Source organism: Streptococcus sp. 27098_8_73, from assembly GCF_041432495.1.
In the GTDB taxonomy this organism is placed as follows: Bacteria; Bacillota; Bacilli; order Lactobacillales; family Streptococcaceae; genus Streptococcus.
On record NZ_JAPVZT010000007.1, the window covers coordinates 1 to 57,671 of the forward strand.

Genomic DNA, 57,671 nt, shown 5'->3' on the forward strand with positions numbered 1-57,671 from the left:
TTTTTTTATCTTTTTTTCATCTTTTCTTCCAAACCCCTCTAAAACTACCTATAAATCAATAACTAAAAGGGAAAGGTAACATCTCCCTCTTACCTCTCCCCTATCCACTATATCACCGTGCTGCTAAAGTCTATTAAATATTCCTCTAACTCTCGCAACAGTCTTTTACGTCCCTTAAAGCGCTCATCGCCTAGTAAAAATTTGTATCTTAAGACTCTATCTTAAACATGATCAAAATTGTAAAGTTGAGGATAGTGATCGCACTCTGGATTTTTAGGATGGCAAATAGCCCGACCAAAGTAGATCATAGCCTGATGCGCAGCTAGCCAGCGTTCAGGCGGGAGAACGTCCATAACACGTTTTTCAACTTCTAAAGGACTTGCTGACTTTTTGACAATATTGTGATGTTTACAAATGCGTTCGACATGGGTATCAACTGCAAATGCTGGAATGCCAAAACCTACGCTCATAACCACATTAGCTGTTTTGCGCCCCACACCCGCCAGACTTTCTAGTTCCGTACGAGTCTGTGGCACTTGTCCCTCAAATTGCTCTAAGAGTTGCTGGGCACATTTTTTCAGAAACTTGGCCTTATTTCGATAAAGTCCTAAACGCGAAATGTGCTTGGCAATATCTGCCTCGGATGCTGCTGCCATAGCTTCTGGAGTAGGGTAAGCTAAAAATAGATTTGGGGTAGCTTTATTAACTGCAGCATCTGTCGTTTGAGCGGATAACATGACTGCCACGAGTAGCTCAAAGTGATTTCTAAAATCTAAACTCGGTTTGGCATCAGGAAATAGGGCAATAATCTCCTCAATGACATGGCGTGCTCGTTTTTTTGATAAAACCATCAGTATACAATCTCCTTTGCTTGTTCTATATTATAGCATAAATTGATAAAGAAAAAGCCGAGCGTGCTCGACCTTTCTTAGACTGTTTTTTCAACTTTTAGGATTTTGACATCATAACTGCCAACTGGTGTTTCTACTGTTGCAATATCACCGGTCTTCTTACCAATCAATGCTTGACCAATCGGACTTTCATTTGAAACTTTCCCCGCAAAAGCATCTGCACCAGCTGAACCAACGATAATGTATACTTCTTCTTCAGTCTCACCGACTTCTTGGATAGTAACTGTTTTACCGATGGCAACTTCATCTTTAGCAACTGAATCGCTATCAACAATCACAGCATAGCGAATTTTAGTCTCCAGACTTGAAATTTGTCCTTCAACGAAAGCCTGCTCGTCCTTTGCTGCTTCATATTCACTATTTTCTGATAAATCTCCGTAAGAACGAGCAATTTTAATGCGTTCTACTACTTCTGGACGTCGAACCAATTTCAATTCTTCTAATTCTTGTTCTAATTTTTCCTTTTCTACAAGGGTCATAGGATAAGTTTTTTCAGCCATTACTTTATTTTCTCTCTTCTTTCTATTTTTTGATAAAACAAAATTATGTGGAAAACCACATAATTTAGTTAGAACTTTCACCTGATTGGTTTAATTTGCTATTAACGTGTTCTTCCACATTCTTAGCGTGTTCTTCGTAAGTATTTGCAAAATATACAGCCCCTGTTTCCACATTTGCTACAAAATACAAGTACTCTGTCTTACTTGGATTAATGGTAGCTTCGATAGCAGACAGGCTTGGACTATCTACTGGACCAGGCATCAAACCTTGCTTCTTGTACACATTATAAGGCGAGTCAAGATTTGTATCAATTTCAGCATCTTCTTTAAGAGTTGTCTTTTGACCAAGTTTTCCTTGAGCATAAAGAAGCGCAATATTGCTCTGAAGTGGCATAGCTTGGTTCAAACGATTATAAAAGACGCTCGCAATATCTTTGCGATCCTGATCAGTTGATCCCTCTTTTTCAACTAAAGAGGCGAGGGTTAAAACATCATTGACTGTCAGATTCTTAGACTCAATTGTTGAGTAATACTGCGATAGATTTGTATTCATAGCAGCCAACATTTGGTCAATCAGTTCTTCAATCGTGGTTTCTTTTCCATAATCATAAGTAGCCGGGAAGAGATAACCTTCAAGACGATATTTAACACCACTATCCTTGCTCGGCAAAGTTGCTAGAAGCTGCGGATATTTAGCTGCCATTTTTGCAATAAAGTCTTCATCTTGAGCTTTATTTAGAAAATCTTCCTTGCTGAATGGTGTTTTAGTATTCTTGTTCGCAGTTTTTGCAGCATTGACAGTAGTTGCTTCGGCAATTTGCTCCAAGGTGTATCCTTCAGGAATTGTTATCTTGCCAAGAACTGGAGGCTGTGGTGTATCTGTTCCACCTTCTTGTAATTGCTTAGCAATCGTGTCTAAATCCATACTCTTTTGAAGATTATAGTAACCAGATTGGAAATTCCCATAACTTCTGATTTTTGAATAAAGATTAAAGACTTGAGCGTTCTTAATCAGGCCCTTCTTTTCTAAAATCTCTCCGATTTGTTTGGTACTAGAACCGGCAGGAATCTCTACTGTCACATATTCTGTCGATTTAGCATCTACTGGTTTCAGTGCGGAAGAGACATAATTGTATCCTACAAAACCAGTAATACCAAGGCCCAATAGGAAAAGTACCAAGACTGTCATCACGATTCGATTGGCTAGGCCGTTTTTACGTTTTTTCTTTTTACTACTATTGGTACGATCTGCACGTGAACGTTTTTTTCCATGAGCAACATCTCTACGGCTTAGCGTTGGTTCTGCAGTAGAAAAATCATTTTTAGCTTCTCTTTCATCTGTAGTGTTTGAATCAGGTAACACTGTTTCTTTTATCTCATCTGCAACAGGCGCTACCTTTTCTTGATAAGCTTCCGAATGAGCCACAGAAGTTTGAACCTCTCCATATTCTATACTTTCCTTCTTAGCAACATCAGCTTGTCCTGGACCACCAACATTTGATGGGACTTCCGAAATCGTAGAATTACGGACTATATTTTCTAGCACATCTGCCTGAGTATGAACCGTAGGATCGCTTTGTCCCATTGGCTCTTCTACTTTGACCTTACTAGGTTCTTCCTCTACTGAAGTATCCTTCTCTAGAACCTCATGAGATTTTTCAACAGCAGAAACGAGAGATTCCAAGCTCTCCGCCAATTCCATTTCTTTACCTAAAAGAGGCTGCGCTTCTTCCTGAACTGAGTGATTTTGGGTACCATTGGCTGTTGCCAACTCATTCAAAATTTTCTCTTTAAAACTCAGCGTCTTTTCGTTATCCTGTGAATTTTCAGTCAAAAACTTGATCTCCTTCTTCATAATCCCTAACATTATATCTTAAAAGTCAGATAAATGCAATCATCTCCGACTTTTAAAACTATATTATTTATGAAAGTTATATCTGGGGATTTTCCCAAACCATATCAAACCATACTTCATCTGCATAAGTTGAGGACGAAGGTCCTTCATTGACGAAGCCATGCTTCTCATAATAGGCTACCAAATAATCATGACAAGTGAGATTGATACCGTGACGTTCATCTGCAATCGCAATTTCCTTCATAGTGTTCAACAAGGCTTTTCCTACACCTAACGCCTGTGCTTCTTTAGAAATGGATAGACTGGTTACAGAGATAAATCCGCCTGCCAAATAGCTATAATCTTCAACGTCCTCCGTAAAGGAAATATCTTTTAAGTAGCGTTCTGGTCGGACAGGACCTTCTAAATAGCCCAAAATCTTGCCATTTTTTTCTGCAACCAAAAAAGTTGAAGGAATCGTTTCAATGTGCTTTGCCAATATTTTACGACTAATAGCCTCTTCTGGACTGAAATTTTCCAATTCGATAGCATAAATGGTATCTAAATCAGCCATTTGAGCTTGACGGATAATCATTCTTTCTCCTTAAAATTTGGATTTTTCCATACCATATTTGACCAGATAGCACTAGCGTGACTCGAGTCTGTGATTCCTTCATGAATAAAGCCATTCATTTCATAATAGGCTACTAGCTCATCAGGACAGAGTAGGGTAATTCCCTGCCGATGTTGCTGAACAGCTGTCTCCTTGAGAGCTGCAAGCAACAAGGTTCCGACACCCTGCCTCTGAAAATCAGGATGGACAGACAGACTTTGGACGGCAATGAATCCACCTTCTGGAGAATTAGCACCCACCCTGCTAAAGAGGTCATCTGTCAAATATCGCGCCTGAATAGCTGGTCCAACAATATAGCCCGCCAGCTGACCATGCAGCTCTGCTAGCAAAAAAGTATCAGCAATCTGCTCTTTTAGAACTTCTGCACTGGCTGCTTCTGCTGCTGGAAAATTCAGCTGCTCAATTGCAAGAATTTCCTCCCAGTCGCTCAAGTCGGCTTGTCTAATTCGAATTGGTGCTTTCATCCAGGCGCCTCCTACTGAACGTTGCTAGTCAGATTAGACAAGAGACGTTCAAAGGAATATTCATAGGTCTGGATGTCTCCAGCTCCCATAAAGACATAAACTGCATTATCGTGGTCAAGAAGTGGAGAGACATTGTCCACATCAATAACCTTGGCACGCTTCACAATCTTTTCAGCCAAATCTTCGACCTTAACATCACCTTTGTCTACCTCGCGCGCAGATCCGTAAATCTGGGCTAGATAGACTGAGTCAGCTTGATTGAGGGCTTCCGCAAATTCGTCCAAGAGAGCAATGGTCCGAGTGAAGGTGTGCGGCTGGAATATGGCCACAATTTCCTTGCTTGGATACTTCTGACGAGCTGCATCCAGAGTCGCAATAATTTCCGTTGGATGATGGGCAAAGTCATCAATAATGACTGTATCATTAACAATCTTTTCTGTAAAGCGGCGCTTAACCCCACTAAAGGTCTTGAGATGTTCCCTTACTAGATTCAAGTCAATACCTGCAATATAGAGGAGACCGATGACCGCTGTCGCATTCATAATGTTGTGACGGCCAAAGCTTGGAATCTGGAACTCACCCAGCTCTTGCCCACGGAAGGAAACTTTAAAGCCTGAACCACTAGTAGAACGCAAGAGGTCGTGAGCAACAAAGTCGTTGCCTTCTTCCTTGAAACCATAGTAGTAAATCGGCGCATTTGAAGTAATACGGCGTAGTTGCTCGTCTTCTCCATAAACGAAGAGTCCTTTTGTAATCTGCTTGGCGTAATCATTGAAAGCATTAAAGACATCTTCCAAGCTTGTGAAATAATCCGGATGATCGAAGTCAATATTGGTGATGATCGAATATTCCGGATGATAAGGCATAAAATGACGTTCGTACTCGTCTGATTCAAAGACAAAATACTTGGCATTAGCAGAACCGCGACCTGTACCATCCCCAATTAGATAGCTAGTATCTGTGATATTAGACAGAACATGAGAAAGAATACCCGTTGTCGAAGTTTTCCCGTGAGCACCTGCTACTCCTAAGCTGACAAAGTCACGCATAAAGCTACCCAAAAATTCATGGTAGCGCTTGTAGCTAATACCATTGGCATCTGCATAGGCAATTTCCACATTGTTATCTGGACGGAAGGCATTACCGGCAATAATTTCAAAATCTGACTGGAGATTTTTCTCATCGAAAGGCAAAATGGGAATCCCAGCCTGCTCCAGACCACGCTGAGTGAAATAATATTTATCAACATCGCTTCCCTGAACCTTATGGCCCATCTGATGCAACATCAAAGCCAAAGCGCTCATACCTGAGCCCTTAATTCCGATAAAATGATAGGTTTTCGTCATGATTACTCCTTAAATCTTAAACAACTGAAGCCTTATTGTCCTTGGGCATCTGAACTCAACTTGGTGATGTCCAATTCCTGAGCTTTTTTATGCTTATTGTGTTTTTCTCGCTTCTTGCCCTTGTTATAGACTTGGCTGGTTTTGAGAAAATCGTAGTTATTCTTTTTCTTTTTTTCTGGATTCGTTGGTACTTCTATGAGAGGTTGAGACTGAACATCTGCTAATATGTAGCTATCTTGCTTTAGCTTATCACTGAACTTCGTTAACTCACCTGGATTTTCCTTTTGGAAAGGGGCTGTTGGTTTAACTGGATTTCCCTCAAAAGGAGGTGCCACCTTCCGACTACGAACCTTATTTGGGAGCTTGCTCGTCAAATAAGCAGCTGAACGTTTTTTCCTCAGATCAGCCCGAGCTTCCTCTCGTGCTTGCTCAGCATAGCGAATAGCTGGATCTTTCTTATCAATCGGCTTTTTAAAGTCCGTAACTGGAGCTTGCTTCTTTCTAGCTTTACTTACAGTTTGACTAGGAGTAGCATGAGCAGGATTTTCTGGCTTAGCAATCGGCATCCATTCTAAATAATTACGGTCCTGATAGTCCCCTTTAATGTTGCTAATCAGATCCAACTCATCGTACAAATTCATGTGTGGCATTTCTGTCAACATGATTTCGTCATCAGCAATTATAGGAAATTTAGTATTTGTCATAGCATGTCCTTTCAACTCTTCATTATTATAAACTATTCAAACTATTTTTCAAGCGATTCAGATGAAATTCCAAGAATTTCTCGAATTTCTTCCATCGAAAGACTAGAGCGAGACTCTGCACCATCTAGAATCGTTGAAACTAGATTTCGTTTGGTGTCCTGTAATTCCTGAATTTTTTCTTCAATAGTCCCCCGTGTAATCATACGATAAACTTTTACATTCCGTTCCTGACCGATGCGATGAGCCCGACCAATAGCTTGGGCTTCTACTGCAGGATTCCACCAAAGATCCACTAAAATAACAGTATTTGCACCAGTTAGATTGAGACCGACACCACCAGCTTTAAGAGAAATCAGGAAGGCTGATCTTTCTCCTTGATTAAAGGCTTTGGTCATCTCCTGACGTTCTTTTGCTGGAGTTGAGCCTGTGATTTTGAAGGACTCCATTCCCATCTGGTTCAGTTCTTGCTCGATAATATCCAGCATGCCACGGAATTGTGAAAATATCAGAACACGATGTTCACCGTCTTGGATCTGCTCCAACAGCTCACGTAAACTTTCCAGCTTGCCGCTTTCCCCATCGTAATCATCCATAAAAAGCTTGGGAGTATCACAGATTTGACGGAGTCGCATAAGACCAGACAAAATTTCGATTTTACTACGATTGATTTCCTCCTCTGTTGCATGGAGAATTCGCTCCTGCATTTGCTTGAGCAGAGCTAGATAAATCGTTTTCTGGCTGTCTGCGAGTTCATTACGATAAGAAATCTCAATCAAATCAGGAAGCTCCTGCAAGACTTCTTCTTTCTTACGCCTCATGACAAAGGGTTTAATATAGCGCGCAACCGTTTCTGCCGGCATCTTCAAAAAAGCTTTCTTGCTCGGTAATAAGCCCGGAAGGACGATCTGAAAAATTGACCAAAGTTCGCCGAGATGATTTTCAATCGGCGTGCCAGACAAGGCATAAGTCCGCTCCACCTCAAATGCTCTCAGATATTGAGCAATCTTGCTCTGGTCATTCTTCATGACCTGCGCTTCGTCCAATACCAAATAGTCAAAATGAAGTCCTTTATACTCTTCAACATCTTGTCTGAAGGAAGCATAACTGGTAATGGTAATCTGATGGTCTTCCGCAATCACAGCATCTCGAACATTTTTCAGTCCATACACAACAGCGACATCTAGGTCTGGAGCAAATTTGGCAAACTCATCGCTCCAGTTGTAAATTAGACTCGACGGCGCCAAAATCAAAACTTTCTTAGACTTGGTCAAATGAGCAGTCAAGAAAGAAATGGTCTGAAGGGTCTTTCCCAAGCCCATGTCATCGGCTAGAATACCACCAAATCCATATTTATTCAGCATGGATAGCCATTTTACACCCGTTTCTTGATAATCTCGAAGCTCTGCCTGAACTTTCAGCTTAGGCAAAGGAAAGTCCTCAGGGTGGGTCAAATCATAAGCCAGCTGACGAAAATCCTGCGACAAGTCAACTCTTTCCTGATCTTTGAACAATTCAGAGAGTTGATAGGCAGCCAAGCTATGCGTTTGGATAACCCCATTTTTAGAATGTTTGCTTCGCAATTGTTGCAAGGTCTGGCTGATTCGCTTACTATTCTCATCAAAAATCACAACTTGACCCGTCTTGCTGATAAAGTAATCCTTTTGACTCATCAGCGAATCTAGAACATCATCTACCTCAGACTGGTCGATACCAGTAAAATCAAAGCCGATATCCAAGAGTCCTCCATTCATACTGATGGAAACCTTTGGAGGTGCTGTTTGTGATAGACTCTGCAGCTCATCTGACAAGTAGACATTGCCCAATGCTCTAAAGCGTGGAATCAAGACGGAGAAGAAACGGTAAATTTCTTCAGGTCGTAAAGGCGGACGCTGACTGATAAAATCATCTGCAAAACCTGCCTCCAGCATTGCTTTAAAAACTTGCTGTTCCCGCTCAAAATTGCTGGCAAAAGGTAGATTTCTCAGCTCTTCACGACTGGTGACAGTCTGACTACCATAATCAAAGACAAGATCCAGCAATACTTGCTTGTCAGCCTCCAAATTAAAATCGAAATCCACGGTAAAATCATGAATGAACAGTCGCTCAGGTGCTGTCACACGGCCAATTTTTTTAAACTCAAGCAGACTCACTGCCAGTTTGGACTGCTCAGACACATCAAACTGCAGGCGCTTGACCCGCTCTTGCTCAATCGGTAATTCCTGTAAAGCCTTGACTAATTTGGTCTGCTCAGTCGTCAGCTGATGGAAGGTCTGATTATGAAAGATAAATTGCCCCCCATAGAGCAGCTTATAATTCTTTTCTGATATCAGCAATTCAAAATAGTTTTCCCGTTCTTGCACCTCAAACTGATAAATTCCCGCTTCTTCATGCAAGTCTTGGAAAAATACCTCAGCATAATCATAAAAGCTATATTCCAAACGAAACGAAGTGAGATTCATCAAGCGAGTCACGCCTTCCTCAAAAAGACTAGCTGGAAAATAAAGGTGCCGTCCAGCATTGGGAAAGACCAACGAAGAGTCCTGCCCCTTATAATCCATCACCAAGCCTCGTAAAAATTCTAGCAAATCTTGACTGGCCTCATCAAAATTCTCCATGCGAATAGGCTCATAGTAGTTCTTACCGATTTGATAATGCCCACCCTTATTCAAGGTTCTCAAAAAGGACAAAATATCACGCACTACATAAGAGCGCTCATCCGGCAGACGGCTAATCCGCAGACTCCATAAAAATTGTCCTGTGTAAGTATCTTCCCGTCCAGTCGCTGATAGCTCATAGCGGACTTGCTGACTGGATTTATCTAGCAAAATCTTATCCAAAAAAAGGCTACCAAAAGAAACCAATTTCTGGGCTTCCTGACTAGAAGACTCTTTTTCTGTCATCTTCGCCAGCAGATCTTTACCTGCTGGATCATTTTTCAAAAAATATTCCAAGGCAGCCAGATGGGCGCAGTACTTCTTCTTTTGAAAAAAATCACAGGAGCAGAAAACTGCCTCATCATCTAGACTATAACGTAGATTGTACTGATCCACGCGCGTGTATAAAAAGGAATCCTTGACTTCAATAATTTCAACCTTTTTGCTGTCACAGAGGGCAATTCCTTCCGTTCGAATTTTACCTGGAATTAATTTAGCCATACCTACCACCTAACATTTATCCCTTTATTATACCATAGGACAGCTATAAAAATAAAATAGAATTTCTTTATTCGTAATCATTCTTTGAAGTAGAATGAGCGAGAGCTTTCTCTACAACAAAAAGCCGTCCATTGGACGGCTCTTTTACATTATTTTACTTCTAACAAACCGATATCTCCATCTTCACGACGATAGATAACATTCGTTGTACTATCTTCAACATCTGTGTAGATGAAGAAGTCATGTCCCAACAAATCCATTTGCAAAATAGCTTCATCTAGATCCATTGGTTTCAAATCAATATGCTTAGAACGTACTACTTTGGAAGATGCTGCATCAGCTTCTTCTACTAGAGCATCAGTGAACAACTGGCTAGTTGCAACCTTGTTCCGATTTTTCTTTTCAATCTTTGTCTTATTCTTACGAATCTGACGTTCAATCTTATCGATAACTAGGTCGATAGATCCGTACATATCTTGCGAAACATCTTCTGCCCGAAGGGTAATAGAGCCAAGAGGAATCGTTACTTCGACTTTCGCCGTCTTCTCCCGGTACACTTTCAAATTTACCCGTGCATCAAGTTCTTGCTCCGCTTGGAAATACTTCTCAATCTTCTCAAGTTTAGAAACTACGTAGTCACGGAGAGCATCAGTTACTTCTAGGTTTTCACCACGGATACTATATTTAAGCATATAAGTACCTTCTTTCTAAACATAAATGTTTTATTTACAATATCATTATAACGCTTTCATTCTTTTTTTGCAAATATTTTCTTATCTTGCGAGTGAAAATGTCAAAACTTCTTTCACACCTGCTTCCAGCAATAATTCTCGAGCTAATTGCAATGTTTTTCCAGTCGTATATACATCATCTATCAGAAGAATTTTTTCTGGCAGAAGGACATCTTTTACCAATGTAAAACATTGCTGACTGTTTAATCGTTCTTGACGATTTTTACTGGATTGGGCAATCGCATCCTGCTTTTCAAGCAACTGTTTGTAAGGCAAGCCAGCTGCTTGCAAGAAGCCTTCTACCTGATTAAAACCTCGATTTTGGTATTTTTCAGGACTGACCGGAATAGGAACTAAAGTATATTTTTTGAAGTTTCTGAGGCCTTTTTTGAGAACTTCTGCAAACACAAATCTCAGAAGATAATCCCCTTGAAATTTGTATTTGCTGAAGAAGTCCTTCATCAAATCATTATAAAGAAAGCAAGCCTGATGCTGCACCAAATAGCCTTGCGCTTCCCATATTTGACAGTCCGAGCAGACTTTCGCTTCCCCATCCTTCCAGCAACGTGGGCAATGGATAGAGGAAATCGCTTCAAATCCTGCTCGACAATTCTTACAAATTGTATTTTCTTCTTTTTGCAATAAAATCAAGGAAGAAAAAGTCCTATTTTCTTCGACTACTTGGCTGCATAACAGGCAATTTTTCATAGGCCAGCCTCCTTGTTCATCAGTTTGATTTCACGAATCGCTTTTTCGATTGAACGTGTGGTACCGTCGTGAAAGAAGAATAAATCTCCCGTCGGCCTCTCCATGCTACGTCCCACTCGACCAGAAATTTGTACCAAGGCGCTACGGCTAAAGAGACGATGGTTGGCCTCCAGAACAAAGACATCTACACAGGGAAAGGTCACACCACGCTCTAAGATGGTCGTTGTGACCAAAATGGTAATTTCTCGCTTGCGAAACTCTTCAACGATTTCTAGACGATTTTCAGTTGTCGAAGCCACAAATCCGACTCTTTCCGCTGGAAATATCTCCTCCAAAACTTGCGCAAATTCTTGACCTCTTTTGATTTCCGAGGCAAAGATCAGTAAGGGAAAGCCTGTTTTTCTCTGTCTCTCGATATATTTCTTCAATTTAGGCGGCAATTTCTTTTTCGCCAAATATTTTTGAAAATCTGCCAGCCAAACTTTTTGGGGCACAATCAAAGGATTGCCATGGAAGCGCCGAGGAAGACTAAGGCGTTTTAATTCTCCTTTTTGGACTTTTTTATCCAGCTCATCCGTCGAAGTGGCAGTTAAGAAAATTGTCGTTCCCTTCTCCTTGACCGACTGCTCCACGGCATGGTAGAGCACAGGATTGTCCACATAAGGAAAAGCATCTACTTCATCCACAATCAACAAATCAAAAGCTCGATAAAATTTGAGGAGCTGATGGGTAGTGGCAATGACCAAGGGACTGCGAAAATATGGCTCGGATTCACCATGCAAAAGTGAAATAGGACAGGCAAAATCCAGCTGGAGCCGGCGATAAAGCTCCAAACAGACATCAATCCGAGGGCTGGCTAGACAAACGGCACCTCCATGGTCAATCACTTCTGCAATCACCTGATAAATCATTTCCGTTTTGCCCGCCCCAGTCACTGCATGGACTAGGCTATTCTGCTTTTGAGCAACTGACTCTAACAGTCCCTGAGAAACTTTCTCTTGAAAGGTCGTTAATTGTCCCTGCCACTTGAGTACCTGATTTTTAGGAAAAGCTTCCTGTGGAAAATAGTAGAGTTCTTGATCACTCCGAACTCGCCCCAAAATCAGACATTCCCTACAATAGTAGGCATTGACAGGTAGCTGGTAGTTCTCCTTGTCCACTTGAGAACCACAGCAGCCGCAAAATAATTTCCTCCTTTCCTCTCGCATACTGAGCATCTGCTGGGCCTGCAAGCGCAGCTCAGGGCTGAGCTGATCCTTTGTAAATATCCTACCTAGGCAATCTTTTATTTCTAACATACTTTTTTATTCGTAAAACTTTTGGAAAAATCCATTTTTTTGTGTACAATAAAACTATGGAATATAGAACAATTAGACAAGACGGTCAAGCCCAGGAAGAAATTAAAAAATCTCGCTTCATTTGCCACGCCAAGCGCGTTTACTCAGAAGAGGAAGCCAGGGATTTTATTGCAGCCATCAAAAAAGAGCACTATAAAGCCACTCATAATTGCTCTGCTTTTATTGTCGGAGAGAAAAGTGAAATCAAACGAACCAGTGACGACGGGGAGCCCAGCGGTACAGCGGGCGTTCCCATGCTCGGTGTCATGGAAAATCACCAACTGACCAATGTCTGCTTTGTGGTCACGCGCTATTTTGGTGGGATTAAACTAGGAGCTGGCGGACTCATTCGGGCTTATGCAGGCAGCGTCGCCTTGGCAATCAAAGAAATCGGTTTGATCGAAATCAAGGAACAAGCCGGCTTACGCCTTAAAATGTCTTACAGCCAGTATCAAAACTTCGATAACTTTTTGAAAGCTGAAGATCTGATCGAATTCGATACAGAGTTCACAGATCTAGTTGCCACAACCATTTATATCGACAAGCAGGAAAAAGAAACACTAGAGCAGAAATTAGTCGAATTTTTCAATGGCAAAATCCAAATTGATGATCAAGGTTTGCGCAAGGTTGAAATTCCCTTAACAGTTGAATAATTTAAAAAGCTAGGCTGAGTGATAAAGAATTTTTATCGTGGCCATAGCTTTTTTATATTTTACAAAGTGCCGCTTTCGTCTTATACTAGTTTCATTAAAGTATTGAGGTAGGAAAAATGGCAAACATTTATCAAAATATCACAGAATTAGTTGGAAGAACGCCAATTGTTAAACTAAATAATATCGTTCCTGAAGGAGCTGCTGAGGTTTACGTCAAGTTAGAAGCCTTCAACCCTGGCTCTTCTGTCAAGGACCGGATTGCTCTCAGCATGATTGAGGCCGCTGAACGCGATGGCCTTATCAAGCCTGGCGACACTATTGTGGAAGCAACCAGCGGAAATACTGGTATTGGCCTTTCATGGGTTGGGGCAGCTAAAGGCTACAAGGTTGTCATTGTGATGCCAGAAACCATGAGTGTGGAGCGCCGCAAGATTATTCAAGCCTATGGGGCAGAGCTAGTGTTGACTCCGGGTAGCGAAGGAATGAAAGGCGCTATCGCCAAGGCAGAAGAAATTGCCCAAGAGCGAAATGGCTGGTTGCCACTGCAGTTTAATAATCCGGCTAATCCAGAAGTTCACGAACGAACAACAGGAGAAGAAGTTATCGCTGCTTTCGGTGAAACTGGACTGGATGCTTTTGTCGGTGGTGTCGGAACTGGTGGGACTATCTCTGGTGTCTCTCATGCTCTTAAAAAAGCGAATCCGAATATCCAAGTCTATGCGGTTGAAGCAGACGAATCTGCTATCCTTTCTGGTGAGAAACCAGGTCCTCACAAAATCCAAGGACTTTCAGCTGGCTTCATTCCAGAAACCTTGGATACAGCAGCCTATGATGGTATTGTCCGCGTGACTTCCGAGCAAGCGCTAGAATTGGGACGCTATATTGGTGGTCAGGAAGGTTTCCTAGTCGGAATTTCATCTGCTGCGGCTATTTTTGCAGCCATTGAAGTCGCTAAAAAACTAGGAGCTGGTAAAAAAGTCCTTGCCCTAGCACCTGATAATGGTGAGCGTTACCTATCTACCGCTCTCTACGAATTTGACGCTTAATAGTGAAAAGAGTTAACAAAATTCCTACCCGTTTGGGTAGGAATTTTTTACTCTTTTTGTTCTTTCAGAAAAGCTTTGGCTTCCCTTATCCAGATTGGCAATTGCTTACCTAAGGGCGCAAAACCAATTTTACAACGATCATTTGAAAAGCGATGCCGTCTTGGTAAACGATGTTTTTCCTCCTCCAAGGTTCGCATCGATAAGCTGGCCTTACCAGAAAACTCGTCATAATCCACCACCTGCACGAGAACCTGATCCCCGATTTTTAAAATATCGTGAATATTGTCAATATAACCCGTCCGAATCTCAGAAATATGAATGAGCCCGATCAGACCGCTTTCTAGTTCGACAAAGGCACCGTAGGGCTGAATTCCTGTAATCTTGCCCTTTAACTTATCTCCGATTTTCATTAGTCTATAACCTCAATCGTCTCAATAACAACATCCTCAAGCGGTTTATCCATTGAAGCTGTCTCAACTGCTGCGATCTTGTCCAGAACTTCATAAGAAGCCTCATCCACTAACTGGCCAAACACAGTATGTCGACGGTCCAAATGCGGTGTCCCGCCCTGGCTAGCATAAACTTCAGCGATTGGCTTTGGCCATCCTCCCCGAGTCAATTCCTTGGTTGAATAAGGAAGACTGCTATTTTGGACAATAAAGAACTGACTGCCATTGGTATTTGGTCCAGCATTCGCCATTGATAGAGCACCACGAATATTATAAAGTTCAGGTGAAAACTCGTCTTCAAAGCGTTCACCATAGATGGACTCTCCGCCCATGCCAGTACCCGTCGGATCGCCCCCCTGAATCATAAAATCTTTGATAACTCGATGGAAAATCACTCCGTCATAGTAGCCATCCTTAGATAAGGCAATAAAGTTGGCAACTGTTTTGGGCGCTTGCTCTGGGAAGAGTTGAATCTTCAACTCACCATGGTTTGTCTTGATCTTTGCCACTGGTCCTTCCAGCTCATCAAGATGAAGCTGTGGGAAGGTCAATTCTTTCTCCACCATGCCCAATTGCTCCAAAGCATCAAAAATACCGTCTTCTTCGATCGTTTTTGTGACGAAATCAGCTTTTTCCTGTAGCTCTTCGTCGGAAACTCCCATAGCAATACTGAGCCCTGCATAGTCAAATAATTCTAAATCATTGAGTCCGTCGCCAAAAACTAAAACATTTTCTGGTTTGAAACCGAGGTGCTCCACGACCTTGGCAACGCCAGCTGCCTTTGAACCTTCTTTCAGTACGACATCCGATGAATACTCATGCCAACGCACCATACGGAGAGAGTTGGCCAAATCCTCTGGCAACTGCAAACTGTCGCCTATATCCTCAAAAGTCCACATTTGATAGATTTCATGATCTTGGTAAAAATCAGGATTGACAGCCAGATCTGGATAAATGATATCAATTGCTGACGAAATCATAGGATTACGAACAGACAAAGCCGCTTCATGACTGCCTACCAAACCGTACTCAATGCCCACTTCCTTGGTCCAAGAAATATAGGATTCCACGCATTCTTGCGGAATGACCGTTTTCGCAATGACTTCGCCTTTTCTATTTTCAACATAAGCCCCATTCAAGGTAACAAAAAAATCAGGATCCAAGGCACGAATTTCTGGAACAACTCCAAAAATGCCACGACCAGAAGCAATTCCTGTCAGAATTCCCTTTTCTCTCAGCTGCTTAAATACAACTTTGATCGATTCTGGGATGAAGCCCGTTTCCTTGACCCGCAAGGTATCATCGATATCAAAGAAAACAATCTTAATCTTTTTCGCCTTATATTTTAATTTTGCCTTCATATCTTCCTCTTTCAATTTAATCTTCTCTATTATATCATTAAAAGTCGTCTTGCGGAACAAGGTGATGCTGAAAAGCATAGACGACTGCCTGGGTCCGATCGCTCACTTCTAGCTTAGACAAAATATTGGACACATGCGTCTTGACCGTTTTCAAGGAAATAAAGAGCTCATCAGCAATCCTCTGGTTTTCATAACCTTTGGCTAAAAGCCCCAAAATATCCCGCTCCCGCGCTGTCAAATCCTCGTGAAGCTCTATATGATTCCGATGGTATTCGACCTTCTTACTGACTTCTGTTTCAATGGCAAATTCACCCTTTGCAACCTTTCTGACGGCGTGGAGAATTTCATCCGCACTAGAAGTTTTCAGCATATAACCACGGGCACCCGCATCCAAGACAGGATAGATTTTTTCATTGTCCAGATAGGACGTCAAAATCAAAATCTTTGCCTCTGGCCATTCTTTCAAGATAGCCAAGGTAGCATCAATGCCACTCATCTCTGGCATAACAATATCCATCATAATCACATCAGGACGGCTTTCCAGAGCCTTTTCGACACCTTCTCTACCATTGGTAGCCTCTGTTACTTCTTCAATATCGTCCTGTAATTCAAAAAAGCTTTTCAAGCCCAATCTGACCATTTGATGGTCATCCACTAGTAATATTCTCATCCTTTTCCCCTTCTAACAATGGAACACTGATTTCGATAGAAACTCCTTTTTTGGGAGCCGTCAGAATCTTCAAGGTGCCAGCCATATCATGCACTCGATCTTCAATATTTTTCAAACCATAACTCATGTCAGCCAAGCTAGCTGGATCAAAACCGATTCCGTCATCAGAAACCTTGAGTTTGAGCCTATTTGGCGTCTGATAGAGATAGATGTCCAGACGACTGGCCTGAGCATGGCGCAAGGTATTATTGATGATTTCTTGGATAATCCTAAAAATATGCTCCTCTATCTGCTTGGGTAGACCGATGACCTCATGCTTAAACTGGACAGTCAAGTCCGACTTATCTGTCAATTCTTTGATTAAGACATTCATGCCTTCTACCAAGGTCCGATTTTCCAATTCTGTCGGCCGTAAATGTAAGAGCAAGATCCGCAAATCTTTTTGCGCTGTCTCTAGAATGTCTGCGATTCCCTTTAACTGCTTCTGGAGATTATCTTTATCAAGACGCTCCACATTTCCAGCGACACCTGAGAGAATCATATTAGCAGCAAATAGCTCCTGACTGACAGTATCATGCAAGTCGCGAGCAATCCGTCTGCGTTCTTTTTCAATAATCTTCTCTTCCGCCTGCAAGGCCTGATTCTCAGATTTCTGCAAATTTTCGGTTAGACTGTCCAACTTTTCTTTTAAGCGGATGAGAGAATCGTCCAGTTCTACCTGCCCGATTTCTTGTATGTCACCGCCTTCTAAAATATCTTTTAAATTCTTCTGAACTTGAGAAAGAGACAGGTGCTGAAGGAAGCGCGCAGCAGCGGCCAAGAAAATAGTCAGCGCTAAGCCCAGAACCAGAACAAAAAAGGCAAAGGACTGGAGCAAGTCCAGATTATTCAGCAGCTTTTGCCATTCTAAATTAAAAAGATTAAAAATGTAATGAAAGATAATCCCTAAAACGAAGAAGGTGTAGAGAAAAATGACCAAATAACTTGTTTTTTTCACTTTCTAACAACCTCCACATTTCCTAAAAAGCTGACCAAAACAATTTTTACGGTTTTGCTGGCTCGCTTATAGTCAGGCGTTGTCAGAGAAATCGTTTCATTGCGCAGCTTGCGTGGCGGATGATTTAAAAAATTCAAGTCTCCGTATAGGGTATTGATCTGAAGCTGAATTTCCACATCCAAAGGAATGACGATCTTGGTATCCCCAAAGCCCTTACGAATCACGATGACATTATCATGATTGACCACAATGACATCTTCTAAGTGAATGGTGTCCTTTCCCATCATTCTCAAAAGGTTGATATCATGAAACTGGCAGTCATCCTTTGAGAAATGCTGCAAATCCCCCAACCAACGATTTTTTTCAGCCCGAACTTCGGTCGCATCTTCAAAGAAAAGATGGGTCTCTTGATTTTCTTTGTAAAGATAGGGATAGGCCACAATCATGCCGTAAATCAAGGCGAAAAGGACAGCGGCAATAACAAAAGGATTGAGCATGACAATGAAAAAGAAGACAATCATGGTCGCAACCAATAGCGAATTGCCTCTCTGCTTGCCGAAATAATAATATAAAAACAAGAGAAAGAGTAGCATGATGAGAACAACACGCGAAAAATCGGCAGCCAGCATGGTAACCAGCGCCATTGATAATAGAATCGCTTCAACAAAGATGAATAATTGAACTTTCCACATAGCTATTCCCTTCCTTACATGTCTATTGTAACAAAATTAAGCAAAAAAACCTCCGTCTGAGGCATGAAATGGAAAGATTATCCTATCTGACCCAGCAGAACTTCTTGGTTCTAGACTTCTTTGCACTTTTCCTCTAAAAAGCAAAAAATCGCTTCAAATGCTGTTTAAGCAAAACAAACATTTAAAGCGATTTTTAGTTTATTTGTATTGTTCAGACAAGCTTAGAAATGGACTTGTGCTTCCAAGCCAAAATGGTCACTAACGACTGGACCACGTTGCCCATCAAAAACAACAGCAGATCTTTCAATATTGAAATCTTTACTTGTAAAAATATAATCAATTTTTAGAGCATCTTTGTTTCCTGCCCAACCAGCAATATCGCCTTCAACCGTCGCTGTACCAATCGTTTGGTCAGCCACCTTATGACTGTCTTGGAGAGCAAGTGGACTTTGGATAATGTGTTGATAGCCTTCATAATCAACTGGATTGTTAAAATCTCCCATGAGGACAAGAGGAGTCTCAACTTGCAAGAGCTCAGATTCAAATTTCGCCCACTCTCCTTGGAAGCCTTTATCCCACCAAGATAAGTGACAAGAAGCAACCGTGATAGGCTGACCATCGAGCTCTGTTTCTGCCAGCAAGACTTTACGTGTATGATAGTCACTTGGATCATTGACATCAGACACCAAGAGTTCTCTTGCCTTCAGGGGCTTTCTAGAAAGAATTGCAACCCCTTCATTATAAATATCAAATCCAATATGATTATAAGCCCAAGACCAGTAATAGTCCAGACCTGCCTCAGCTAGCTTTTCAACCAGACGCAGGGCATAGTGGTCCTGGTGAATCGGAATGGCGCCATCTACCGCATAATAGAAGGGAGCCTGAACAACCTGTTCAGACTCCACTAATTGATTGACTTCCTGCAGGCAAATGACATCATATTTTTCTTGGAGAATCCGCTCAGCTAGCTGATTTAGCTTGCTTTCTTGCTCTTCTTCCATCCAACTATGAGTATTTAAAGTCAGGAATTTTGCCATAATTTCTCTTTTCTATCTTACAATTCTACTTTAGCCACTACTGTCTTAGGAGCGACTTTACCGAATTTCTCAACTGCTACTGATTTGATTGCTGGAGCATTTGTGAAGACAACGATAGTGGTTGTTTCACGACCTGCTTCTTTAATAGCTGCCAAATCTGCTGTTACCAAAAGATCACCTGCAGCGACTGTTTGTCCTTCTGCTACATGTACTTCAAATGGTTTGCCTTCAAGGCTAACAGTATCAAGACCGATATGAACAAGCACTTCAAGACCAGCTTCAGTCAAGAGACCAAGAGCATGTTTTGTAGGGAAGACGCTTGTCACTTTACCAGCTACTGGAGAATAGATCTTGCCATTTGCTGGTTCAACTGCAAATCCGTCACCCATCATTTTTTGTGAGAAAACTGGATCTTTCACATCTTCCAACTTGACCACTTCACCATCAGCAACGGTTTCAATTGCTTCTGTCACACCTTTGTAGCTAACTGCTGCAGCTGCAGACTCAGCTTTTTGGCTTGGTAGAGTTTCAGGAATTACTTCTCCTGAATCCAATAAGTCTTGAATATCAGATTTAAGAACGTCAGCTTTTGGTCCGTAGATAGCTTGAACGCCTTGGCCTTTCATAACCAAGCCCATAGCGCCTTCAGCTTTCCACTGCTCTGCTGTTCCAACTTTTTCAGCATCTTTGACAGTTACACGCAGACGAGTCATACATGCATCTACATCAACGATATTAGCACGACCACCTAGAAGATTGATAACATTAACGGCTTGAGAAGCTGCAGCAACTTTACCATTACCAGATTCTGATGAAGAAGCTTCATCTGAACCTTCTGCTGTTTCATAGTTACCGTTGCGTCCTGGAGTTGCATAGTTGAATTTCTTGATCATGAAGTTAGAAATGAAGTACATGATCACTGCAAAGAGAACTGTAACCCAGATAAAGTTAATGACATCCATACCCAAACCAGCATTGATTGCCATTGGAGTACGAGTCAAGAATTCGATTGATCCGAATGAGTGTACACGAAGGTTGACGATATCAGCCATTGCAAATGCAGCACCTTGTACAAAAGCATAGATGATATACAGCGGTGTTGCAACAAACATGAACATGTACTCGATTGGTTCAGTAACCCCTGTCAAGAAGGTTGCCAAAGCAGTCGCAATCATCATACCTTTGTATTTGTGTTTCTTGTCAGCATCTACATTGCGGTAAATAGCTGCGGCAACACCCATAAGGATACCAAATGAACCGATCATTTGTCCAACTTTGAAGCGAGCTGGGTGGAATGTGTCAAGCAAATATTGGTACTTAGTAGGATCAGCTGTCTTAGTACCAACTAAGTCAGTTGCCCAAGCCAACCAAAGTGGATCTTGTCCAAATACTTGAGTTCCTTTAGCAGCACCAGTCAATACTTCATAAGTTCCCCCAAGTTGAGTATAGTTCATTGGGATAGTCAACATGTGGTGCAAACCAAATGGAAGCAAGAGACGTTCTAAAGTACCATAGATGAATGGTGCTAGGATTGGTGCAGTATCTTGTGAATTTGCAATCCAAACACCAAAGTTGTTAATACCTGATTGAACAACTGGCCATACGAATGACAAAACAATTGCTACGATTGCTGAACGCAAGATAACAACGAATGGTACAAAACGCTTACCATTAAAGAATGACAAAGCATCTGGCAATTTACGGAAGTTGTAGTACTTGTTATAAGCTGTTGCTCCGACAAAACCTGCGATGATTCCGACGAAAACCCCCATATTCAAAGCAGGAGACTCAAGAACACTGATAAAGTAGTCAGAAACCTTGATGCTTCCTCCTAAGAAAGTGCTAACCACTGCTTTAGAATCTTTCAGCATATCGCTTGATACACCAAACATAACCCCAGTGATACGGTTAATCAAAATGAAGGATAAACCTGCCGCAAAGGCGCCACCAGCACGTTCTTTCGCCCAGCTACCTCCAATAGCAAGAGCAAAGAGGATATGCAGGTTACCGATAACCCCCCAACCAATTTGTTCTAAAACGCCACCAGTAGTCACTAGAAAACCTAGCTCAGGATTGATCATCGGAATTGACTTACCAATACTGATCATCAAACCTGCTGCGGGCATAACCGCAACAACCACCATCAAAGCTTTACCGAATTTTTGCCAAAATTCAAAGCTAAAAATGTTTTTGAATGAATCTTTCATCATCCAGACCTCCTTATATTTTCACAAACCACCCCTTGATGAAATCGTTTGCATTGAATAATACTATTATACCACTATTTTTAATTTTGTAAAGGCTTTTATAAAAATTATTTTAGGACTTTTTCCTATGTTTAGTGGAATAATATATAGAGTAAGGTGAACTTCTAGTGTGCAAGCGATTGCGTATGTTTCCATAAATTTGCTGAAAGAACAATAAAAAAAGCCGAGAAACATTCAATTCCATGTTTCTACAGCTTCTTTTTTATTTATATTCTTTTTTATAACGGTCCACTTCTGCCTGATTAGCCCAGACATAGTGACCAGGACGGATCTCAACCATGCTAGGTTGATCCACTGAGTAATCATGCTGCTCTGGATCGTAAACCTTTAAGACCTTTTTACGTTCCAGAATCGGGTCTGGAATCGGCACAGCAGACAAAAGGGACTGCGTATAAGGGTGGATTGGGTTGTTAAACAACTCTTCTGTCTCTGCCACCTCAACGATAACCCCTTTATAAATAACAGCGATTCGATCTGAAATAAAGCGAACTACAGAAAGATCGTGGGCGATAAAGAGATAGGTCAAGCCAAGTTCTTTTTGGAATTTTTTCAAAAGATTCAAGACTTGCGCACGGACAGATACGTCCAAGGCAGAGATTGGCTCATCCGCAATGACGAAATCTGGCTCCATCACCAAGGCACGAGCAATCCCAATCCGCTGACGTTGACCACCAGAAAACTCGTGAGGATAGCGTGTCAAATGCTCAGCCAAGAGACCGACTTCACGAATGATATTCTTAACCTTTTCTTGACGATCTTCTTCATTTTCAAAAAGATGGTAGTTATAAAGACCTTCTGAAATGATATAGTCAACCGTAGCACGCTCATTCAAGCTGGCTGCTGGATCTTGGAAAATCATCTGAATCTTACGAATCAATTCAGCTTCATCAGCTTTAGATTGCTTCCCGTTAATTTTTTTGCCTTCGTATAAGATGTCACCTGCACTGGTATCATTCAAGCCGATGATAGCACGGCCGATGGTTGTTTTACCAGAACCAGATTCACCTACGAGGGAAAAAGTTTCTCCTTTATTGATAAAGAAATTCGCATTTTTTACAGCTACAAACTTCTTACTTCCTTCGCCGAAGGAAATTTCTAAATCTTTAATTTCAACTAATTTTTCAGTCATTTCCTTCCTCCTAAGCTTCTAAGTGATTGAAGCCCATTTTTGAACGAATTTTATCATGAAGGTTTTCGATAATGGCTGGTTTCTCAACCTTTGGCGCATCTTCGTGCAAGAGCCAAGTTTTAGCCCAGTGCGTATCGGAAACCTGAAAGGCAGGAGCTTTTTCTTCGAAATCAATGGCCATTGCATAGTCCGAACGAAGTGCAAAAGCATCCCCTTTAATGCTAGTATATAGCGACGGTGGTGTACCTGGAATCGAGTAGAGTTCACCATTTGCTTCAGCTAACTGCGGCAAGCTAGACAGCAAGCTCCATGTATATGGATGTTTTGGATCGTAGAAGATTTCTTCAACTGTTCCATATTCAACGATCTCGCCAGCATACATAACCGCCACTTTATCAGCAATACTTGCTACAACACCAAGGTCGTGGGTGATAAAGACAGTCGTAAAATGGTATTCTGCCTGCAATGACTTGAGCAAGTCAATAATTTGGGCTTGAATCGTCACATCGAGGGCAGTTGTTGGCTCATCGCAGATCAGAATATCTGGACGGCAAGCCAAGGCGATAGCGATAACAATCCGTTGACGCATCCCACCAGAATATTGGAAGGGATACTCTTCAAAACGTTTTTCGGCGTCTGGAATTCCAACTTTAGTCATGTAGTCGATTGCCATTTCTTTGGCTTCTTTACTTGTTTTTCCTTGGTGTTTGATGATAACTTCGGTAATTTGACTTCCGATTGTATTAATCGGATCTAGACTAGTCATCGGATCTTGAAAAATAGTCGCAATTTTAGCACCACGAATGGGTTCCCAGTCCTTGTTGCTCTTGAGGGCAGTCAAATCAGTTCCCCGGTAATCAATCGTTCCTTGAGCTACACGGCCATTTTCCTCCAACATTCCAGTAAATGTTTTTGTCAAAACAGATTTACCAGAGCCAGACTCTCCAACCAAAGCTAGAACTTCACCCTCAACTAAGTCAAGAGAAACACCGCGAATGGCGGTCAATACTCTGTCACGGACGTCAAATTCCACGACAATATCGCGAGCAGTCAATATTACATTTTTATTTTTTGTCATATTTACTCCTATCTATGTGTCCGTGGATCACTTGCATCAGCTAAGTTTTGACCAACTACGAAGAAGGACAGGGATACCAAGATCAGGGTTGTCAATGGAATCCAGAAAAGGTAAGCGTTGGTTGTTACGTTTTGTGAATAGTCGGAAATCAAGCGTCCCAAACTTGGTACTGTTACAGGAAGACCAAGTCCAAAGAAGGACAGGAAGGCCTCATAAGAGATAAAGTTTGGAAGCATTTGAGAAGTTGTGGTCACAATAACTGACACCAACTGGGGCATGATATTCTTACCGATAATTTTAAGAGTTGGTGTTCCCAAGGTACGTGATGCCAGATTATACTCCAAATCACGGTAGCGCATAATTTGAATACGGATCGTATACGCAATCCCTACCCAACCAGTGATGGTCATGGCAAAGATCAAGTTCCAGAAACCAGCACCGATAGAGTAAGTCAAGACAATGACAATCAAGAGTGCTGGAATATTTGAAATGACATTGTAGACTTCCATCATGAAGCGGTCAACCGCTTTGGAAATTCCCCAGATAGCACCAATAATAATTCCGATAATCAGGTTAATGAGTGTTGCGATAATCGAAATCAGAATAGAATTCCGAGCACCAAACCAAACACCGTCAAACAATGATTTACCATTACTGTCTGTACCAAACCAGTGTTCAGCATTTGGTTTGATATAGCGCATACTAAAGTCATTTACCTTGCTGACATCATTGAAATCGAAATCCGAGAACATTGGATAAATGAAACTCATCAAAACGATGGCAATCAGAATCCCTAACATGATCGTCGTTGATTTCTTTTTCAAGAATTGACGCATAACGGAGCGCCAGTATGAATAAGCTGGAGCATCAATCGTTTCAGAGGCAAAATCGTCACGTTTGACAAATTGGAATTTACTTTTATCAATTGTAGCCATTATTTACCTCCTTTAGATGTTAATTTAATACGTGGGTCAAGCATTGTCATCAAGATATCACCAACTAAGAGGGCAAAAATTGAAAGACAGGTGAAAATGAATACAAGACCAACCACCATTGAGTTATTTGATGCCTTAACAGAATCAATCAGCATTTTACCCATACCAGGAAAAGCGAAGACAGTTTCTGTCAGGGTCGCACCTGCAATAACACCAACGATAGAAGCTGGAATACTAGACACCAACGGTACCATCGCATTCTTGAAAATGTGCTTGTTCGAAATTTCTTTCTCAGAAAGACCTTTGGCACGAGCAAAGCGGACAAAGTCTTGGGATTGTAAGTCAATCATATAACGACGGATCCAGACAGCTGTCACAGGTGCGCTCAAAAGTCCCAAAATCAGAGATGGCAAAACATAGGAACGCCAGTCGCCTGCTCCCAAAATTGGGAAGGAATCTGGAAGTCCAACAGCTGAACCAGCCAAACGAACAATATAAACAAGAGCGATGGTTGGCAATGACATCATAAAGGTCAAGGCACCTGTTGAAATACTATCAAACCATGTATTTTTCAAACGAGCCATATAAGAACCAAGCGGAACAGCAATCAAATAAGAAAGCGCCACACCAATCAGACCAATAATAGATGAGCTGACAATCATCGATGGGTTTTGATAGTTATTCTTGGTTGCAGTGTAAGCATCTCCCTTGCCATATTTAGCAATATCCTGCGAGTCTGCCTTACTTGGAGTCTTGTAGGTACGAGAGTAAATATCTACAGCAGAAGTTTTCTTACCTGTTGGGAATTGAACTTCTGATGATTTTGTTTGACCTTGTCCTTGGGAAATAACTTGCAATACAGGCGTATTCGCATAAGTAGGATAAGAATTTCCTAGGTTCAAACTAACAAAGTTTTGGTGAACAAATGGGAATTGGCCATTAAAATATAGAAGATATTTATGACGAGTACCAGAACCTACGACTGACCAACCAATGGCCGGGTCATTTTCGATACGGATATAGCGCTTAAGATTTGGATTTTCCTCATCTTGAATCGCATTTGGATGATCAATCTGAATCAGATTAGCATAGAACTCAAGTACACGCTCGTAAACTGGAACTTCACGAACAGCATAGAATTCTTTGCTTTCTTTGAATTGATACAATTTCCAACCTTTGCCAAGTTTTTCAACATAGGCTTCGTAGATCTTTTTATTCTCATCGGTTGCCTCAGTAGTTACAGATTTATTTTCCTTCTTGGCTTTTTCCTGTAACTCTTTTGTATCATAATAGTCGATATAACCCATCCGCTCATAGACTGTATTTTCATAGTTTGTCTTTTTATCTTCGGTTGTGGCTATCTTATTGTAGTTCGGGTCTTGTTTGAAAATCAATCTTCTCGGAACCATTGTATAAATAATGGTATAGGTCAAGGTCGTTACCAAGAAAATCGACACAATTGAGCGTAAAATACGCATAAAAATGTATTTCTTCATTTATCGTTTCCTTTAAATTTCAAAAGAACTTTCTCTCGTTATTAGAGAAAGTTCTAGTGAACGATTTATTCTACATGACTTTCGAGATCTTTTTGTGCTTTCGCATTTGACTCTTCTTTTTCTTTCAGCCATTTCTTACGAGCTGCTTCGTAGTCTTTCTTCGTTACTACTTCGTCTTTCACTTTAATACGTTTGAAGTAAGTAGAACTTGTCTTATTACCAGTTTGAGCATAAGCGCCTGAGAATGGCTCGATACGTGAGATAAATGGTGCTGCACCAGGATTTGCCATCAATGGAACAACAAGAGAGTTGTCTGTCAACCAAGCCTGAGCTGCTGCATATTTTTCGTAGCGAGTAACAATATCTGAAGTTTCCTTACCAGCTTCATTTACCAAGCGGTCAAATTCATCTAAACCAACTTGCTTAGCGGCTACATTGTCTGCTCCCTCAAAACCAAGGTAAGTCTTTGTAGTTTTAGTTGATGTAGTTTTCAAAATATCCAAATAAGTTGATGGATCTTGATAGTCAGGGTTCCAACCAACAGCTGTTGAGATATCCCAGTCTTCGCCAGCAGCATTTGGTGCATAGTAAGTAATGTTGTAAAGATCATCTTCTGACATTTGTTGAATATCTACAACAACATTCTCAGTTCCCAAAGTCTTTTCAACAGATTGCTTAAGCGATTGTGCGCGGTTAACCATTGGCTTAGAAGTCTGAGCAACTGGGAGATCCAGATGGATTGGGAATTCCACTCCGTCAGCTTGTAGAGCTGCTTTTGCTTTGGCAAACTCTGCTTTTGCTTTCTCAGCATTAAAGAGGCCATCTTGACCGTCCTCAAGTTTAACACCTTTCCATTCGTCACCCAATGCAGCAACTTTCTCTTCTACAACGTCACCAAAAGATTTATCGCCAACTTGAACAAATGAAGGTGGTACATAAGTATTACGGACAGCGTAAGGAGCACCCTCTTTACCATTGATCTGTGCTGAGTATGATGTGCGGTCAATAGCAAAGTTCAAGGCTTGACGGAAGTCTTTGTTAAGAATCGCTTTCTTAGTAGCAGACTTCTGAGCATCTGTTGTTTTGCTTGTATGGTTGTAACTTTGACGATCAATATTGACACCCATAACAGCTACACCAGCACTTGGCGGTGTGAAAAAGATATTATCCTTGAAGTCTTTTTCTACTCCAGCATAGTTTGAGCTTGTAGGGTAGAGACGAGCTACTGTGTAGGCGCCATCTTTAAAGTTACGAGCAAGGGCATCTTGGTCTTGTCCATCAAAGTAAGACAACTTGATAGTATCGACATGAACATTTTCCTTATCCCAGTAGTTTTCATTCTTTTGATACTCAACAGCAGACTTAGCAGTGATAGACTTCATCAAGAATGGTCCATTGTAAAGGATAGAAGATGGGTCAGTAGATTGACCAAATTTGTCCCCTTGTTTCTTAAGGAATTCAGCATTAACTGGCCAAAGAACTTGTGAAGTTGTCTTTGAATTCCACTGTGGTTCAGGTTGGTTCAAAGTATATTGGAGAGTGTGGTCGTCAACTGCCTTAACTCCAACAGTAGAGAAGTCAGGTGTTTTACCATTTACGTAGTCATCCAAGCCTTTTACAGATTGTTGCACAAGATAAAGGGCTTCAGATTTCTTATCAGCAGCATGCTTGAGGCCAGTCACAAAGTCCTGAGCTGTCACATTCCCGTATTCTTCACCTTCTGAAGTGTACCATTTAGCGTCTTTACGGATTTTATAGGTATAAGTCAAACCATCTTTAGAAACAGTCCAAGACTCTGCAATAGACGGTACAAAATTACCATATTGGTCATTTTCCAACAAACCGTCCACACCGTTAGTCACGAGGTCAGATGTTGAAGCCTTACCAGACGTCACATAGTCCAATGTTTCTGGTTCAGCAGTATAGACATAATTATAAGCTTTTGCTGCGCTGTTTCCTTTTGATGAACCAGAACAAGCAGCTAAAACGCCTACTGAAAGAAGGCTAACCCCAGCTAAAGCTAATACTTTGCTTTTTTTCATACGAATTCTCCAATTTTGTTTTTTAGGTTTACTTAGGATTATAGCACAAGAAAGGAAAAAAGTAAACTAAATTTTCTGAATATTATGGTAGCCATGCAATGACTCTACTCTATTACTCGTGTTCATGTTCCACTGCTATCCTAAGAAAAACTTAGCAAGTCTAAAGACTTATTTAATAGAAGGGTAGTATAGTCCGGATCATCCTTGAGTTCCTTGATGGAACTTTGAACCAACTCCAAATCATCTGTAATCATCCCATCCACTCCTAAGCGAAAGGATTTGACGATGCTATCCTCATCATTAATGGTCCAGTCATAGAGACGTTTGTCGGATTGCCAGAGTTTATTGACAAAATGTTCATCCAAGGTTGAATACTCCATGGTGTAGCCAGAAGCCTTAGTTCGTGGAAAGATTGTATTATAAGGCAGGATAAAGAAACTGGGGATAGAGGAGTCATATTTGACAACCTGATCGATGACTTGGTAGTCCAAAGACTGAATCTGGTGTTGATAAACCTTGATTTTGGCACCATACTTGCTCAAGAATCGCTCCATCATGTCCTTGGAGTCTTTCTTGCTCGTCTTGATTTCTATCAAAAGGCGCTGGCCGAGTTGATTGGCTCGAGTAAAGTAATCGTCAAAACTAGAAATCTTAGCTCGATAGCCATTTTCTGAAATCTCTAGCGAAGTCAACTCAGCCAAGGTTAAGTCTTGAGTTTGGGCATCAAGGCCTGCCAACTGCTTCAGGTTTGCATCATGCATCATGACAAATTGCCCATCCTTAGTTTCCTGCACATCCATTTCTACCAGGTCAGGCTTGAGCAATGCTGTTTTTTCCAGCGCTTCTACGGTATTTTGGATTCCATTTTCCCTCGAAACCCCTCTATGGGAAATCGTAATCGGAACATTCTCCAAAGGGAAATTTAGATAGACATAACCTTCTAATGAAAAGCTTAAGCCAGCAATAGCCAGAACAAACCAACGCATTAGAGATAGGCCTCTTTTCGGTGGATAGTCATTTAAGGTACGATCTGTCAGGAAGGAGACAAATTTGAGAAGGAAATAGGACAACATAGCATAGTAGGCAAACTTAATCAGAACAAAAGCTGCAATACCGCTAAAGAGGACAACCTCATTTGGTTGAGTGTGCATGTACTGCTGTCCTAGTATAGCTGGAGCTGAGAGAAAAGTATAAAGCAGAAAGCTTTTGATAATAATCCAAAAAAGATGCCTAGTGTAAAAGAAAAGGCGGTTCTTAGTCTTGACCAGACTAAAGCGAATTGCCTGAGGAACTGTTGCGTGCTCAAAAAAGAGCTGTGGTAGGGCAAACATTAGTCGCACTGCCACCATAAGCATGCCGACCACAAGAAATCCCATGAAAACAGCGAACACAATATTATTTGCCAAATAGGTGACAATAAAATCCGGAACCAAAATTTTATTGAGATAGTAGATTTTCAAAATTTGGCGCAAAAAAGGAAAAAGAAAGCCCATATAAAGTACGATAAAGAGCATCTTCCCTGGGCCAGCCTTCTTGACAATAGCAAAACTATCCCTGAATGTTTTTCCAAGAAAAGCGAATACTGGTCGATTTTCTTTATCCAAAAGGTTGCGAATCCCCATGAAAATCATGCCGCTCTGGAAATAGGCTACAAAGAGATTGACCACAACGAGGACTAGAAAACCTAGACCGACCAGCCAATTAGAGCTGAGGACTGCCCAGGCATTGTTGTAAGACAAAAAGAGATAGCCTGTCTGTTTGAGCAGGTATTCTGCTGCGTAGGAATTAAAGGGAATCCAAGCATACTCCATCATCATAAAGACCATGAAAAAGAGAACTAGGATCTTGTCTAAATTATGATAAAAGCGCTTAAAGCTAAGTTTTTCTGGTTTCATCTTATTCTTCTTTCAAAAATTTAGGCGAAACAGGGTAGTCAAGTTACAGTGGCTACAGTGAGTCCGCTCCTGTTATTGCCATCCTGGCTCCATCCCTTCTTTGACAAATAAATCCCAGCTTTTCAACTGAGATTTTCTTTCTTATTTACCAAATAAACGGGCGAAAAATCCTTTGTTTTCCTGCTTTTGCACCTTCTCCTTGGCTTCATCCAGTTCCAAAAGAAGGGTTTCCCGCTCGCTCATAGCCTTGGCTGTCAACTGCTGCTGCTGGTCCAGCTGCTTATCTTTTTCAGCAATCTGCACGTCCTTGACACGGAGTTGTTCGTCTTTCTTAGCCAGCTGGTTATCTTTAGCCTTGAGTTGCTCATAAAGGCGCAAAATCTCAGCATTTTTTTCATCCACTAAGATTTCCATCAACTCGCGCTGTTTGACTTCTTCGCTGACTGGCTCATCTTCAAAAATGGTCTTTTTATAAATTTCTTCTAGCTTAATCAGGCCACTGCGGGTCACGACTGTGACCCCTTTTTCATTTTTTTCTGTATCTTCTGGCGGCAGAGCCTTGACACGATTATTGATTGCCTGACGGCTGACTCCTAAAATCTCGGCCAGCTCGCTGACTGTCTTTTCAATTGCCATAATTTCCTCTGAAACTTTTTCTAGATATAGTTACCTAAATCTTATCATATCAAGGCTTAACTGTCAAATAAAGCAAAAAAGTGAAGCAATACATTGCTCCACTTTCCTAGCTTTCTATAGTTCAACTTGAAAAATTTCCAAACTCTGCATTTCTTCTTCTGTCAAGCGTCGCCATTGCCCCAGTTCCAGACTTGGATCTAGCTGCAGAGGCCCCATAGACAAGCGCTGAAGGTCGGTGACTTCCTTCCCACAAGCTAGAACCATCCGCTTCACCTGATGAAACTTACCTTCTGAGAGCGTGATACGAACCAGACTGGTCTGTGCTCCTTCATTTCTTTCGATAATTTCGAGCTGGGCAGGCTGACAAGTGAAGTCTTTAAGCTCGATTCCTTGAGCAAAACGCTCAACATCTGCCTGATCCATCAGACCGGCAACCTGGGCCTGATAAACCTTAGCCACATGGCGCTTGGGGGACAGCATAGCATGCGATAGCTGACCATTATTAGTCAAAAGCAGAAGCCCATGCGTGTCTACATCTAACCGCCCCACAGGAAAGACTTCTTTTTGACGGGCAGTATCGTCCAATAAATCTAAAACCGTTTTATGGCGGTCATCTTCAGTGGCAGAAATGACACCCTTAGGTTTATTTAAGAGGTAATAGACAAATTTCTCATAAACAAGGGGCTGACCATCCACCACAATCTGATCCGACCGCTCATCAATCTGTGTCTTGGCCGACGTGACCGCTGTCCCATTGACCCAGACTTGACCTTTTTTCAATAGTTGCTTGACTTGACTGCGCGAGCCAAGTCCACTTTCCACTAAAAATTTATCCAGACGCATATTCTTCTCCTAAGCAGACTTTTTCTTGAGAATTCCGAAAGCCAGCACTGCCATTAAAACCATCAGACTGCCCAAAACGCCAAAAATAAAGGAAGCTTGGCTTGAAAATTGACTAATCAAGGACAAAAAGAAAGTTGTAGCGGTAGCTCCAGCACTACAACCTAAAATCACAATCGAGGTTGCTTGATTCAAGGATTTGCTAGGGATTCTCTCTGAAAGAATATGAAAAATCGCTGTCAGACTGACACTATAAACAAAGCCAGAAGCGATGGTAACCACACTCAAGAGCAAGAGATTGGGTACTAAACCAATCATGATGGAAGTAAGGCCAAAGGCCACTCCTGCAACCGTCAATAAATTTTCCTTGAAATAATGAAGAAGCGGTGCAAAGGACAAGCCTGCGGCAATACCAATCAACTGCATAGTTGAAAGAATCAAACCTGCTGTCTGAACACTTCCCATACCAGACTTTTCAACCAGTCCAGGCACGCGCACGTTGATAACCACATTCGTCAAGACAATCACCGCTGCTACTAGGGCTAGGCCAATTGTCAAAAACCACTGTGCAGCTGTCAAGCCTTTGCCTTCCTGATGAGCTTCATGATGCTTCTCCTCCTTGCCATAAGGCACAAAGAGCAGGTAGAGGGCTAGAACAATCAAACCCGAAGCATAGACCAAGAAAGAAATTTCCCAGCCAAAGCGAAGCAACTGGCTCACTCCAAGTGTCAAGAGAGCCGTCCCGACAACTTCAGCCGATCCACGTAGACCGAGGGTCTGAATCCGTTCCTTGCCCTCATAACGTTCGCTGATAATCGAAATGGCCTTGGCATTGAGCAAACCAACTCCCATACCAAAGATCAGACGCGAGGCAAAAATCACCCAATACGCCTTATTCACGAGAGGAACAAAGCCGCAAAGAGAGAAAATCAAGAGCCCCGTCACAATCATCTTTCGTTCCGATAAATATTTCTCCACCAGACCATTTAAGATTAGCATGAGCATAATCCCAGCCGATGGGAGAGAAACCAACAATTCAATCCAGCTTTCTGGCAGGTCTTTATAAAAAGCAAACATAGCCGATTGGGCACTGGAAATCGAAAAGGAGGTCGTCAACACTAAAGAAAGTGAGAGAATACTCACTTTTTCCATAAACTTTTTCATTCTATTTTCCTTTAAAAATCACACTCATTCTATCATACAGTTTTTTAGAAAAAGACGCAATCATCTTTGCTTAAAAAAATCAGCCGTTAAAGAGTACATTCTTTCGAAAAATTTCTCGCCTAATAAAAGAACAAGCCCTTTCTTTATTTCTGGCGGGATTTGTGTTATGATGAAGGGAGGAAAAAGGAGAGAATCATGTCTGTTATTGAAAAAAAATCGGTTATGGATAAATTAACCAAGGCAGCTCATTTGATTGATATGAGCGATATTATTCGCGAGGGAAATCCTACCTTGCGTGCGGTTGCTGAGGAAGTCAGCTTTCCCTTATCTGATCAGGAAATCATTTTGGGTGAGAAAATGATGCAGTTTTTGAAACATTCTCAAGATCCTGTCATGGCTGAAAAAATGGGGCTCCGTGGCGGAGTCGGTCTAGCAGCTCCCCAGCTGGATATTTCTAAGCGAATCATCGCTGTGCTGGTGCCAAATCTGGAGGACGAAGAAGGAAATCCACCTAAAGAAGCCTACTCACTGGCTCAGGTCATGTACAATCCTAAAGTTGTGGCCCACTCTGTGCAAGATGCAGCTCTAGCTGATGGAGAAGGCTGTCTGTCGGTTGACCGAGAAGTGCCAGGCTACGTGGTTCGGCATGCACGAGTGACCGTGGATTACTTTGACAAGGACGGTCAAAAACACCGCATCAAACTCAAAGGCTACAATTCTATCGTGGTTCAACACGAAATTGACCACATCAACGGCATTATGTTTTACGATCGTATCAATGAAAAAGATCCATTTGCAGTGAAAGACGGCATGTTGGTACTGGAATAAACAGATCGTATATTGTAATCAAAAATACCTAGACGTTTTCGCGTCTAGGTATTTCTTTTACACTATTCTAAGTACCTCGATCCCAGAAAAGAGCCAAGAGGATCACAGCGCCCAAGACTGAGGGAAGAATGGCTGTGTCCGCTAACATCGGTCCCCAGTGACCAAAAAGCAATTGCCCAAGCCATGAACCAAACCAGCCCAAGAGGATTTTTCCGATACAACCCATACGTTCCCCGCGGCTGGTAATAGCCCCAGCCATGAGACCAATAATAAAACCGACAAACATACTACCAATCATATAGGATCCTTCTTTCTATGTTTATAGTAAAGTTTCTCAAGAAGCAGGCGGGAGCTGCCAGATTAAAAGTGCCCGTCAAAACAACTTAAAATCTTAAATTGCCCAATCTCCATTGCGGAAGATTGCTACACGGCTACTGTCTTCGCGGATACCATCGATATCCATTTGATTAGAGCCAATCATAAAGTCCACGTGAACATCTGAGCGGTTAAGTCCCGCAGCTTCAAGCTCTTCTTCGCTCATATCTGCTCCGCCAACCACGCTGGTCGCATAGGCTGCACCGATAGCCAAGTGGTTTGAAGCATTCTCATCAAAAAGGGTGTTGAAGAAGGTAATGCCTGACTGTGAAATTGGACTTGGATCTGGTACCAAGGCACATTCACCCAAGGCACGCGCACCCACATTTTCAAAGACAAGATCCTTCATAACCTGGTCTCCCTTCTCAGCAGTAATGTCCACAATCTGGCCATCCTTGAAGGTCACCTTGATGCCTTCGATGATATTTCCATTATAGCTAAGTGGTTTTGTAGAAGTGACATAACCATCTGCCCTACGGAAGTCAGGCGCTGTGAAGACTTCTTCTGTCGGCATATTTGGCAAGAATCCTTCTCCCTGCGCATTGACAGCACCGGCTGATTCCCAAACGTGGTTCTTTGGCAAGCCAAGTGTCAAATCAGTTCCTGGCGCTGTGTAATGAAGAGCTGAAAATTGCTCCTTATTAAGCATTTCTGCCTTGCTCTTAAGGATAGCAGCGTGTTCTTCCCAAGCCTTCACGGGGTCTTCTTCGTAAACACGGCAGGTTTTGAAAATTTGGTCCCAAAGGAGATCAACTGCTTCTTCGTCGCTCGCAGCATTTGGAAAGACTTTTTTGGCCCACTCAAGTCCAGCAGCAGCTGCGACGGTCCAGCTAACCTTGTTGGATTGGGTTGCGATCCGCATTGGCTTCATAGCCAATCCCATAGCTTTGGCAGAAGCTGAAAGCTTGTCCGCGTCCACACCGTTCAAGGCACCTGGGTCAGAAGAACGAACCCCAAGACGGCTGGCCTTGTTCTCCAAGAGATAGTTCATCTCAGCAATCTTATATTCTGGCACATTGTCCAGACGCTCCATCGGCGCGTGGAGGAATTTCTCACGGTTTATCACATCATCTGTCCACTGGACGATAACCTCATGCGCACCCAAGGCATAGGCTTCTTTTACGATCAAATGCGCCAACTCACGCTGCTCCACATCAATATTGAGCGCTACCGTGTGACCCGGCTGCACATTGATACCATTGGCAACCAAGAGTTTAGCGTATTTTTCTAAGTTTTCTTTAAAATTTGGCAGAACCATTCTGCTTCTCCTTTTCTTTTTTTATTTCTCTTTAAACAGAGACAGCAGGCTAACCGCTGCCACCGTACCACAAATCAAAGCGGTCATTTTCAAAATCGTATCTGGATCAAACTCCAGCTGGTAATCAAACACTTTTTGCGCTGGCTTATCCTGAGCGGAAATGGTCAATTTCATAAAAACCTCTTTCTATATTTTAGAAAAACTCATCAAACAAACTCAACTGGTTGTCCTCGGGCATATTGCCCAGGATTCCCATGTCGTCCATTTTTTCGACTAGGGTGCTAGAGAGGCCGCCACGCTTGCGGAGCTCCGTCTTAGAAAGGAATTCACCTTCTTCCCGCGCTCTAACTAATTGGCGGGCAACGTTGTCACCCAGACCGTCCATAGCAGAGAATGGTGGAATAAGAGTATCTCCTTCGATGAGGAACTCAGTAGCGTGGCTCTTATAGAGATCTAGCTTTCCGAATTTGAAGCCCCGCTCTAGCATTTCATTGACGATTTCCAGAGTCGTATAAAGGTCAATTTCTACATTAGAGGCTTCGTTGTTCTTGCGCTTTTCAGCGATTTCATTCATCCGGCGTTTGACGGCATCAAGTCCGCCACTCATGGTCTTGATATCAAATGCTTTAGCCCGGATAGAGAAATAAGCACAGTAGTAATAAATCGGATGATGCACCTTGAAGTAGGCCACTCGCAAGGCCATCATAACATAGGCTGCCGCATGGGCCTTGGGGAACATGTACTTGATTTTTCCACAGGACTCGATGTACCATTCTGGCACATTGTTTTCCTTCATGGCTGCGATGTAGCCATTGCGCTCTTCTTCAGAAATTTTCAGCCAAAGGCCCTTCCGCACGCGCTCCATAATGGTAAAGGCCATCTTAGGATCCAAGCCCTTGTGCATGAGGTAAACCATGATGTCATCCCGACAACCGATAACAGTGGACAGGTCCGCAATCCCTTGCTTGATCAAGTCCTGAGCATTGCCCAGCCAAACGTCCGTACCATGAGAGAGACCAGATAGCTGTAAGAGCTCGGCAAAAGTTGTCGGATGGGTCTCATCAACCATGCCCCGTACAAAGTTGGTCCCAAACTCCGGAATTCCCAGCATACCCGTCGGCGTGCCGATTTGCTCCTGAGTCACACCCAGAATGTCTGTTCCAGAAAAGAGGGCCATGACGCCAGCATCATCCATAGGAATGTCATTAGGATCAATGCCAGACAAGTCCTGAAGCTTCCGAATCATGGTCGGATCATCGTGTCCCAGAACGTCTAGCTTGAGGACATTTTCATCAATATCGTGGAAGTTGAAGTGGGTGGTCTGCCACTCGGCCGTCACATCATCAGCTGGATATTGGACCGGTGTAAAGTCATAAACATCCATGTAGTTAGGGATAACAACGATTCCGCCCGGGTGTTGTCCAGTCGTCCGCTTGACTCCAGCAGCTCCCTGTGCCAGACGCTCAACTTCTGCGTCCCGGTAGAACTTCCCGTAGTCGCGCTCATAGCCCTTGACAAATCCATAGGCCGTCTTAGCCGCAACGGTACCAACAGTTCCAGCCCGAAAGGCATACTCCGTACCAAAGATATCCCGCACGTCCAAATGGGCGCTGGGCTGATCTTCTCCAGAGAAGTTTAAGTCAATATCGGGTACCTTGTCCCCGTCAAATCCAAGGAAGGTCTCAAATGGAATGTCCTGACCGTTCTTGCTCAGCTTATGGCCGCAATCTGGACAGTCCTTATCCGGCATATCAAAGCCAGAACCATAGGATCCATCCGTGATGAACTCGCTGTATTGGCATTTGCCACAGACATAGTGGGGCGACAGGGGATTAACCTCGGTAATTCCAATCATGGTCGCGACAAAGCTGGATCCAACAGACCCCCGTGAACCTACCAGATAGCCCCGCTCATTGGAGCGTTGTACCAGCATCTGCGAAGCCAGATAAATCACGGCAAAGCCATTCCCCAAGATGGAGGTCAGCTCTTTTTCAATCCGCAAGTCTACGATATCCGGCAGCGGATTGCCATAAATCTCAAAGGCTTTTTGATAGGTCAGCTCGGCAACTGTCTCCTCAGCTTTGTCGATGAAAGGCGTATAGAGGTCGCCCTTGACTACCTCAACCGGCTCAAAGGTCTCCGCCAACTGATTCGGATTGGTGATGACCAACTTCTTAGCTAAGTCCTCGCCCAGGAAGGCAAATTCGTCCAGCATCTCATTGGTGGTTCGGAAGTGAGCCTTAGGAAGTGGAGCCGGCTGGGCATTTTCACCGTGACCAATGGTACGGTTAATCATGGCTCCCTGACCCAGACTGCGGACGATAATCTCGCGGTAGATTTCTTCTTCCGGCTCAATATAGTGAACGTTCCCCGTCGCAAGGATAGGCTTGCCCAAGCGATCTCCGACCTCAATCAGATTGCGAATAATGGTCTGCAGTTCTTCCTGGTCCTTGATTTGTTCCTTGGCAATCAGGGGCTCATAGATAGCCGGAGGCATGACCTCGATAAAGTCATAATACTTGGCTACTTCGACAGCCGCATCCACCCCCTGAGAGACAACAGCATCATAAACTTCGCCTTCTGAACAGGCCGATCCCAGAATCAGGCCTTCACGATGGGCATCCAGCACGGTCCGTGGAATCCGAGGGACACCTTCAAAATACTTGGTATTGGACAGACTGACTAACTTGAAAATGTTCTTGAGCCCCGTCTGATTTTTCACATAAATAGTCGCATGTTTGACCCGAGCCTTCTTGTAGGAATTCTCATCGACCAGATCCGTATTCAGATCCTTGAGATTGGTCACACCATGCTTTTCAGCTACATCCTTGATAAAGATAAAGAGGAGACGGCCCGTCGCTTCCGCGTCATAGTTGGCCATGTGATGATGCTCCAGAGCAATCTGGAAACGCTTGGTCAAAGGCCCCAGACCATGGCGCTTGTACTCTGGATAGAGATTGCGGGCAAATTCCAGCGTGTCAATAACTGGCTGGGTAATTTTCGGCAAATTATGACGCTCATAATTGACATTCATAAAGCCCACGTCAAAGGTAGCATTATGGGCAACGAGGACACTATCCTGGCAAAATTCCTGAAATTCTTTCAGAACTTGCTCAAGCGGTTTGGCATTGCGGACATGCTCATCAGTAATCCCGGTCAGATCCGTCGTAAAGGCCGACAGAGGATGCCCAGGATTGATAAACTCATCAAACTCAGCGATGATATTGCCCTTGTGCATCTTGCTAGCTGCGACCTGAATCAAGTCATTGTAGACCGCTGAAAGCCCTGTCGTTTCGACGTCAAAGACTACATAGGTCGCATCGCTCAGCTCCATGTCCACTTCATTGTAGACGATAGGCACCCGGTCTTCTACAATATTGGCCTCCATACCGTAAATCAGCTGAATACCAGCTTTCTTGGCAGCCTTGTAGCCATGGGGAAAGCTCTGCACATTGCCATGGTCGGTAATGGCGACAGCCTTGTGACCCCACTTGGCTGCCGTTGCCACGATTTCCTCAACTTCAGGCAGAGCGTCCATAGTAGACATATTGGTATGAGCGTGAAATTCAACCCGCTTCTGCCCCTCAGGCATCAGATCCTTGCGCTCATAGTGAGTAACGGCCTGCACATCCTGCACATTCATGGTCAGATCGCGGGTGAAATTGTTCATCTCCACATTTCCACGTACGCGGAGCCAGGCGCCTTTCTTAATCATGTCAAACTTCTTGGCTTCTTCTTCGTTTTTCATCCATTTCTGCAAGGAGAAGCTGGAAGTATAGTCTGTCATCTTAAAATTGAGCAAGACCCGGCCGGTCCGAGTGACCTTCTGCTCCAAGTCAAAGACCATTCCCTCGAAGACCAGACGATTTTCCTCAGTCTGAACTTCGTTCATCGGGGTAATCTCTGCCTTGTCCAGATTTGGTTTAGCCGCAGCCTTGCGAGCTTGGAAATCATAAGTCGGTTTTTCTTCTGGCGGTGGCGCCATCTGTTGCAGGGATTCCATGGCTTTGAGCGCCTCTTCATTGGCCGCCTGGACAATCTTGTCATTCTCCGCTTGGAAATTCTCTGCTTGTTGCTGGGTCAGCTCATCGCTGTGCTGAACTTGACAGGTCAGATGAGGAAAGCCATACTTAACCAGCTGGCGACTGAGGTTGGGCAGGTGATTCTTGCGAAAATGCTCCGTATCAATGGTCGAAGCCCCCTCAATCAGCAGCTTGTCCCCATCCAAATGAACCCGCAAATCCTGATACAGGCTCTTGAAGCCATGGCTGGCACAAGGCCCCTCCTCAAAGGCCAGCTGGTAATAAGCCTGTAAAAGCTCGTCTGATACCTGAGGAGCCTGACAATGAATTTCAAAGATGGCCTGATTGCCCGTCTTAGAAAACTCTTGAGCTAGGCGCTTCTGCAATTCCCGAAAAATCTCAATGGGCAGAATATTCGCAAAAGAAAAATGAAACTCCCAGACCCGACTGACCTTGTGGACCAGAACCTTCTCAATTTCTGCATTCAAAAAGGCCTCTGAATTTCTCATTTCCAGTGGCATATCCAGTTGATGCATTAAAATTTCAAACTTGTTTGACATGATATTTCCTCATACAGTAGTGACCCTATTTTACCATAAATCAGCACTTTTTTCGATAGAAAAAGAGCCAGACAAGCTTGTCCGCTCTTTGTTCATATTACAAGAAAGCCTAGAGTTTTACCTTAACACTGCTTCTGCCAGCGCTTTTTGGATGGCAATGACACTTTTATCACTTCGGAAAGTTAGGTTTTCGGCTGGTTCCTCAGCACTGGAAACCCAGATTTTCAGTTCAGCGTCCAGGTCAAAGTGACCAGCCGTTTCCACTGAAAAGCGAGAAATGGAGCGATAAGGATAAGACTTATAAGCCGTTTTCTTGCCTGTCACTCCCTGCTTATTCACCAAGATCAACCGCTTATCTGTAAAGACAATCAAGTCACGAATAAGACTGAAAGCCAACTCCACATTTTCTGCTGGCGTCAGAATATTCTCCAATTCTCTTTCTGTTTTTTCAATATCTTTCTGAGAAGCATTGCCCAATAAACCACTGAATAATCCCATATTTCGATCCTCCAATCCATTTTCCCTACTATAGCATTTTCAAGGCCAATAAGCAAAAGAAAGAGAGTGGGACAGAAATCGGTAATTGGTTAGACTTCGATTTCGTCGTCCCACCTCCGCACAGTTGAGTAGGGCTGTAAAAGCTGATGAAATCAGCCTAGTAGAGCCCACTCAACCACTGCGTCTTGCTCGACAATCCAAAGACAATTGAGAGGCTAGGACTTTTGTCCTAGACTCTTGTTTTATTTTGTCAAAATAGACAGAGTTTCCAGCAGATTATCAGCGTGGACTTCAATGGTATCGCCCGTAGCCTTAATCTTGACTTCGACGATTCCCTCCGCGGCTTTCTTACCAACTGTCACGCGGATTGGGAGACCAATCAAATCGCTGTCGCTAAACTTAACACCAGCGCGCTCATTGCGATCATCCACCAGAACTTCATAACCAGCGTTTAGCAAGTTAGCCTCGATTTGATCCGTCAGAGTCAGAGCTTCCTCGTCCTTGACATTGACTGGAATCAGGTGCACATCAAATGGTGCTAGCTCTTTCGGGAAGTTGATGCCCCAAGCATAGCGGAATTCACCCTTAGGAGTTTTATTGACAAAGAGACGAGCGTGTTGCTCCATAACAGCAGAGAGGAGACGGCTAACACCGATACCGTAGCAACCCATAATCATCGGTACTGCTCGGCCATTTTCGTCCAATACATTAGCATTCATGCTGTCAGAGTAGCGAGTTCCCAGCTTAAAGATATGTCCAATCTCAATACCACGAGCAAACTTAAGGATGCCTTGGCCATCCGGCGAAATTTCACCTTCACGAACTTCTCGGATATCCACATACTCTGGGCTAAAGTCACGGCCTGGATTAACACCAGTCAAGTGGTAGCCATCTTCATTGGCTCCAGCTACGGCGTTAGAAAGGTCTTGGACTCTACGGTCTGCGATAATGGTCACATCTTCTGGCAGATTGACTGGTCCTAGTGAACCAAAGCCTGCGCCCAAGAGATGACGAACATCCTCTTCACTAGCGACTTCAAAGAAATCTGCACCCAAATGGTTTTTCAGCTTAACTTCGTTGAGTTGGTCATTGCCGACAAGGAGGGCTACGACAGGCTTTTCATCAGCCATGTAAACCAAGGTCTTGATTGTTTCTTCTGTATCAACTTGTAGGAAAGCTGCCACCTCGTCAATAGTCTTGCAGTCAGGTGTTTCCACACGCACCAACTCTGCTTCAGTCACTACTTTTTTGTTTGGTTTGTAAGCATTGGTTGCCATTTCTAGGTTGGCTGCATAGCTAGACTCACTTGAGTAGGCAATGGTATCTTCCCCAGAAACCATCCACTTGAGCAATTCTGCCTTGATTTCTTCTTGCACTTCTGCAGGAATTTCATCAAATGAGGCAACCGACTTGTCCAAAACCACCCAACGGTCAAGATCTGTACGAGCAGGTGTGATAGCCATAAATTCCTGACTATCCTTACCCCCCATAGCGCCACCGTCACCGATAATGGCTTTGAAATCTAGTTCGCTGCGAGTGAAGATTTTCTCATAAGCAGATTTGTACTCATCATAAGTTACATCCAAACTATCATAGTTAGCATGGAAACTATAGCCGTCTTTCATGATAAATTCACGGGTACGAAGAAGTCCATTACGTGGACGTTTTTCATCACGGTACTTAGGCTGGATTTGATAAAGGTTGAGCGGTAATTGCTTGTAAGATTTAACAGAGTCACGGACAATGGAAGTGAAGGTCTCTTCGTGTGTAGGACCCAAGATAAAGTCTGACTTCTCACGATTTTTTAGTTTATAAAGGTCTTCGCCGTAAGTTTCATAACGGCCAGATTCGCGCCAAAGGTCCGCACTGAGAAGAGCTGGAGCCAACATCTCAACCGCACCAATCTTGTCAAATTCTTGGCGCATGATCTTCTTAGCTTTTTCGATAACACGGTTAGCAAGTGGCAAGTAAGAATAGACACCTGCTGATACTTGACGAACATAACCCGCACGGAGCATCAAAGCGTGGCTGATGACCTGCGCATCACTTGGCATTTCGCGAAGTGTTGGAATAAGCATTTTACTTTGTTTCATTCAGATTCATTCCTTTTCTATTTCAAAAATAATTTCATAATATCGTTCCAAGTAACGGCAATCATCAAGATAACCATGACCGCCACTCCAGCAAGGGTCAAGTAGGTCTCTACCTCCTGCTTGAGTGGTTTCCGACGAACCAGCTCGATCAAATTGATCAAGATTTTTCCACCATCCAAGGCCGGAATGGGGATCAAGTTAAAGATTCCGATATTGATGGACAACATGGCCATCAAGGACAGGATAGCTGGAAGTCCAAGCTCCGCCGCTTGCGAACTCGCTTTGTAAATTGCAACCGGACCACCCAACTTGTTCAAACTAAAGTGGAAGATAATATCCTTCAAGGCCGTTAAGATACGAGTTGCTGTGTACCAAGTATCTGTTACACCTGACAGAAGCTTATCGAGGAAGCCCGTCTTCACAGCATTGGTCACACCGATATAATAGCGTCCACCATCTTCTTCTGGTTGGACCGTCACTTTTTGAGTCTTCCCGTCTCGTTCATAGGTAATCGTTACTTCTGGATTTTTTCCTTGATCACGGGTGGCCTTCTGGACAGAATCTGTCAACTCATCCCAGTTGGAAACCTTGTATTCATTGATCTGAACGATCTGGTCATTGTCTTTCAAACCAGCCTTAGCCACCACTCCTTGAGGAACGACCTGAACATGGTTGCTATAGTAGTCCACTGCTCCTCCTCGCATAAAGGCTAGGAGAGAGTAGACGACAATACTCAAGATAAAGTTATTCATGGGACCCGCAAAGTTGGTAATGAGTCGTCCCCAAATACTAGCGTTTTGATACTGCACATCCAGAGGGGCAATCCGTACTTCTGTCCCATCTTCCTCAACGATGGTTGCATCATGGTGGACAGGATAGGTTTTGGTCTCTTCGATGACGATTCCTGTAATCTGAAGTTTATCCTCAAAATCAAAATCTGTGACATTCATGGGGAGAGCTGTCTGGTCGATATTTTTTCCCGAAAGGTTGATCCGAACAACAGTTCCCTCAGGGTTCAAAGTCAGACTGACAGGCGTTCCTGTCTTAATCTCTGTCGTATCTTCGCCCCATCCTGCCATTCGAACATAGCCTCCCAGCGGCAGAATCCGAATCGTGTAGGCTGTTCCGTCCTTGCCAATATGAGCAAAGATTTTCGGGCCCATCCCAATGGCAAACTCACGAACTAGAATGCCTGATTTTTTGGCAAAGTAGAAATGTCCAAACTCATGAACCACCACGATGATCCCAAAAATAATAATAAATGTAATAATCTGCATAAGTGTAATCTTTCTCTTAAGATTGTTCATTAAGCCAAGAAGGCTTTAGGTTGCTTGGCCACCAAACTCCTTAGAACAGGCCAAAGAGGTGCATCAGTGGAAAGACAAAAAGCAAGCTATCAAAGCGATCCAAAACACCGCCGTGACCCGGAATAAACTTCCCTGAGTCTTTGACACCGAAGTGACGCTTGATGGCGCTCTCTACCAAGTCGCCAAATTGGCCAGCAATACTAAAGATAACGGTCAAGAGCAACATGGTCACAAAGCTATACGGAGTGGCAACTTGCGGACGAACAGACATAAAAATCGCCGAAACCAACACCGCTGAGATAATGCCTCCTAAACTGCCTTCAATAGTTTTATTTGGCGATACCTTTGGCAATAATTTTCTACGCCCGTAGCGAGTACCGACCAGATAGGCTCCACTGTCTGTGGCCCAGACGATAAAGAGGGCCAGCAAAACCTTGTCTACATTCACCAAACGGGCATCGATCAAAGCATTAAAACCTAGACCAACATAAAAACTAGAAGCAATCGGATAAGCCGCATCTTCAAAACTATAAGAGGAACCTAAAACAGTCGCTCCTAGCAAGACGAAAACGACCAAGCCATAAGCCATCACATTGCCGTCCACGGGCAAAAACTTCAAGTAATTCTCAAGTGGCAGGGTCAAGACAAAAGCTGCCAGCATAGCCAATCCGCCCTCTAAGGTCGCTGTCGGAAGCCCCTTCATCTTAAGCAATTCATTCACTGCTAGCATAGCTAGAAGGCCTACACTGATCTGGAAGGGAATTCCTCCCATCTTCACTAGAGGAATAAAAATAACTAGAGCAATTCCTCCAAAAAGAAGACGTCTTTGTAAATCTAAACTCATCTTTTTCTCCCTCCTTTATACACCGCCAAAGCGTCGATTACGACGATTATACTCTACAACCGCATCCTTCAAAGCCTTCTCATCGAAATCCGGCCAAAGAATATCTGTAAAGTACAACTCGCTATAAGCTGTCTGCCAAGGGAGGAAATTGCTAAGGCGCAGCTCGCCACTCGTACGAATAACCAAGTCAGGATCTCGCAAGCTTGCAGGCAGACTGCTGGTGTAGAGATAAGCTCCAAGCATTTCCTCTGTAATATCCGCTGGTTGGACTTTCGCTTCTAAAACATCTTGGGCAAGCTTCTGAACCGCTTGATTGATTTCAGCTCGGCCGCCATAGTTCAGGGCGAAATTCAAAATCAACCCCGTATTCAAGCGAGTCAGCTCCTCAGCCTTCTCCAAGGCCTCAAAGGTTGCTTTAGGAAGTCGCTTCGTGTCGCCAATCATTTGAATTTTTACATTGTTTCTGTGTAATTCTGGCACATAGCGGTCATAAAACTCAACCGGCAGATTCATAATGAAGGACACTTCTTTTTCTGGTCGCGTCCAGTTTTCCGTTGAAAAGGCATAGACTGTCAAGACCTGCACGCCCATCTCCTTGGCTGCAATCGTTACCTCTTGCAAGGCTTCCATACCTGCCTTATGACCGAAGACACGTGGCTGCATGCGTTTTTTTGCCCAACGACCATTGCCATCCATGATAATCCCTATATGCTTGGGAACAAGCAAGGCCTCATCGAGCTTTTCTTTTTTCTTAAAACTAAACATATTTTTTATCCTATTTAAAGTTTTATCATTTCATTATATCATAAATCCTTTAAATGTGGGCAGGAGAGCTGATGATAAATAGTTAGTAGTATATGCAGGCAGGTTTCGCTAGTGTTGTGCAACTATAATATTGTAAAAGATGAGCTTACAAAATGTCCTTAAAATAAAAAAGACAGCCTCTCGACTGCCCTATATCCTATTCTTCAATTGCAGTATCTTCATCAGACACAGCGATATCGCCTTCCACTCCCGTAGCAGCTGGGATGCCTTCTGTCAATGGCAAAACCGTCTTAATGGCTGCCAATTCAAATGTCAAGAAAACACCGTCTACGTCCAAGACAACAGTCTTACGCTCTGAATCAACTTCGTCAACAGTTCCGTAAAGGCCACCAATGGTAATGACTTCATAGCCTTTTTGCAGTTTATTAAGGCTTTCCATCCGTTTTTCAGCTTGCTTTTTCTGTGTCCGTACTTGGAAATACATCATTCCTACTAGTACAACAAAAAAAATAATCATCATTGTTGGATTCATTTCTCTTCTCCTTTGGAATTCATCTACTAATTACTATAGCAGATTTTGGCAATTTTGACAAGGCAGGAAAATGATTTCCAAAAGAGAGTGGGACAGAAATCGGTCATTCGTTAGAATTCGATTTCGTCGTCCCACCTCCGCACAGTTGAGTAGGGCTGTAAAAGCTGATGAAATCAGCGTAGTAGAGCCCACTCAACCACTGCGTCTTGCTCGACAATCCAAAGACAATTGAGAGGCTAGGACTTTTGTCCCAGCCTCTATGTCATTTATTTAAGATTTTTAACAACTTCTGCTACGTGCTCAATTGTAAAGCCGTATTCTTCCAGAATCTTGCTTGCTGGAGCAGATGCACCGAACTGGTCAATTCCGATAACTGCACCGTCAAGACCAACATACTTGTACCAAGGCTGGCTAGCTGCCATCTCGATGGCTACACGGCGACGAACTGCATTTGGCAGAATTTCTTCTTTGTAGGCTGCATCTTGAGCGTCAAAAAGCTCTGTTGATGGCACGCTGACCACGCGGATTTTAGCGCCTTCTGCTGCCAATGCTTTAGCAGCTGCAACAGCCAAATTAACCTCAGAACCAGAAGCCAGCAAAATGGTATCGAAATCTGCTCCTGTTTCATAGACCACATAAGCACCTTTAGCTACCTTGTCAAAGTCTGTGCCTTCTTCAACTGTCAGATTTTGACGGGTCAAGACCAGAGCAGTCGGAGTCGATTGGCTCTTAAGGGCCAGGTACCAAGCTGCCTGAGTTTCACGCGCATCTGCTGGGCGGAAAACAGTCAGGTTTGGAATGGCACGCAGACCAGCCAAATGCTCAATCGGCTCGTGCGTTGGGCCATCTTCACCAACTGCAATTGAGTCATGCGTGAAGACATAAGTCACTGGCAAGCCTTGCAGGGCAGACAAACGAACAGCTGCCTTAACATAGTCTGAGAATACGAAGAAGGTACCACCGTAGACGCGAAGACCACCATGAAGCGCCATACCGTTAAGAATCGTACCCATAGCAAACTCGCGCACACCAAATTGGATATTGCGGTTGAGACGGTGGGCATCATCCTGCAAGCCGTCTTCCTTGATGTAGGTCATATTAGAGTGAGCCAAGTCAGCAGAACCGCCAAGGAAAGTTGGAAGCACCTTAGCTGCTGCATTGAGGGCATCCTGACTAGAATTACGGGTCGCTTGAGAGAAGCCATTTTCAAGCACTGGGAAATCTTCTGGCTTGATCTCTACTGGATCCTGACCAGCGATGATAGCCGCTACTTCTGACGCCAATTCTGGATGAGCTTGCTTGTATTCCTCTACTAGCTGTTTCCAAGCATCGTATGCTGCGGCACCACGCTCTGCTACATTTGTACGGTAGTCAGCATAGACTTCCTCAGGAATCTCAAATGGCGCATAGTCCCAGCCCAAGGCTTTACGAGTAGCTTCTGCTTCTTCTGCTCCTAGAGGCGCACCGTGCACTGCATTCGTTCCTTGCTTGTTTGGAGAACCGTAACCGATAACCGTCTTAACTTCAATCAAAGATGGCTTACCGGAAGCTTTCGCTTCATTGATAGCTGCATCAATCGCAGCAAGATCCGTTCCATCTTCTACCAAGGCAGTGTGCCAGCCGTAAGCTTCATAGCGGGCACGAACATTTTCTGTAAAGGAATCCTTGGTTTCCCCGTCCAAGTTGATATCATTTGAATCGTAGAGAACAACCAGCTTGTCTAGCTTTTGCAGGCCAGCGTAAGAAGCCGCCTCAGCTGAAACCCCCTCCATCAAATCGCCATCACCACAGATGACATAAGTGTAATGGTCGAAAATCGGATAGCCTTCACGGTTATACTTGGCAGCCAAGAAACGCTCTGCCTGAGCAAAACCAGTCGCTGTAGAAATCCCTTGTCCCAATGGTCCAGTCGTCGCATCAACTCCAGCTGTATGACCAAACTCTGGGTGACCTGGTGTCTTAGAACCCCATTGGCGGAAGTTTTTGATTTCCTCCATGCTGACATCTTTAAAGCCAGACAGATGGAGCAAGGCATAAAGCAACATAGAGCCGTGTCCTGCAGACAGAACGAAGCGATCGCGGTTAATCCAATTTGGCTCTTCTGGATTGATACGCAGTTGTTTGGTAAATAGGTCGTAAGCCATCGGCGCAGCGCCCATCACGACACCAGGGTGGCCTGACTTAGACTTTTCAATCGCGTCAATTCCTAAAAAGCGAATGGCATTAACAGATAATTGTGACATTGAATTCTCCTTATAAAAAATTTAGCGGGCTGCTACAACCAGCAGACATTCCTACGCTCATTTTTCTTATTTCCATTATATGAAATTTTTGCCTTTCCTGCAATAATGGAAAGGCCATTCTTTCCTTCAGTAAAAGAATCCCACAAGCAAGCACTCATAGAATTCTAGTTATATATATTTCCCTGTAAAATCGGCTACTTATTGAATAGTAATGCCGTATTTTTCATGATTTTCTTCGTACCAATTAATCAGAGCAATAGCCGTTTGATAAGTAATATTTTTAATTTTGCTGCTACCTTTGACAAGTGTCAAGATGCTCATTTTGCTGATGTTGGCATCTGTCGCCACACGATAGCTGGTCAAAACTCCATCGATTAGTAATTGAATAACAGCTTCTACCTTTTTATAATCAGACATTGTAGTAATATCCAATTTCTCCATTTTACATTCCTTCCATAACATTTATCTTTTCCTAACCATTATACACTTTTCTATGGTATTTACATATATAAATGCTTGGAGCGTTAAAAAAGAGGAAATTGGCTGATTATTTCTGTCTAGTTTAGCTAGATTTTGAAAAGGTTGACAAGCGACCAAAGTGAGTATTAGTCCATATAGGATAGCAGGTAGCCGTAGCCTTCCTCTTCCATTTGCTCTTTAGGAATAAAGCGCAGAGCTGCTGAGTTGATGCAGTAGCGCAGGCCGCCTAATTCCTGCGGACCGTCGGTAAAAACATGACCCAGATGGGCATTTCCTGAGCGACTCCGCACTTCGATTCGCTCCATGCCATGACTCAAATCTTGATAATACTTGATAACCTCGCGAGCGATAGGACGAGCAAAGCTCGGCCAGCCGCAGCCAGACTCAAACTTGTCAGCCGCAAAAAAGAGTGGTTCGCCAGTTGTCACATCAACATAAATCCCTGCCTCAAAAGTGCTATTGTAAGCATTATGGAAGGGGCGCTCCGTTGCGCTCTGCTGGGTCACCTGATACTGCTCCTCACTTAGCACTGCTTTGAGTTGCTGCTGGCTAGGCTTAGGATAATGGCCCGCATCGACCAAAGGCTGCTCAGCATCCTTGACATTGATATGGCAATAACCCGTCGGATTTTTCTTGAGATAATCCTGATGATAATCCTCGGCCAAGATATAATGGCGCAAGGGCTCTAGCTCTACAGCCAAGTTTTGCCCTAATTGCTCCTCCTGCTCAGCAAAAACCTGCTCGATAGTGGCGCGATCTTCCTCACGGACATAGTAAACACCTGTCCGATACTGACGGCCAATATCATTCCCCTGTTTGTTGATGGATAAGGGGTCAATGACTCGGAAATAGTAGAGCAAAATTTCCCGCAGGCTGATTTTTTCTTCGTCATAAATCAAGTGCACCGTCTCCGCATGGTCGGTCTGGTGAATGAGCTGGTAGTTGGTGGACTCTACTTGTCCATTGGCATAGCCTACTGTCGTCTCCTCAACGCCTTCAATCCGAGAAAAATATTCCTCCAAACCCCAGAAACAGCCGCCTGCTAGATAAATTTCTGCCATAAACATCCCTCCAATCTTTTCCTCTATTTTCTCATAAAAAGAAGAACTTTTATAGGATTTTGATTGGGACTTTCTTAGAAATCATATCAAATACTGCGCCTCTATGGATTAACTAAATTTAATAGTTTCAAGAAAATATAAAAAGACAGGAAATTTCCCATCTTTGATTAAAGGTTTAATTCCTTATATTCGGTCCGATAGCCAACTTGCACAATCCGATCATCTTGGACTAGCAGTGGTCGCTTAATCAGCATGCCGTCTGTCGCCAAAAGTGCGGCTGCCTCCTCAGCAGAAAACTGAGGCACCTTATCCTTGAGCCCCAATTCTCGGTACTTGATACCACTAGTATTAAAGAAAGACTTAATCTCCAAATCTGAATGAGTCATCCATTGCAAAAGTTGCTCTTGGCTAGGCGTTTCCTTGACAATATCCACCGCTTCAAAGTCTACTCCTAATTGATTAAGCTCAGCCTTGGCCTTACGGCAGGTAGAGCATTTTGGGTATTCAATAAATTGTAACATTGTTTTTCCTCCGTCCCTATGATAGCCCAGCTAGCTCCTTCTTGTCAAGCCGAGACTCATTAGAAAAAGCCGACAAGCGAAATGCTCATCGGCAGGCACAGACGCATTCCATAAAGAAACACCTCTATTTTTCGATTATTTTTTAATCAGACGCACGCGCACAATATTGTCGCTCTTCTCAAATTTATCAACCAGCTCCTGAATCTTGCTTTCATCCGACTCATCCAGATCCAGCAAAGTATAAGCATAATCACCCTTGGAACGATTGATGATATTGTCAATATTGATATTCAAATCACTGACCGCTGTTGAAATCCGAGCTACAATATTCGGTACATTTTTGTTAATCAGGGTAATCCGATAAGGCGCTGAGAGAGCTTGACGGACATTAGGGAAATTCACTGAGTTGATAATCTCGCCTGTTTCCATGAAGCGTCGAATGGTTTTCCCAGCCATAATGGCACAGTTGAGCTCAGCTTCCTCTGTCGAGCCACCCAGATGTGGAAAGACAGTAATCTGTGGATGACGGAGCAACTCTTCTACACCAAAGTCTGTGATATAGCGCTTGATAACACCTGTTTCCAAAGCTTCAAAAAGGGCAGCATTGTCCACCAGCTCGCCACGGGCAAAGTTGACAAGGGTTGTTCCCTTTTGCATAAGACCAAAAGCAGCCCGATCAAAAGTAGCACGTGTATCCTCAGTCAGGGGCACGTGGATAGTGATATAATCACTCTTCTCAAAGATTTCCTTAATGTCTGCTACCCGTTTGACATGACTAGAAATATTCCAAGCTGTTTCAATGGATACATAAGGGTCATAACCAAGGACATTCATTCCTAGACGATAGGCATCGTTGGCAATGCGGCCACCGATTGCTCCAAGCCCAATGACTCCCAAAGTCTTCTCTGCAATCTCTGTCCCAGCAAACTGCTTCTTACCAGCTTCCACTTGCTTGGGAACATCATCACCAGAAAGGCCATTAGCCCAGCTGTTAGCTGCGATATAGTCACGCGCTGACAGGAGGACGGAAGCCAAGACAGCTTCTTTCACCGCGTTGGCATTAGCTCCTGGCGTATTGAAGACTACAATCCCCTGAGCTGTTGCCTGTTCGACCGGAATATTATTGGTTCCCGCGCCTGCTCGCGCAATAGCTTTTAGATTACTTGGAAAATCCTGTCCATGCAGATTTTGACTGCGCAGGATATAAGCATCTGGATTGTCCGACTTATCTCCGTCAATCTGAAAAGCATTGCCCAGCTCCTTAAGTCCGATTTGATTGATGTTGTTAAAGGTTTTGACACTAAAGACCATAGATTCCCTCCCTTAAGAATTCTCTTCTTCAAATTTCTGCATAAAGACAATCAAGTCCTTGACACCTTGGAGCGGAAAGGCATTGTAGAGACTAGCTCTCATGCCGCCTACGCTGCGGTGCCCCTTGATATTCTTAAATCCTGCTGCTGCAGCCTCTTTGTTAAATTTGGCATCCAGCTCTGGGCTAGGAGACACAAAGGGAATATTGGCTACTGAGCGTTGCTCCTTATAACGGACTGGACTGCGGTAAAAGTCAGACTGCTCAATGAAGTCGTACAAAAGGCCAGATTTTTCACGATTACGCTTTTCCATTTCTGCTACGCCGCCTAGCTCCTTGACCCAGTCAAAGACCAGCTTGGCCATATAGATAGCGAAAGTAGGCGGTGTATTGTAGAGAGAGTCATTGTCCGCCTGAATGCGGTAGTCCAACATGCTAGATAGAACTGGCTCATCATTGAGCAAATCCTCACGAATGATGACCACTGTCACACCGGCAGGTCCGATATTCTTCTGAGCCCCAGCATAAATCAAACCGAAATCCTCTACTCGGTATTGAGCAGCAAGGATATTAGAAGACATGTCCGCCACAATCGGCACGCCATTGGTCGCTGGCAGGTCGTAGATAGCCGTTCCTTCGATAGTATTATTGGTAGTCAGATGCACATAAGCCGCCTGCGGATCAATCTCCTTTTCATCGAAAGAAGGAATTTCCGTGTAATTTAAGTCCTCTGACGAGGCCAAGAGAATAGGCTCAAAAGGCACTGTCTTAGCCAGCTTGACAGCTTCAGTGTAAGCTTTCTTTCCCCAAGATCCGGCTACTATGTAGTAGGCCTTGCCGCCTTGAACTAGATTAAGGGGAATCATGCTAAACTGGGTAGAAGCTCCCCCCTGCAGGAAGAGTACGCGGTAATTATCCGGAATAGCCATGAGCTCACGCAGCAAGCTCTCAGCTTCTTTGATAATATCGTCAAATTCTTTGGATCGGTGGGACAGCTCCATCACGCTCATGCCACTTTGGGCATAGTCTAAAAACTCAGCCTGAGCTTTTTTCAAGACTTCCTTGGGCAATACTGCCGGTCCAGCAGAAAAATTGTAAATCGTCATATCCTACCTCCAAAAATGTATTTTGTCTATCATATCACAATGTTCAGAAAATTTCTATAATTCTTTCAAAGATATTTTTCTTTTGGGGAAATTCCCGAACAAAAGGAGGATTTTGAACAAAAAAACTAGTCGAATAGGACTAGTTTCTGTCTTCTTCATGATAAAGGGCATAGAGCTGACTCTTATTGCGCCCGTATTTTTTAGCTACTTCCTTGATGGCCTGATTTTTCTTGCTACCGGATTGGACCAAGCTGTCAATTTCAGCCAAGAGATCCGCATCCGCTTTTTCTTCCTTCTCTAGACTTGCACCAGCCACAATCAGGAGGCACTCGCCCTTAAGAGAGTTTTCCGCTAGATAGTCTATCAACTCAGAAATCCTTCCTCTTTGGTATTCTTCGTAGATTTTGGTGAGCTCGCGAACCAAGACCACCGAGCGGTCGCCATAGACTTCCAGCATATTTTCCAGCGTAGCCTTGACCCTGTGAGGAGATTCGTAAAAGATCTGTGTCTCTGGATAAGATTTTTTACTCTCGAAAAATTCCTTCTGTTGCCTAGACTTACGAGGCAAGAAACCATAAAAAACATGAGGCTGAGGCGCTAAACCACTGGCAATAAGAGCGGAAATCCCAGCACTGGGCCCCGGAACCGTCACCACAGCAATGTCCTCAGCAATAGCCGCCTTGACCAAATCATGACCCGGATCCGAAATGCTAGGCAAGCCAGCATCGGATACCTGGGCTAGATTTTGACCTGATTTGAGCAAGTCCAGCAAGATCGGTATCTTTTCTTGAGCATTGTGCTCATGAAAGCTGATCTGTCGAGTCTCAATCCCAAAGTGTTTGAGTAGAAGACCTGTATTTCTGGTATCTTCAGCCGCAATAACATCCACTTCCTTGAGGGTATTGACCATGCGAATGCTCATGTCATCCATATTTCCAATAGGAGTCGCCACCAAATACAGCTTGCCGTAGGGCGACTGTCCCTTAAAACTCTTTTGAATCTGCATCTCTACTCCCTGAATAACAACTCGTCGCAGAACATGCACTCCGCATCGTTTTCTCGGCGTTGACCATAGAAATCTGTGCACACATGAAAGCCATCGTAGTACAGTTTGCGGAGATTGTCCCGATTTTTATTGATTTTAACCGGTGCTGCTTGCTCTACCTCACCTAGTCGCTCTCTCAGCTTATCATTTTCTAGCTGGAGGACGATATTTTCCTCGACGACACTCTTGAGATTTTTCTTGATGGCCTCTACCTCGGCAAGGGTCACTAAAAGCGTCTGAGAAAAATCATCCAAGGCATCAAATAGTTCTTTTTTATTCATTTTCTGCTCCTATCTTGCTTGGGCACTGGCTTTTAAAATCATGTATTCCAGAGCATTTTGAAAAGACACATTGGCTCGCCACATCTTCTTTGCTTCTAAGAGATCTTCCAGTTTCTTGCGACCTGCCTCGCTTCCAAGTTCCTTGGCCAGCAAGACCTCCAAAATTTTAAAGGCCTGCTCCTGTTTATCCTTGTCCTCAGCCAGTTTAGCCAGCTTGGCCACTTGGAGATAAGCCTGATTCTCATTGGTCAGGGCAGCCTTAACAAAGCGCTGACTCTCACTGACCAGCTCAAAGAAAGACTTGTTGGAAGCCAACTGATCGGCCTCTTCCTGGGTCTGGCTATATGTAGCCAGCAACTCAGCCTGACTTTTGATTAAGCCAGCCTCTTCCAGCTGGTGCTGGAGAGCGACCTGATTCTTCCGAAAGTGAAAAATCTGCGTTCGGCTCTTGATGGTGGACAACATCAGATGCTCATCGGCTGTTAAAAGAAAGATGTAAATCTCACTCTGGGGCTCTTCGATGACCTTGAGGAGGGAATTAGCGGCATTGACATGCATCTTATCTGCATCACAGATGATAAAGACCTGTTTGTTGCCCTCCATACCGCTCTGGGAAAAACTTCTCACCAGCTCACGAATGCGCTCCGTTTTAATAATGCCATTCACCGGCCGCACAATCGTCACATCCGAAAAGTCCTCACTCTCAATCAAGCGACAAGACCGGCAAATACCGCAGGGCCAAACTCCCTGACGATTTTCACAAAAGAGACTCTGGGACAAGGTCAAAGCCATGGTAAAACTAGAAAAATTCCCCGAAAATAAATAAGCATGATTGAGCCGCCTTGCTTCTAAGATTTGCTGAAAAGTTTCTGTAAGCTGAGGCTGGGCCTGACGTAATTCTTCTACTGTCATTTTTCTTTGATAAAACGTTCTTTAATAACTGCCAAACTGTCGGCCACGACTTGCTCCAGTGGCTGACTAGCATCTATCTTGACGACACGTTCTGGTTCCTTTTCTAAAATAGCCAGATAGCCTTGACGCACGCGCTCATGCAGGTCGAGACCTTCCAGATCCAAACGATTGACTTCGCGCTCCTTATTTCGAGCAATGCGAGCCAGACCTTCCTTGACATCAATATCGAAATAGAGAGTCAAATCCGGCTTGAGACCATCTGTCGCAAACTGATTGAGCCATTCAACATCGTCAACCGCCAAGCCCCGGCCGTAACCTTGGTAGGCTACCGAGCTATCAATAAACCGATCTTGCAAGACCCATGTCCCTTGCTCCAAGGCGGGCAGAACCTTCTCCGCCAAATGTTGACGTCGGCTGGCAATATAAAGCAGCAGTTCGGTCTTAGCATCCATGGCTGTGTGCCCCTTATCCAAAATCACCTCACGGATTTTTTCAGAAATAGCGACACCGCCAGGCTCTCTAGTCTTCAGCAACTCATAGCCCATCTCTTTCAGCTGAGGAAGCAAAGCCTCTAAAACACTGGTTTTCCCAGCACCTTCTGGGCCTTCTAGCGATATAAAAACACCTTTTTTCATTGTTTTCCTTTTACATTCATTCTGCCAATGGCTGCAGAAATTCCTATTTTAGTCTATGCTTTATTGTACCAAAAATTATCCCAAAAGCCCATAGAAGAATTTCTCGAAAACTATTTCATATTATTTTCAAAAATGAAAACTTTTGATAAAATAGAGTCAGAAAATTCTTAGGAGTGTCTGATGTTTAAATTTAAAAATGTACTGGCCATCATTCTGGGGGCTGGAATTTTTTCTTTTGGGATTCATTATTTGGTGATTCCTTTTCACTTATATGAGGGGGGAGCAACGGGGATCACCTTGATTGTCTACTACCTCTTCAAGATTCCTGTATCAACCACCAATTTGGTCATCAATATTCCACTCTTTATTCTCGCTTGGAAATTACTGGGAAATCGCACCCTTTACCTTAGTATTTTAGGGACTTTCTCTGTATCAGCTTGGCTTAAACTATTCGAATTGCTACCTGCTTCCAAACATTTACAAGACTATTTCTTCTCTTCCTTGGATGGCGATGTCTTACTAGCCTGCCTTGGAACGGGAATTATTCTTGGAGTTGGTCTAGGCATCATTTTCAATGCTGGGGGAACGACTGGTGGTACCGATATCGTAGCTCGTATATTCAATAAATATACCAGCATCTCCATGGGCCGCCTCATGCTGACAGTGGACTTTATCGTTATTTCTCTGGTTCTTTTAGTCTTTAAAGATCTGCGCATGGTTTCTTATACACTCATGTTTGTCTTTATCACCTCTCGTGTTATTGACTTGATTGCTGAGGGTGGCTTCGCGGGCAAAGGCTTCCTAATTGTCACCAGCAAACCAATAGAACTAGCTGAAGCCATCAATGAAAAACTTGGAAGAGGCGTTACCTATCTGCAAGGACAGGGCTTCTATAGCAAGCAAGATTTGCAAATCGTTTATTGCGTTGTCTCTCGTAACGAAATGCAGCAAATGAAGAAACTCATCAATGATATCGATCCATTTGCCTTTACAACCATTACAGAGGCCCATGAAATCTTAGGAGAAGGTTTTACCTTAGACTCTAACAAACAGCCTATCGTCAAATAAATTTATCCTAAACGAAAAGACTTCAGAATGAACAATCATTCTGAAGTCTTTTTTATTCTAAGTTATTCAATAATTGAATGAGAGTTTCAGCTGAGCGCTTCCCTGCTTCTATGATAAATTCATCAAAAGTGATATTGGCATCATGGCTGGCTGTATCGCTCATCGCACGAATGACCATAAAAGGCAATCCAAGAGAATGAGCGGCTTGGGCAATGGCTGCTCCCTCCATTTCGACTGCCAAAACATCAGGAAAATGTTGTTTAATTTGGTCAATCTTGTCCTGCCCAGCGATAAAGCTATCTCCCGTCGCAATCAAGCCGACTTGGCTCACCTGCTGGTTCTTTTCCAGCACTGCTTTCATCTCCTCAACCAAGTAGCGACTGGCTTCATAGTAGAGAGGTTGCCGTGCCATTTGACCGTAGTCATAGCCAAAAGCTGTCACGTCCACATCATGGTAGACCAAACGATCTGCCACTACTACATCTCCGATTTCCAAGCCTGAAGCTACTGCTCCAGCGGAACCCGTATTGATGACCGCCGTCACCTCAAAATCATTGGCTAAAACAGCCACACTCATGGCTGACATGACTTTGCCGATTCCACTTTCCACCAAGACAACCTCATGATGGCCAATCCGGCCAGTATAATAAACATGCCCTAGGCGCTGGTGTTTCTCAGCCATCTCCAGATACTCTACCAGCAGCTTCAACTCCTCAGGCATAGCCGCGATAATTCCGATTTTCATGATTCATTCTTTCCTTTTTACATTAAAAAGAGGGAGAGGAAGCAGAGTTTCATTTTCTCGTTTCCGTCACTCCCCTTCTTTATCATAGCCAAATAATGGCCGCAATTAAACCAATCAAAAGAAGCACAATCCAGAACAGGATTTTGTTTAACTTAGCCTGAAAAATACTTCGTTTTTGATTTTCGATTCGACGACTTTTGATAACTGTCGGTTCAACTTCAATCTGCAGAGTATCCTGATTGACAGCTTGACGTGGAGCAGCATAACCGAAAGTTCCTTTTCTAGCAATAGAAATGACCTTAGTTTCTTCATCGTCCATCAGCAAGGGACCATCAATATGTTCTCCACGATTGGCCCGCTCAATGATTTCATCTGTTAATAAAGCTTTTCCCATTGATCTACGTTCCTATTTATTCAGATTTTTTTGTTGCCAGTACTGAAGAGCCATGATGGTCTTGGCATCGCAGATGTC

54 protein-coding genes (1 of these 54 running past the window's edge) are annotated in these 57,671 nt (G+C 43.3%); 4 read left to right on the forward strand and 50 right to left on the reverse strand.

The window, feature by feature from the left end:
- Positions 1-221: 221 nt before the first annotated feature.
- The 11 genes from nth to O3651_RS06065 form a co-directional block, all read right to left on the reverse strand.
- Positions 222-851 carry an endonuclease III gene (gene nth, locus O3651_RS06015; protein ID WP_125383390.1) on the reverse strand — a complete coding sequence of 210 codons (630 nt, stop codon included), beginning with the start codon at positions 849-851 and terminating at the stop codon, positions 222-224.
- A gap of 77 nt (positions 852-928) precedes the next feature.
- Positions 929-1,411, reverse strand: coding sequence for a transcription elongation factor GreA (greA, locus tag O3651_RS06020; protein WP_005592281.1), 483 nt, complete (start codon positions 1,409-1,411; stop codon positions 929-931).
- 64 nt (positions 1,412-1,475) lie between these two features.
- The gene (gene mltG / locus O3651_RS06025; RefSeq protein WP_185774116.1) at positions 1,476-3,278 is read right to left on the reverse strand and encodes an endolytic transglycosylase MltG; all 1,803 of its coding nucleotides are present in this window, start codon (positions 3,276-3,278) and stop codon (positions 1,476-1,478) included.
- Positions 3,279-3,342: 64 nt separating this feature from the next.
- Entirely contained in the window at positions 3,343-3,840 is a 498-nt protein-coding gene (locus tag O3651_RS06030; RefSeq protein ID WP_223368214.1) for a GNAT family N-acetyltransferase, read from the reverse strand.
- Entirely contained in the window at positions 3,837-4,343 is a 507-nt protein-coding gene (locus O3651_RS06035; protein ID WP_223368215.1) for a GNAT family N-acetyltransferase, read from the reverse strand. The genes O3651_RS06030 and O3651_RS06035 overlap by 4 nt, the downstream gene beginning before the upstream one ends.
- 11 nt (positions 4,344-4,354) lie before the next feature.
- Positions 4,355-5,689 (reverse strand): UDP-N-acetylmuramate--L-alanine ligase, encoded by a 1,335-nt coding sequence (gene murC / locus O3651_RS06040; protein ID WP_005591898.1) that lies wholly within the window; start codon positions 5,687-5,689, stop codon positions 4,355-4,357.
- A gap of 32 nt (positions 5,690-5,721) precedes the next feature.
- A complete protein-coding gene (locus O3651_RS06045) occupies positions 5,722-6,393 on the reverse strand; it encodes a hypothetical protein (protein ID WP_005591897.1) in 672 nt (223 codons plus the stop codon).
- Positions 6,394-6,434: 41 nt separating this feature from the next.
- Positions 6,435-9,548 (reverse strand): DEAD/DEAH box helicase, encoded by a 3,114-nt coding sequence (locus tag O3651_RS06050; protein WP_371609888.1) that lies wholly within the window; start codon positions 9,546-9,548, stop codon positions 6,435-6,437.
- Between the two features lie 149 nt (positions 9,549-9,697).
- On the reverse strand, positions 9,698-10,240 hold the full coding sequence (gene hpf / locus O3651_RS06055; protein WP_045500914.1) for a ribosome hibernation-promoting factor, HPF/YfiA family: 543 nt from the start codon (positions 10,238-10,240) through the stop codon (positions 9,698-9,700).
- An 81-nt stretch (positions 10,241-10,321) separates the two neighbouring features.
- The gene (locus tag O3651_RS06060) at positions 10,322-10,987 is read right to left on the reverse strand and encodes a ComF family protein (protein WP_371609889.1); all 666 of its coding nucleotides are present in this window, start codon (positions 10,985-10,987) and stop codon (positions 10,322-10,324) included.
- Positions 10,984-12,285 (reverse strand): DEAD/DEAH box helicase, encoded by a 1,302-nt coding sequence (locus tag O3651_RS06065; RefSeq protein ID WP_371609890.1) that lies wholly within the window; start codon positions 12,283-12,285, stop codon positions 10,984-10,986. Before O3651_RS06065 ends, O3651_RS06060 begins: the two co-directional genes overlap by 4 nt.
- A 56-nt stretch (positions 12,286-12,341) precedes the next feature.
- Here O3651_RS06065 and O3651_RS06070 point away from each other — a divergent pair, with 56 nt between their 5' ends.
- Complete coding sequence (locus tag O3651_RS06070; RefSeq protein WP_371609891.1) at positions 12,342-12,977, forward strand: YigZ family protein; 636 nt, start codon at positions 12,342-12,344, stop codon at positions 12,975-12,977.
- Positions 12,978-13,093: 116 nt separating this feature from the next.
- Positions 13,094-14,023 carry a cysteine synthase A gene (gene cysK / locus O3651_RS06075; RefSeq protein WP_371609892.1) on the forward strand — a complete coding sequence of 310 codons (930 nt, stop codon included), beginning with the start codon at positions 13,094-13,096 and terminating at the stop codon, positions 14,021-14,023.
- A gap of 47 nt (positions 14,024-14,070) precedes the next feature.
- Here cysK and O3651_RS06080 read toward each other — a convergent pair whose 3' ends face one another.
- The 16 genes from O3651_RS06080 to O3651_RS06155 all read right to left on the reverse strand — a co-directional run bounded on the left by O3651_RS06080 (position 14,071) and on the right by O3651_RS06155 (position 32,711).
- Complete coding sequence (locus O3651_RS06080) at positions 14,071-14,433, reverse strand: S1 RNA-binding domain-containing protein (RefSeq protein WP_005591890.1); 363 nt, start codon at positions 14,431-14,433, stop codon at positions 14,071-14,073.
- Positions 14,433-15,833, reverse strand: a complete 1,401-nt coding sequence (locus O3651_RS06085) for a bifunctional Cof-type HAD-IIB family hydrolase/peptidylprolyl isomerase (protein ID WP_371609893.1) — start codon at positions 15,831-15,833, stop codon at positions 14,433-14,435. The genes O3651_RS06080 and O3651_RS06085 overlap by 1 nt, the downstream gene beginning before the upstream one ends.
- Positions 15,834-15,870: 37 nt before the next feature.
- The gene (locus tag O3651_RS06090; protein ID WP_045500904.1) at positions 15,871-16,503 is read right to left on the reverse strand and encodes a response regulator transcription factor; all 633 of its coding nucleotides are present in this window, start codon (positions 16,501-16,503) and stop codon (positions 15,871-15,873) included.
- On the reverse strand, positions 16,481-17,500 hold the full coding sequence (locus O3651_RS06095; protein WP_371609894.1) for a sensor histidine kinase: 1,020 nt from the start codon (positions 17,498-17,500) through the stop codon (positions 16,481-16,483). Before O3651_RS06095 ends, O3651_RS06090 begins: the two co-directional genes overlap by 23 nt.
- On the reverse strand, positions 17,497-18,192 hold the full coding sequence (gene liaF, locus O3651_RS06100) for a cell wall-active antibiotics response protein LiaF (protein ID WP_005591886.1): 696 nt from the start codon (positions 18,190-18,192) through the stop codon (positions 17,497-17,499). The genes O3651_RS06095 and liaF overlap by 4 nt, the downstream gene beginning before the upstream one ends.
- A 221-nt stretch (positions 18,193-18,413) precedes the next feature.
- A complete protein-coding gene (locus O3651_RS06105; RefSeq protein WP_371609895.1) occupies positions 18,414-19,229 on the reverse strand; it encodes an endonuclease/exonuclease/phosphatase family protein in 816 nt (271 codons plus the stop codon).
- Positions 19,230-19,246: 17 nt separating this feature from the next.
- Complete coding sequence (locus tag O3651_RS06110) at positions 19,247-21,439, reverse strand: PTS transporter subunit IIBC (RefSeq protein ID WP_045500896.1); 2,193 nt, start codon at positions 21,437-21,439, stop codon at positions 19,247-19,249.
- Between the two features lie 259 nt (positions 21,440-21,698).
- Positions 21,699-22,625, reverse strand: a complete 927-nt coding sequence (locus O3651_RS06115) for an ATP-binding cassette domain-containing protein (RefSeq protein WP_371609896.1) — start codon at positions 22,623-22,625, stop codon at positions 21,699-21,701.
- 10 nt (positions 22,626-22,635) lie between these two features.
- Positions 22,636-23,703, reverse strand: coding sequence for an ABC transporter ATP-binding protein (locus tag O3651_RS06120; protein ID WP_371609897.1), 1,068 nt, complete (start codon positions 23,701-23,703; stop codon positions 22,636-22,638).
- Positions 23,704-23,711: 8 nt separating this feature from the next.
- Entirely contained in the window at positions 23,712-24,638 is a 927-nt protein-coding gene (gene oppC / locus O3651_RS06125) for an oligopeptide ABC transporter permease OppC (protein WP_371609898.1), read from the reverse strand.
- Positions 24,638-26,134 (reverse strand): ABC transporter permease, encoded by a 1,497-nt coding sequence (locus tag O3651_RS06130; RefSeq protein ID WP_125447248.1) that lies wholly within the window; start codon positions 26,132-26,134, stop codon positions 24,638-24,640. The genes oppC and O3651_RS06130 overlap by 1 nt, the downstream gene beginning before the upstream one ends.
- 65 nt (positions 26,135-26,199) lie before the next feature.
- On the reverse strand, positions 26,200-28,176 hold the full coding sequence (locus O3651_RS06135) for a peptide ABC transporter substrate-binding protein (RefSeq protein ID WP_371609899.1): 1,977 nt from the start codon (positions 28,174-28,176) through the stop codon (positions 26,200-26,202).
- A gap of 140 nt (positions 28,177-28,316) precedes the next feature.
- The gene (locus tag O3651_RS06140) at positions 28,317-30,071 is read right to left on the reverse strand and encodes a glycerophosphoryl diester phosphodiesterase membrane domain-containing protein (protein ID WP_371609900.1); all 1,755 of its coding nucleotides are present in this window, start codon (positions 30,069-30,071) and stop codon (positions 28,317-28,319) included.
- 141 nt (positions 30,072-30,212) lie between these two features.
- The gene (locus tag O3651_RS06145) at positions 30,213-30,707 is read right to left on the reverse strand and encodes a DUF536 domain-containing protein (RefSeq protein ID WP_005591876.1); all 495 of its coding nucleotides are present in this window, start codon (positions 30,705-30,707) and stop codon (positions 30,213-30,215) included.
- 114 nt (positions 30,708-30,821) lie between these two features.
- The gene (locus O3651_RS06150; protein ID WP_371609901.1) at positions 30,822-31,550 is read right to left on the reverse strand and encodes a pseudouridine synthase; all 729 of its coding nucleotides are present in this window, start codon (positions 31,548-31,550) and stop codon (positions 30,822-30,824) included.
- Positions 31,551-31,559: 9 nt separating this feature from the next.
- On the reverse strand, positions 31,560-32,711 hold the full coding sequence (locus O3651_RS06155; protein WP_371609902.1) for an MFS transporter: 1,152 nt from the start codon (positions 32,709-32,711) through the stop codon (positions 31,560-31,562).
- A 195-nt stretch (positions 32,712-32,906) separates the two neighbouring features.
- Here O3651_RS06155 and def point away from each other — a divergent pair, with 195 nt between their 5' ends.
- Positions 32,907-33,539 carry a peptide deformylase gene (gene def / locus O3651_RS06160; RefSeq protein ID WP_041826812.1) on the forward strand — a complete coding sequence of 211 codons (633 nt, stop codon included), beginning with the start codon at positions 32,907-32,909 and terminating at the stop codon, positions 33,537-33,539.
- Between the two features lie 67 nt (positions 33,540-33,606).
- Here def and O3651_RS06165 read toward each other — a convergent pair whose 3' ends face one another.
- From O3651_RS06165 to tmk, 20 genes are all read right to left on the reverse strand, one after another.
- Entirely contained in the window at positions 33,607-33,837 is a 231-nt protein-coding gene (locus tag O3651_RS06165) for a GlsB/YeaQ/YmgE family stress response membrane protein (protein ID WP_005591872.1), read from the reverse strand.
- A gap of 93 nt (positions 33,838-33,930) precedes the next feature.
- On the reverse strand, positions 33,931-35,172 hold the full coding sequence (locus O3651_RS06170; RefSeq protein ID WP_371609903.1) for an aminopeptidase: 1,242 nt from the start codon (positions 35,170-35,172) through the stop codon (positions 33,931-33,933).
- Positions 35,173-35,193: 21 nt separating this feature from the next.
- The gene (locus tag O3651_RS06175; RefSeq protein WP_005591870.1) at positions 35,194-35,346 is read right to left on the reverse strand and encodes a hypothetical protein; all 153 of its coding nucleotides are present in this window, start codon (positions 35,344-35,346) and stop codon (positions 35,194-35,196) included.
- Between the two features lie 19 nt (positions 35,347-35,365).
- Complete coding sequence (locus O3651_RS06180) at positions 35,366-39,754, reverse strand: PolC-type DNA polymerase III (protein ID WP_371609904.1); 4,389 nt, start codon at positions 39,752-39,754, stop codon at positions 35,366-35,368.
- Between the two features lie 117 nt (positions 39,755-39,871).
- Positions 39,872-40,252 (reverse strand): PH domain-containing protein, encoded by a 381-nt coding sequence (locus O3651_RS06185; RefSeq protein ID WP_371609905.1) that lies wholly within the window; start codon positions 40,250-40,252, stop codon positions 39,872-39,874.
- Between the two features lie 242 nt (positions 40,253-40,494).
- A complete protein-coding gene (locus tag O3651_RS06190; RefSeq protein WP_371609906.1) occupies positions 40,495-42,345 on the reverse strand; it encodes a proline--tRNA ligase in 1,851 nt (616 codons plus the stop codon).
- Positions 42,346-42,362: 17 nt separating this feature from the next.
- Positions 42,363-43,622: an RIP metalloprotease RseP gene (gene rseP, locus O3651_RS06195; protein WP_371609907.1), complete on the reverse strand. Its 1,260-nt coding sequence runs from the start codon at positions 43,620-43,622 to the stop codon at positions 42,363-42,365.
- A 70-nt stretch (positions 43,623-43,692) separates the two neighbouring features.
- The gene (locus O3651_RS06200) at positions 43,693-44,496 is read right to left on the reverse strand and encodes a phosphatidate cytidylyltransferase (protein WP_371609908.1); all 804 of its coding nucleotides are present in this window, start codon (positions 44,494-44,496) and stop codon (positions 43,693-43,695) included.
- A gap of 15 nt (positions 44,497-44,511) precedes the next feature.
- Positions 44,512-45,261 (reverse strand): isoprenyl transferase, encoded by a 750-nt coding sequence (locus O3651_RS06205; RefSeq protein WP_371609909.1) that lies wholly within the window; start codon positions 45,259-45,261, stop codon positions 44,512-44,514.
- A 196-nt stretch (positions 45,262-45,457) separates the two neighbouring features.
- Positions 45,458-45,793 carry a preprotein translocase subunit YajC gene (gene yajC / locus O3651_RS06210; RefSeq protein WP_125372110.1) on the reverse strand — a complete coding sequence of 112 codons (336 nt, stop codon included), beginning with the start codon at positions 45,791-45,793 and terminating at the stop codon, positions 45,458-45,460.
- Between the two features lie 266 nt (positions 45,794-46,059).
- The gene (gene tkt, locus O3651_RS06215; RefSeq protein ID WP_371609910.1) at positions 46,060-48,036 is read right to left on the reverse strand and encodes a transketolase; all 1,977 of its coding nucleotides are present in this window, start codon (positions 48,034-48,036) and stop codon (positions 46,060-46,062) included.
- 198 nt (positions 48,037-48,234) lie between these two features.
- Positions 48,235-48,477 carry a hypothetical protein gene (locus tag O3651_RS06220; protein WP_005592291.1) on the reverse strand — a complete coding sequence of 81 codons (243 nt, stop codon included), beginning with the start codon at positions 48,475-48,477 and terminating at the stop codon, positions 48,235-48,237.
- Between the two features lie 164 nt (positions 48,478-48,641).
- Positions 48,642-49,577: a peptide-methionine (R)-S-oxide reductase MsrB gene (msrB, locus tag O3651_RS06225; RefSeq protein WP_371609911.1), complete on the reverse strand. Its 936-nt coding sequence runs from the start codon at positions 49,575-49,577 to the stop codon at positions 48,642-48,644.
- 167 nt (positions 49,578-49,744) lie between these two features.
- The gene (locus O3651_RS06230) at positions 49,745-50,098 is read right to left on the reverse strand and encodes an arsenate reductase family protein (protein ID WP_061909788.1); all 354 of its coding nucleotides are present in this window, start codon (positions 50,096-50,098) and stop codon (positions 49,745-49,747) included.
- 135 nt (positions 50,099-50,233) lie between these two features.
- Entirely contained in the window at positions 50,234-51,409 is a 1,176-nt protein-coding gene (locus O3651_RS06235) for a 3-phosphoglycerate dehydrogenase family protein (RefSeq protein ID WP_371609912.1), read from the reverse strand.
- A 12-nt stretch (positions 51,410-51,421) separates the two neighbouring features.
- Positions 51,422-52,513, reverse strand: a complete 1,092-nt coding sequence (gene serC, locus O3651_RS06240) for a 3-phosphoserine/phosphohydroxythreonine transaminase (RefSeq protein ID WP_371609913.1) — start codon at positions 52,511-52,513, stop codon at positions 51,422-51,424.
- A 139-nt stretch (positions 52,514-52,652) separates the two neighbouring features.
- Complete coding sequence (gene rsmI / locus O3651_RS06245; RefSeq protein ID WP_371609914.1) at positions 52,653-53,519, reverse strand: 16S rRNA (cytidine(1402)-2'-O)-methyltransferase; 867 nt, start codon at positions 53,517-53,519, stop codon at positions 52,653-52,655.
- 2 nt (positions 53,520-53,521) lie between these two features.
- Positions 53,522-53,839, reverse strand: a complete 318-nt coding sequence (gene yabA / locus O3651_RS06250; RefSeq protein ID WP_005591852.1) for a DNA replication initiation control protein YabA — start codon at positions 53,837-53,839, stop codon at positions 53,522-53,524.
- A gap of 9 nt (positions 53,840-53,848) precedes the next feature.
- Complete coding sequence (locus tag O3651_RS06255) at positions 53,849-54,751, reverse strand: DNA polymerase III subunit delta' (RefSeq protein ID WP_371609915.1); 903 nt, start codon at positions 54,749-54,751, stop codon at positions 53,849-53,851.
- Complete coding sequence (tmk, locus tag O3651_RS06260; RefSeq protein ID WP_125390289.1) at positions 54,748-55,386, reverse strand: dTMP kinase; 639 nt, start codon at positions 55,384-55,386, stop codon at positions 54,748-54,750. The genes O3651_RS06255 and tmk overlap by 4 nt, the downstream gene beginning before the upstream one ends.
- Positions 55,387-55,566: 180 nt before the next feature.
- Between tmk and O3651_RS06265 the strand changes: the two genes are divergently transcribed.
- Entirely contained in the window at positions 55,567-56,454 is an 888-nt protein-coding gene (locus O3651_RS06265; protein WP_125390290.1) for a YitT family protein, read from the forward strand.
- 52 nt (positions 56,455-56,506) lie between these two features.
- Here O3651_RS06265 and O3651_RS06270 read toward each other — a convergent pair whose 3' ends face one another.
- The 3 genes from O3651_RS06270 to O3651_RS06280 all read right to left on the reverse strand — a co-directional run.
- A complete protein-coding gene (locus O3651_RS06270) occupies positions 56,507-57,199 on the reverse strand; it encodes a 5'-methylthioadenosine/adenosylhomocysteine nucleosidase (RefSeq protein WP_371609916.1) in 693 nt (230 codons plus the stop codon).
- A gap of 82 nt (positions 57,200-57,281) precedes the next feature.
- Complete coding sequence (macP, locus tag O3651_RS06275; RefSeq protein WP_045500835.1) at positions 57,282-57,593, reverse strand: cell wall synthase accessory phosphoprotein MacP; 312 nt, start codon at positions 57,591-57,593, stop codon at positions 57,282-57,284.
- A gap of 12 nt (positions 57,594-57,605) precedes the next feature.
- A protein-coding gene (locus tag O3651_RS06280) for an NUDIX hydrolase (RefSeq protein WP_371609917.1) crosses the window boundary here: on the reverse strand, positions 57,606-57,671 show its 3' portion. It continues 486 nt past the right edge of the window; only the last 66 of its 552 coding nucleotides appear in the window; its start codon lies beyond the right edge, outside the window; it ends in the stop codon at positions 57,606-57,608.

Bases quoted from the DNA above. Each gene is read 5' to 3' on its own strand.
- yajC (WP_125372110.1), bottom strand. From the start codon at position 45,793: ATGAATCCAACAATGATGATTATTTTTTTTGTTGTACTAGTAGGAATG.
- O3651_RS06200 (WP_371609908.1), bottom strand. From the start codon at position 44,496: ATGAGTTTAGATTTACAAAGACGTCTTCTTTTTGGAGGAATTGCTCTA.
- liaF (WP_005591886.1), bottom strand. From the start codon at position 18,192: ATGTGGAAAGTTCAATTATTCATCTTTGTTGAAGCGATTCTATTATCA.
- rsmI (WP_371609914.1), bottom strand. From the start codon at position 53,519: ATGCAGATTCAAAAGAGTTTTAAGGGACAGTCGCCCTACGGCAAGCTG.
- O3651_RS06140 (WP_371609900.1), bottom strand. From the start codon at position 30,071: ATGAAACCAGAAAAACTTAGCTTTAAGCGCTTTTATCATAATTTAGAC.
- serC (WP_371609913.1), bottom strand. From the start codon at position 52,513: ATGACGATTTACAATTTTTCTGCTGGACCGGCAGTATTGCCCAAGGAA.
- O3651_RS06185 (WP_371609905.1), bottom strand. From the start codon at position 40,252: ATGGGATTATTCAGTGGTTTATTGGGCAATGCTTCTCAGAAAGATATT.
- O3651_RS06155 (WP_371609902.1), bottom strand. From the start codon at position 32,711: ATGAAAAAGTTTATGGAAAAAGTGAGTATTCTCTCACTTTCTTTAGTG.
- mltG (WP_185774116.1), bottom strand. From the start codon at position 3,278: ATGTTAGGGATTATGAAGAAGGAGATCAAGTTTTTGACTGAAAATTCA.
- macP (WP_045500835.1), bottom strand. From the start codon at position 57,593: ATGGGAAAAGCTTTATTAACAGATGAAATCATTGAGCGGGCCAATCGT.
- hpf (WP_045500914.1), bottom strand. From the start codon at position 10,240: ATGCTTAAATATAGTATCCGTGGTGAAAACCTAGAAGTAACTGATGCT.
- O3651_RS06080 (WP_005591890.1), bottom strand. From the start codon at position 14,433: ATGAAAATCGGAGATAAGTTAAAGGGCAAGATTACAGGAATTCAGCCC.
- O3651_RS06170 (WP_371609903.1), bottom strand. From the start codon at position 35,172: ATGGTTCTGCCAAATTTTAAAGAAAACTTAGAAAAATACGCTAAACTC.
- oppC (WP_371609898.1), bottom strand. From the start codon at position 24,638: ATGGCTACAATTGATAAAAGTAAATTCCAATTTGTCAAACGTGACGAT.
- greA (WP_005592281.1), bottom strand. From the start codon at position 1,411: ATGGCTGAAAAAACTTATCCTATGACCCTTGTAGAAAAGGAAAAATTA.
- O3651_RS06175 (WP_005591870.1), bottom strand. From the start codon at position 35,346: ATGAAATTGACCATTTCCGCTCAGGATAAGCCAGCGCAAAAAGTGTTT.
- O3651_RS06165 (WP_005591872.1), bottom strand. From the start codon at position 33,837: ATGATTGGTAGTATGTTTGTCGGTTTTATTATTGGTCTCATGGCTGGG.
- O3651_RS06230 (WP_061909788.1), bottom strand. From the start codon at position 50,098: ATGTTACAATTTATTGAATACCCAAAATGCTCTACCTGCCGTAAGGCC.
- tkt (WP_371609910.1), bottom strand. From the start codon at position 48,036: ATGTCACAATTATCTGTTAATGCCATTCGCTTTTTAGGAATTGACGCG.
- tmk (WP_125390289.1), bottom strand. From the start codon at position 55,386: ATGAAAAAAGGTGTTTTTATATCGCTAGAAGGCCCAGAAGGTGCTGGG.
- O3651_RS06220 (WP_005592291.1), bottom strand. From the start codon at position 48,477: ATGGAGAAATTGGATATTACTACAATGTCTGATTATAAAAAGGTAGAA.
- O3651_RS06085 (WP_371609893.1), bottom strand. From the start codon at position 15,833: ATGAAGGCAAAATTAAAATATAAGGCGAAAAAGATTAAGATTGTTTTC.
- O3651_RS06150 (WP_371609901.1), bottom strand. From the start codon at position 31,550: ATGCGTCTGGATAAATTTTTAGTGGAAAGTGGACTTGGCTCGCGCAGT.
- O3651_RS06265 (WP_125390290.1), top strand. From the start codon at position 55,567: ATGTTTAAATTTAAAAATGTACTGGCCATCATTCTGGGGGCTGGAATT.
- O3651_RS06070 (WP_371609891.1), top strand. From the start codon at position 12,342: ATGGAATATAGAACAATTAGACAAGACGGTCAAGCCCAGGAAGAAATT.
- O3651_RS06115 (WP_371609896.1), bottom strand. From the start codon at position 22,625: ATGACTGAAAAATTAGTTGAAATTAAAGATTTAGAAATTTCCTTCGGC.
- yabA (WP_005591852.1), bottom strand. From the start codon at position 53,839: ATGAATAAAAAAGAACTATTTGATGCCTTGGATGATTTTTCTCAGACG.
- O3651_RS06065 (WP_371609890.1), bottom strand. From the start codon at position 12,285: ATGTTAGAAATAAAAGATTGCCTAGGTAGGATATTTACAAAGGATCAG.
- nth (WP_125383390.1), bottom strand. From the start codon at position 851: ATGGTTTTATCAAAAAAACGAGCACGCCATGTCATTGAGGAGATTATT.
- O3651_RS06190 (WP_371609906.1), bottom strand. From the start codon at position 42,345: ATGAAACAAAGTAAAATGCTTATTCCAACACTTCGCGAAATGCCAAGT.
- O3651_RS06145 (WP_005591876.1), bottom strand. From the start codon at position 30,707: ATGGCAATTGAAAAGACAGTCAGCGAGCTGGCCGAGATTTTAGGAGTC.
- O3651_RS06035 (WP_223368215.1), bottom strand. From the start codon at position 4,343: ATGAAAGCACCAATTCGAATTAGACAAGCCGACTTGAGCGACTGGGAG.
- msrB (WP_371609911.1), bottom strand. From the start codon at position 49,577: ATGGCAGAAATTTATCTAGCAGGCGGCTGTTTCTGGGGTTTGGAGGAA.
- O3651_RS06120 (WP_371609897.1), bottom strand. From the start codon at position 23,703: ATGACAAAAAATAAAAATGTAATATTGACTGCTCGCGATATTGTCGTG.
- O3651_RS06235 (WP_371609912.1), bottom strand. From the start codon at position 51,409: ATGGTCTTTAGTGTCAAAACCTTTAACAACATCAATCAAATCGGACTT.
- O3651_RS06270 (WP_371609916.1), bottom strand. From the start codon at position 57,199: ATGAAAATCGGAATTATCGCGGCTATGCCTGAGGAGTTGAAGCTGCTG.
- O3651_RS06255 (WP_371609915.1), bottom strand. From the start codon at position 54,751: ATGACAGTAGAAGAATTACGTCAGGCCCAGCCTCAGCTTACAGAAACT.
- O3651_RS06130 (WP_125447248.1), bottom strand. From the start codon at position 26,134: ATGAAGAAATACATTTTTATGCGTATTTTACGCTCAATTGTGTCGATT.
- murC (WP_005591898.1), bottom strand. From the start codon at position 5,689: ATGACGAAAACCTATCATTTTATCGGAATTAAGGGCTCAGGTATGAGC.
- O3651_RS06045 (WP_005591897.1), bottom strand. From the start codon at position 6,393: ATGACAAATACTAAATTTCCTATAATTGCTGATGACGAAATCATGTTG.
- cysK (WP_371609892.1), top strand. From the start codon at position 13,094: ATGGCAAACATTTATCAAAATATCACAGAATTAGTTGGAAGAACGCCA.
- rseP (WP_371609907.1), bottom strand. From the start codon at position 43,622: ATGCAGATTATTACATTTATTATTATTTTTGGGATCATCGTGGTGGTT.
- O3651_RS06090 (WP_045500904.1), bottom strand. From the start codon at position 16,503: ATGAGAATATTACTAGTGGATGACCATCAAATGGTCAGATTGGGCTTG.
- O3651_RS06135 (WP_371609899.1), bottom strand. From the start codon at position 28,176: ATGAAAAAAAGCAAAGTATTAGCTTTAGCTGGGGTTAGCCTTCTTTCA.
- O3651_RS06105 (WP_371609895.1), bottom strand. From the start codon at position 19,229: ATGGCAAAATTCCTGACTTTAAATACTCATAGTTGGATGGAAGAAGAG.
- O3651_RS06180 (WP_371609904.1), bottom strand. From the start codon at position 39,754: ATGTCAAACAAGTTTGAAATTTTAATGCATCAACTGGATATGCCACTG.
- O3651_RS06060 (WP_371609889.1), bottom strand. From the start codon at position 10,987: ATGAAAAATTGCCTGTTATGCAGCCAAGTAGTCGAAGAAAATAGGACT.
- O3651_RS06205 (WP_371609909.1), bottom strand. From the start codon at position 45,261: ATGTTTAGTTTTAAGAAAAAAGAAAAGCTCGATGAGGCCTTGCTTGTT.
- O3651_RS06030 (WP_223368214.1), bottom strand. From the start codon at position 3,840: ATGATTATCCGTCAAGCTCAAATGGCTGATTTAGATACCATTTATGCT.
- O3651_RS06050 (WP_371609888.1), bottom strand. From the start codon at position 9,548: ATGGCTAAATTAATTCCAGGTAAAATTCGAACGGAAGGAATTGCCCTC.
- O3651_RS06110 (WP_045500896.1), bottom strand. From the start codon at position 21,439: ATGATGAAAGATTCATTCAAAAACATTTTTAGCTTTGAATTTTGGCAA.
- def (WP_041826812.1), top strand. From the start codon at position 32,907: ATGTCTGTTATTGAAAAAAAATCGGTTATGGATAAATTAACCAAGGCA.